Below are 57,671 nucleotides of genomic sequence, written 5' to 3' on the forward strand. Positions count from 1 at the left end.
GGATTATTACTTGCGGCTAGCCTTGTCCAACATACGCAGAGCGCGTTCGTTGGCTTCGTCAGCAGTTTGCTGAGCTTTTTGAGCGGCAGCCAGAGCTTCGTCAGCCTTGCGATAGGCTTCATCAGCGCGAGCTTGCGAACGAGCTGCTGCGTCTTCGGTAGCTGTCAGACGAGCTTCGGTTTCTTTGGATACGCTGCTGCAACCGGTGGCCAGAACTGCAGCCAGAGCCAGAGCAGAGAATTTCAGAACGTTGTTCATCGTGTTCCCCTTCAAGGACTTTTTTTCAATTTAGTCATCTCTCGAAAGTGAGAAAATGACCGGCGTACATACTACCCATTGTTTGTAGTAAGTAAACTGACCAAGCGCAAGATGCGTACAAATTTCTTGGCTTTGAAAGTGTTCGGGGTAACTCCTCATGCTTTTTGTCTAAAAAATATCCAGGTCCGGGTCGACATGGCTTCAGCTCGGCCCAAGGCACGGGGCTGGCGGATCTAGTGAAACTGAAATGGCTGCAATTAATCGTAGTCAACGCATCGCGGCGTTGCCATTAACAGTTGTGACTAATTCCCGAGGTATTTACCTGCTGTCTTCGTGACTTTCAATTGGTCAGCACGTCTTAATCGACAGGATTCGGTGAGGATCGGTTCATCAGATGTTCAATCGCGATTTTTGCGGTCGACACCCTTGAGCATATTCCCCAATGACGCCTACTATTTGCAGGTGCTCTTTTGTTGGGATCAGCAAGGCTCTTCTCGGTGTCCAAAACAGGCACGGGGTGGCGTAGATGTTCCTTCGCCGGAAAAACATCGGTAAGGTAGGGGTCCAATTCCAAGACCCGCGAGGAGTAGTGATGAGCGAGGCGTTGTCCATCCACCATGATCAGAACGGTCACCAGTTCGAGATCAATATAGAAGGTCACCGTGCCTACCTGACCTATATGGACCTGGGTAAGCAGACTCTGGATATTTACCGGACCTTCGTACCCAATGCCCTGCGTGGCAGGGGCATTGCTGCGGCGCTTACCGAGCAGGCGCTCGATTATGCCGACAGAATGGGTTACACCGTGATTCCGTCATGTTCCTATGTCGAGCGTTACATGGAACGTAACCAGCGCCAGGCCGCCAAGATCTGACTTACGCCTTAGACTGACTGTGCAATGAAAAACGCCGAGCATTTGCCCGGCGTTTTTGTTTCTGCGTGCAGGCTTAACCGCGTTCGCGCTTGGGCAACACATCCTTGAGTTTGGCGTGCATGCTGCGCAGGGTTTTTTCGGTGCTTTCCCAATCGATGCAGGCATCGGTCACGGATACGCCGTATTGCAGTTCAGACAGATCTTTCGGAATTGCCTGACAACCCCAGTTCAAATGACTCTCAACCATCAGGCCAATAATCGACTGGTTGCCTTCCAGAATCTGGTTGGCCACGTTTTCCATGACCAGCGGCTGCAAGGCCGGGTCTTTGTTGGAATTGGCGTGGCTGCAATCGACCATGATGTTCGGCTTGATGCTGGCCTTGTTCAGCGCCTGTTCGCAGAGCGCGACGCTCACCGAGTCGTAGTTTGGCTTGCCGTTGCCGCCACGCAGGACCACGTGACCGTAGGCGTTGCCCTTGGTGGTCACGATGGAGACGCCGCCTTCCTGGTTGATACCCAGGAACCGGTGCGGGCTGGAAACGGACTGCAAGGCGTTGATCGCCACGGTCAGGCCGCCGTCGGTGCCGTTCTTGAAGCCGACTGCCGAGGACAGGCCCGAAGCCATTTCCCGGTGCGTCTGGGATTCGGTGGTGCGTGCGCCAATGGCCGACCAGCTGATCAGGTCCTGCAAGTATTGCGGGGAGATCGGGTCGAGCGCTTCGGTTGCGGTCGGCAGGCCCATTTCGGCCAGGTCCAGCAGCAGTTGACGACCGATGTGCAGGCCATCCTCGATCTTGAACGAGTCATCCAGATACGGGTCGTTGATCAGGCCTTTCCAGCCAACGGTTGTACGCGGCTTCTCGAAATAGACACGCATGACCAGATACAGGGTGTCAGACACTTCCGCAGCCAACGCCTTGAGGCGTTCGGCGTACTCGTGTGCAGCCTTGATATCGTGGATCGAGCACGGCCCGATCACCACGAACAGGCGATGATCCTTGCCGTCGAGGATGTTGCGGATGACTTCGCGGCCCTGGCTCACGGTGCGCAAGGCAGCAGCAGTGAACGGGATTTCACGCTTGAGCTGATCCGGCGTGATCAGAGTCTCGTTGGAAGAAACGTTGAGGTCGTCAATCGGTAGATCAGCCATCGTGTTCTCATCAGGTCACGGTGCTGGCCGCCAACGTAGCCCGTGCGGCGAAGCCAGCATGATTGGAGCGCAGCGGGGAGCGGAACCTTAGCGCGTTAGGCCGTTGTTCGACAATGGGCAAACACGGCTTTATCCCTTTGGAATGGCTGGATGGTCGCTGCTGAAGCAGGTTTTTTCGTCTTCGAGCGTTATAAGGATATTTGCAAGCGCCAGCGGGGGAACGGATAGTGTGCAGCCCAACAGGAGGCGTTTTCTTGGATCAGCTTGAACTGAGCGACTTCGATGTCGATCAACAACTGCTGCAATTGGCCGGTACATCGCTGCTGATTTTCACCAGCGTCGGCTGTGCAAGCTGCCGTTATGCCCGGCAACAGCTGCCCCGGCTGGATTTACCCGTGCAGCGCTTGTGCTGGATCGATGCCGAAGAAAACGGCGGTGCGGTAGAGCGTTATGAAGTGTTTCACTTGCCGGCACTGTTCATCGTGCGCGACGGCCAGTTTTTCGGGGCGCTGCGCACGCCGCTCACCGACAGCGCAATCCGCGACGCCTTGAACCTGGGATTGACCCGCGACCCCGATGAACTGCCCTGAGCACGGCAATCAACCAGCAAGGAGAACGGCATGAGCCGTGAAGTGACGCGACCCCGAATCGGAATCATCGGCACCGGCGCCATCGGTGGTTTCTATGGCGTGATGCTGGCGCGTGCCGGTTTCGATGTGCATTTTTTGCTGCGCAGTGAGTTTGCTGCAGTGACGCAACACGGCTTGCGGGTGGACAGCGCGGTGTTTGGCGAATTGACGCTGAATCCGGTGCAGGCCTATTCGTCTGCCGCTGACATGCCGCCCTGCGACTGGTTGCTGGTGGGCGCCAAGGCTACCAGCAACGCCGCGCTGGCACCGGCCATTGCCCAGGCCGCTGCGCCGGGTGCCAGGGTGTTGGTCCTGCAGAACGGCCTCGGCGTCGAAGACAGTCTGCGCAGCCTGCTACCTGATTCGCTGCATCTGCTGGGCGGTCTGTGTTTCGTCTGCGCGCATCGTACGGCGCCCGGAATCGTCGCGCATCAGGCGTTCGGTGCGGTGAGTCTGGGTTACCACAGCGGCTCGGCGGACGATGCGGCCAGTCAACTTGCGCTGGTGGAGCAGGGCGCAAGCCTGTTCCGTTGCGCCGGCCTCGAAGCGCACGCCATGCCCAACCTGCAACAGGCGCGCTGGCAGAAGCTGGTCTGGAATATTCCCTACAACGGTTTGTCGGCATTGCTGCAAGCCAGCACCACGCCGCTGATGGCGGACCCGCAGAGTCGCGAGCTGATCCGGGCGCTGATGGACGAAGTGGTGCAGGGCGCTCAGGCGTGCGGCCACGTATTGCCCGAAGGTTTCGCACAGCATCTGTTCACGGTTACCGAGAAAATGCCGGATTATCGACCCAGCATGTATCACGATTTTCAGGAGCGGCGTTCCCTCGAACTTGAGGCTATCTACGCCGTGCCACTGGCTGCGGCAGCGCAAGCGGGCTGTGACATGCCGCGTGTGCGCATGCTGTATCAGGCGCTGGCTTTTATCGATGCACGAAACAGCTGATCAGGCTGCAAGGCGAACCCATGGCAAACGATCAAGGCAACAGACTGGTCCTGGCGATTTCCTCCCGCGCCCTGTTCGACCTGCGTGACAGTCATGCGATCTACATGGCTGACGGCGTCGAGGCGTACCGCAAATATCAGATCGCTCATGAAGACGAGATGCTTGAGCCCGGCGATGCGTTTCTGTTGGTGCAGAAGCTGTTGAGCCTCAACGCGAGCATGAGCAAGGCGCGGGTCGAGGTCATTCTGGTTTCCCGCAACAGCGCCGACACCGGCCTGCGAATTTTCAATTCGATCCAGCATTATGGTCTGGACATTACCCGTGCGGCATTCGTCGGCGGTCGCAGCCCTTATCCCTATCTGGCGGCCTTCGGTTGCCATCTGTTTCTTTCGACGCATGCCGAGGATGTGCGCAGTGCGCTGGATGCCGGTTTCGCGGCGGCGACCATTCTCTCCGGCGGGGCGCGGCGTGCGGCCAGTGCCGAGCTGCGCATTGCCTTCGATGGCGATGCCGTGCTGTTCTCCGACGAGTCGGAGCGGGTATATCAGTCGGGCGGTCTCGAAGCCTTTCAGGCCAGTGAGCGCCAGTCGGCCCGCGAGCCATTGCGCGGCGGCCCGTTCAAACCGTTCCTGGCGGCGCTCAATCTGCTGCAACGCGAGTTCCCCGAGGAGGCCTGTCCGATTCGCACCGCGCTGGTCACGGCGCGCTCGGCGCCTGCGCATGAACGGGTGATTCGTACGTTGCGCGAATGGGATATTCGTCTGGACGAGTCACTGTTCCTGGGCGGGCTGGAGAAGTCCGCATTTCTTGAAGCCTTTGCCGCCGATGTGTTCTTCGATGATCAACCCGGCCACTGCGAGAAAGCCCGCGATGTGGTTGCTACCGGCCACGTCCCGCACGGCATCAGCAACGAAATAAAACTTTGAACTTTTGCCCCGCGAACAGGTAATCACCGTCGTACTTTTTGGCGCGCTGCTAAGCTGAATCCATCTCCGCCATTCTGGCTGTTCGGGAGGTCGTATGATTCGTTCGATGCTGTATGCCACTGACCTGAGTCTGTATGCGCCCTACGTCATGCAGCACGCGCTGGCACTGGCTCGAACCTTTAACGCCGAGCTTTATGTGATCCATGTGGTTGAGCCGATGGGGCTGTTTGCTGAATCTGTACTACAAAGTTATCTGAGTGAGGATGCGCTTAAAGAATTGCATCGCCAGGGGCTCAACACCGTGCTGGATGGAATCGAGCAACGGGTCCTGGACGGTTTCCGCGAGGAGCTGGGGGAAGGGCATCAGGATCTGGCCTTGATCCGCACCGTGCGGGTTGTGCAGGGAGATCCCTGCAACGTCATTCTGGAGCAGGCGCAACAGCTGGAGGTCGACCTGCTGGTAGTGGGCAGTCACAGTCACGGAACAGAAGCCGCTGCACCGATTGGCCGCACGGCGGCCAGGGTTTTACAGCTATCGGAGGTTCCGGTTTACATGGTGCCGGGGTGGAGCAAGGGCCCACGCCGCAGAGATGAGACGCAGACGTAAAATCAAGCGTGCCTTTGTCGCTTAAAAGTGATAAAAAGTTCTAGTTGTCTTGTTTTCACCATTAATCCAGTTATATAGCGTCGCTGATGCCTTGGGCGTCTTCCTGCTTTGAGGGACACATATGAAGCTTCAACAATTGCGCTACATCTGGGAAGTGGCGCACCACGACCTCAACGTTTCAGCGACGGCTCAGAGTCTGTATACCTCTCAGCCCGGTATCAGTAAGCAGATTCGCCTGCTGGAGGACGAACTGGGCGTCGAAGTGTTCGCCCGCAGCGGCAAGCATCTGACCCGCGTCACCCCCGCCGGTGAGCGCATCATCACCACTGCCGGCGAAATCCTGCGCAAAGTGGAGAGCATCAAGCAGATTGCCCAGGAGTTCTCGAACGAGAAGAAAGGCACCCTGTCGATTGCGACCACGCATACCCAGGCGCGTTATGCGTTGCCGCCGGTGATCAGCAATTTCATCAAGCAATATCCCGACGTGGCGCTGCACATGCATCAAGGTTCACCGATGCAGATCGCGGAAATGGCCGCTGATGGCACTGTGGATTTCGCCATTGCCACTGAGGCGCTGGAGCTGTTCGGCGATCTGGTGATGATGCCGTGCTATCGCTGGAACCGTTGCGTCGTCGTGCCTCAAGGCCACCCGTTGGCCAAGGTGCCGAAGCTGACGCTGGAAGTGCTGGCTGAGTACCCGATCGTGACTTATGTGTTCGGTTTCACGGGTCGTTCCAAGCTCGACGAGGCTTTCAGCCATCGCGGCCTGACCCCTAAAGTGGTGTTCACCGCCGCCGACGCCGACGTCATCAAGACGTACGTGCGCCTGGGCCTGGGTGTCGGCATCGTGGCGAAAATGGCCGTGGATGCCAAGCTCGACAGCGATCTGGTGATGCTCGATGCCAGCGACCTGTTCGAAGCCAGCATCACTCGCATCGGCTTCCGTCGCGGCACCTTCCTGCGCGGCTTCATGTGCGACTTCATCGAGAAATTCGCCCCGCACCTGACCCGTGAGGTCATGGCCAAGGCGATTCAGTGCCACAACAAGCAAGAGCTGGAAGAGTTGTTCGACGGCGTGGAATTGCCGGTGCATTGATTTAATCGAGTGGGAGCGAGCTTGCTCGCGAAGAGGTCAGTAAACCAGGCAGATTTTTTAACCTGAAATACTGCTTTCGCGGGCAAGCCTCGCTCCAACGGATCTGCACGTACAGCCGATGCATTTGCGTCTACTGGAATGCCGTCTTCCCGGCTAAAGCCGGTCCCACTGTGGGACCGGCTTTAGCCGGGAAGGCGTCGGTTCAGACAATACGTCTGGCGCCTGGCGGTTGCCCCCGGACATAGAATCTCCAACGGGGCTGGCGGCACTCAAGCCTTCGCGATCAAATTCCCCGAATGCAATCCGCATTCCTTCTGCGTGGCCTCTTCCCACCACCAGCGGCCTTCACGTTCGTGCTGATTCGGCAGCACGGGCCGTGTGCAGGGTTCGCAACCGATGCTGATGAATCCGCGTTCGTGCAGGCTGTTGTACGGCAGCTCCAGCATGCGGATATAACCCCAGACTTCCTCGCTGGTCATCTGCGCCAGCGGGTTGAATTTGTACAGGGTGCGTTCCGGCGTTGAAAAAGCGCTGTCGATTTCCAGTGCCGCGACGTGGCTGCGGGTGCCAGGGCTCTGGTCGCGACGTTGACCGGTGGCCCAGGCGGTTACGCCCGCCAGCTTGCGCCGCAGCGGTTCGATCTTGCGGATACCGCAGCACTCGCCATGCCCGTCGCGATAAAAGCTGAACAAGCCCTTTTCCTTGACGAAGGGTTCGAGCTTCTGCTGATCCGGGGTCATGATTTCGATGTCGATCTTGTAGTGCTCGCGGACCTGCTCGATGAAGCGATAGGTTTCCGGATGCAGGCGGCCAGTGTCCAGGCTGAAGACCTTGACGTTCTTGTTCAGCTTCCAGGCCATGTCCACCAGCACCACATCCTCGGCACCGCTGAAGGAAATCCACAGGTCGTCACCGAAATGCTCAAAGGCCAGTTTCAGGATGTCCTGCGGGGACTTGTTGGCGTAAGTCGCGGCGAGACCCACGACGTCGAAGGGTTGGCTCATCAGGCGGTTTCCTAAAGTTGGCGCTTAGGCGCTCGTAATGACGCGGATGTTAACAAAATCTTTCACTGAGTTGGCCGGTTTGCCGTTGTTGCGTTGAAGTTGCGCTGAAACAGCAACAGCCCCTAAAGTGCCGGTTCTTTTTGACGATGAAGTCCCCAAGGAGTGTCCTGTGGAAATTGCCTGTCTGGACCTGGAAGGTGTGCTGGTCCCGGAAATCTGGATCGCCTTTGCTGAAAAAACCGGTATCGAATCGTTGCGCGCCACCACCCGGGATATTCCCGACTACGACGTGCTGATGAAGCAGCGTCTGCGCATCCTCGATGAGCACGGCCTGAAGCTTTCGGATATTCAGGAAGTGATCGGCACCCTGAAGCCGCTGGACGGCGCCATCGAGTTCGTCAACTGGCTGCGCGAGCGCTTTCAGGTGGTCATTCTGTCGGACACCTTCTATGAATTCTCCCAGCCGCTGATGCGTCAGCTGGGCTTCCCAACTTTGCTCTGTCATCGCCTGATCACCGACGAGACCGACCGGGTCGTCAGCTATCAGCTGCGTCAGAAAGATCCCAAGCGTCAATCGGTACTGGCGTTCAAGACCTTGTACTACCGGGTGATCGCTGCCGGCGATTCATACAACGACACCACGATGCTGGGCGAAGCCGATGCTGGCATTCTGTTCCATGCCCCGGAAAACGTGATCCGCGAATTCCCGCAGTTCCCGGCAGTGCATACCTTTGAAGATCTGAAAAGGGAATTCATCAAGGCCTCGAATCGGGATTTGAGTGTGTAAGCTGCACCCGTTGTGGGACCGGCTTCAGCCGGGAAGAGGTCGGCGCATTCGATGTGTCTGGTTGGCCGAAATAGAGCCTTCCCGGCTAAAGCCGGTCCCACACGATTGCGCTTTAAAGCCCCGCCAGCGTCTCCAGCAACACCCGCACCTTGGTGATCGATTCCTGGTATTCGGCTTCGCAGTCGGAATCGGCAACGATGCCGCCGCCGCCCCAGCAGGAAACCTTGCCGTTCTTGACCAGCAAACTGCGAATGGCGATGGAGCTGTCCATTTCGCCGCGCACGTCCAGATACATCAATGACCCGCAGTACAAGGCACGCCGCGTCGGCTCCAGTTCGTCGATGATCTGCATGGCGCGGATCTTCGGTGCGCCGGTGATCGAGCCGCCCGGAAAGCTTCCGGCGATCAGGTCCAGCGGATCGTGACCTTGCGCCAGTTCGCCCGTCACGCTGCTGACCAGGTGATGCACGTTCGGATAGCTTTCCAGGCTGAACAGCTCGGGGACTTTCACCGAGCCAATCCGGCAGCTGCGGCCCAGATCGTTGCGCAGCAGGTCGACGATCATCAGGTTTTCCGCGCGGTCCTTGGCGCTCGCCAATAGCTCTTCGGCGTAGGCCTTGTCCTCGGCCGCATCACGACCGCGCGGACGCGTGCCTTTGATCGGTCGGGTTTCGACCTGACGCTCGCTGACCTTGACGAAACGCTCCGGCGACAAGCTCATGATCGCGTCGCCATCAGGCAAGGCTATATAACCGGAAAACGGCGTAGGGCAGGCCGCTCGCAACGCGCAATACGCTGCCCATGGGTCGCCTTGGCAATCAGCCTGAAAACGCTGGGCGAAGTTGACCTGATAACAGTCGCCCGCCTGGATATACGCCTGGATGCGCGCGAAGGCGGCGCGGTAATCGTCAGCGTCGAGATTGGCCTTGAACGCTGTCGTCAGTTGAAATTGCGCTGGATCTAACTTGGCGGGTTGTCTGAACAACTCCAGCAGTCGCTGCCCTTCGTCGGGCGCCAGCGCGGGATGGCAGATCAGCTGCGTGGTCCGCGCCTGATGGTCTGTAATGACTGCCCAGGCGTACAGCCCAAGGCGGGCGTCGGGCAATTGCAGATCATCGATTGCGTGCCCGGGTTGCGGCTCCAGACGGCGACCGAAGTCATAGCCGAGGTAACCCAGCAGCCCGCCAGCAAAGGGCAATTCACTGCCCGCCGGCAATTGCGCCGGGCCCAGTCGCGCCAGGCTGGCGCGCAGCCGCTGAAAAAAATCGTCGCCGCTTTCCTGAGGTTGCGGCACCAGTTGCTCCAGCGGCCAGGCGCTGAACACATCGAACCTGCCACGCTCGGCGCTTGGGCGGCCGCTGTCCAGCAGGATGGCGCCGGGGGCGTGGCGGATCCGACCGAAGTCATCGGCAGGGTTGGGGCAATAGGGCAACGGGACAATGGAACAGGTTGGCATGCCAGGCTTCTGATCGGCGACGCGGGCGGCGATTGTAGCCGCCCGCGTGGCTGGGGCCTACCGCATTCACACGAGCGCGCTCGTAAAGCTGTTGTCAGGATTCTGCCAACCTCCCGTTGGATTTCGTCCCCAACCACCGACAGTCATGGCCCTACCTCCTGGTCCCGCTGCAGCAGGAGCTGGAGGCGCAGCAGGAGCAACCGGAGCAACAGTCGAAGGGGACAGACTTCCCACGCTGGCTCGGGGTGAACCTCCACCTGTACCCGCCCCGGCATTTGTACCCGGGGGTCCTCCACCAGACATGGAAGGTCTGGGGGACGCAGTTAGAGAATAATCTACACTGGGTGTCTGTGCTCTGACAGTTATACCAGTGTTGTTCGCAGTGCCTGCCGTCGAACCTCTAGGAGAGACGTTACCCGTTCCACCCGCACCGGAGCCGTGCGCTCGCGGTATAACATTGGGTGAACCCCCCGCAGCGCCTCGCGGTGCTCCTCTCACGGTGCTCCACAACTTGCCCCCTACCGTCGGCGTCCCTTTTGCTATCGTCAGCCCCCCTAGAAAACTCGCTACCGCGCCTAAAGCTGTTACGGCTATGCCGATACTGTTCAGCTCCCCGTCTTCCGTGGCCACACCCGCCACCTGAAGGCCAAGGCCGGCTGCCTGCAATGCGACCCCACCCCAGGCGAGTACCGCGCCTACCGACAGACCACCGGTGGCCGGGGCGGTGGCAATCGAAATCACCAGGAAAACAGCCGACACGCCAACCCCAATCCACTTGGCCCAGCCCCCGCCTTGCTTGGGCTGTTCAATCGGATCCTGATAGATCGGGTCGTCGTCATAGCGATGGCCGGTCGGATCGGAGAAGGTAATCGGATTGCCCATGCAGTACATGTAGGGATTGAGACCACCCGCGCCGAACGGACTGAGGGAGTCCGGGCTGTGAAAACGCATCAGGCTTGGGTTATAGACCCGATAGCCTCGTCCCAGCAGGTACCAGCCGCCGAGTTCTTCGCGCACTTCACCATTGAACGCCAGCAGGCTGAGCAATTCGTCATCCGTTTGTTCGCCATAGGCGCTGTAGGATCGGGTTCGTACCTCGTTGTCGAGCTGGCTTTCGCCAATCACACTGTTGCTGGCATTGGTCAGGAACAGCAACGTTTGGCTCTCGTCGCCCTGCTGCTGTTGGCCGATGGGGCCGTCCTGGTCGTAAAGGCATTGGATAAGGGTCTTGTCATGGACTGTATGGCTCAGGCTGTAACCTTCATAAAAGCGCCGGGTTTCGCTGCCATTGGCGTGAAGTACTCCAATGAGGTCGTCGTGGCCATCATAGTGATAGGCAATGATGGGCTGATCATTAGCGCCCTTGACTTCAGTCAGGCGTCCCTGGCTGTTATAGCTCAACTGCCTGCCGCGTTCATCATTGAGCATGTGGCCATCGGCGTCGTAGGTGAACTCGGTACTGAGCGGATAGCTTTCGTGGTTGTGCGTCACCTTGATCAGCTGGCATGAGTCATCGGGGGCATAGGTGAACATGGCTCTGTCACTGCTGCCATCAGCGAACTTGCTGAGGCAGAGTTTGATGTTGTTCAGGGCGTCGAACAGGAAGGTCTGTTCGGTAATCCGGTTGCCGTGGGCATCGCTCGACAGCTCGCTGCCCTCGGCTTTGTAATTGTCCAGCCGACCGCGGGAATCGTAGGTAAACGTTTCCTTGCAGACGCTTTGCTCGCCAACAAGGCGTTCCCGAATGTGCAATTGGTCGTCGTCGTACCAGGCCTGGATGAAGGTTCGGACCGGGAGGTCGGGCAGATGCTGGGTGCGTCTGGTTTCCCTGCCGAGTGTGTCGTATTCCAGCTCGGTGAGCAGGTTTCTGTCACTGCCCAGAAGATGAGTGGTGCTTTGCTGCAATTGACCCAGATTGTTGTAGGTGAATTCGGCCTGCAATTTGCCCTGCGAGACCGACGCGACCCTACCGCAGTCGTCGTATTCGTAGAAGGTCTCGAAGCCATCGGCGACGGTGCTACTCATGGGTCGACCCTGCCGTGAGCTGATGTAACGGGTCTCCTGGACCTTGCCTTCGCTAGCGGTACGACTTTGCAGTCGCAGATGACCGAAAACGTCGTAGGCGTATTGATTCTCGGGCTGATCGGCAACTCTGCTGGTGCCAGTGATACGCGCGGTCTGGCTGTCGTAGCTGAATTCCACTTCGTTTGCGGCTGCGCCGTTGATGCTGATTTTGCGCGGCTGGGTTGTCAGGTTCAGGTCGTAGCTGTAATCGAAAACTTGCTTGCTGGGCGAGATGCGCTGGCTGGGCTGCATCCGATCTCCCGTGTACCCGTAGGTTTCCACACGAGGGCCAACGCTGACCCGGATCAGCCGCTCCAGGCCATCGAACGCCTGAGTGCCGGGTGTAACCTCAGGCTCGGCAGTATTGCCGGGTGTGACATGGATGTTTATGGGCAATTCGCTGCTGCTGTGATCGGCGAAACTGCGAGCCACAACGGTATTATCGGGAAGGGTGGTGCTTGTCATGCGCTCAAATGCATCGAAGGCATATTCGGTCACCAGACTGCGGTTGCTGAGCTGTTGCGTTTGCTGGGTGCAGTTGCCCTTGCCGTCGTATTGATAGAGCAGTGAGCCGACGGTCGCGCCTGTTTCATCCTGGCGAACGACGGAATCCGGCTTGTTGAATACGTTGAATTCGGTAACGCTCAAACCGCTTTTGATCGAGGGCTGGGTCGAGCTTTCTATCCAGCTGGTCTGCCTGACACCGCGTTTGCCGAAGGGTGAGCGTTGCGTGACAGTGGCGACCCCGTCCGGCCCCACCACTCTGCATTGATGGCCCCAGTTGTCGTACTCGAGGGTGCTGGTCAGGGCCAGTTCTGGCGTTCCCAGCCAGTCAAAATCGTTTTCGCTGGCCAGATTGCCCCACTGATCGTATGCCGTCGAGTAGGTTATGCGGTATTTATCCGGTGTTTGCCCAGGTTCCAGGCATTCCTCGAGAATCGTTCGATTAAGCCCGTCGAAGGTGCTGCGGGTCTTGAGGCCCTTGACGTCCGTCAACTCCTGGCTTGCCTGCTGCCCGAGCTGGGAGGTCAACGTATACGCGTAATGACGAGACGCGGCGAACTCGGTATCCGGGGCCACGGTTTCCAGAGTGACCCGATTCAACGTGTCGTATTCGTACTTGAGCAGAACCCCGTTGACGTCGGGCACGACCAGCGGTTTGCCGGTAAACAGTGACTGTTGCAGGGTTACGCTTTTGGACGTGCCATCAAACGCGGTCAGGGTTTCGACTATCTGATCCACGGTCTCCCCGGCCAGAACGCTCAGGGGCGTGCTGTAGCTGAACCCGGTGATCGAGGTTTTGCCGTTGAGGGTTTCGCTGTGGCTTTTCGGCCGACCATGCGCTGCCGGGTCTTGCGGTGCGTCGTAATAGTCACGCTGGGTGTATCGCAGCGCTGCGACATGGTTGTCGTCGCTGCTGGTCAGGGTTTCCTCGGCGATCACCAGCCAATTGCCTGCGCCAGTGGCGTTCTCCAGCGCCGGCAGGGCGCGGTAGGTGTAGGCGAAGCGCAGAACGGCGGCCTGGCCATGCTCCGACGCTGCGGGGTAGGTGTGGTGCTCGTGCTGGTTGCGCACAAACCCATCCGGATCCGGCGGACAACCCTCGGTGCTCTCCCTGGGGTAATAGCTAAAGGTTTCGCAGATGCCATTGGCCTGGACCTTTCTGGTCAGGTTGCCGTATTCATCGAACTCAGTGCTTTCGACCTCGATGCGAACCTGGCTGGCGTCGTTGTCCAGTTCCCAGCGGTGGGTGACGGTTTTCGGCAGCTGGAACTGCGGCGGTTGATTGGCGAAATTCGTGTCTTCGGCGTGGTAGTCGGTCAGCACCCGTTTGACGCAGTGATCCTGGACCGTCAGTTCCTCAGTCTGGAGATGAAATCGGTTATAGGTGCGGGTCACCGTACGCAGGATGTTGCTGCCGTTTTTCAAGGTGGCGACCGAGCCGTACTCATAGTCATGGGCAACGTTATAAAGATTGTCCTCGCCATTGTCGTCCCAGTGTTGCAGGGCGTTGTGGCCAAGGAAGTTGTTGTCGGTGTAGCTGTAGTCCACTTCGATCATGGGTTGTCCAAAACCGGGGTAGCTGCGGTGGCGATTGACCCGGGGCAATGGATCGCGCGGCGGGCCGGGAAAGACGTGGCCCTGATCGAAGTATTCGATGGTTTCCCGACCGCCCACCGGGGTCTGGACTTCAACCAGGCAGGTGCGGCCAAAAAACTGGTCATAGGTAAACCGCCAGGAAGCTTTCTCAGGAGTCGGCAAAATGATGGCGGTGACTTCGCCGTCGCCATTGAGCCTCATCTCGAAAGTGGCCATCGGCCCGCCGTCGGGCCCGCTGTCCGGATGCAGGTGCAGCTTGACGAACGAACCACTGGGGTCACGCTCCACACGCAGCAGCGTGGTGAAGGCATCGCTGACGGTGTGCAACAACTGGCCGCCGTTGAACGGGACATACGTCAGGCTGACGGCATGGCCCGAAGGCGAGCTGATCGTGCGGGGCAAGGCAACCCGTTGCTTGTCGCTGCCGCCGGTGACCAGGGTTTCCACCAGTCCGGATTTATGCACCACGCGGTAAGTCTCGTTGCCCTCGTCATGGAAGTGGAAGGTGTCGAGTTTTTTCTCCTTGATGTCCGGTTGGGCCCCGCTGCCGGTGACCTTGAAATTCTCGCCGCTGCTCAGGGCCAGCATCTGGTCCTCTGGCGTGAACTGCGACAGGTTCAGATTCCAGCCCATGCCGAAGCCGGAATCGATCACATTCAGCGGGTTGAACTGCAACTGCAGCGGCACGGCCGGACCGCAGAGCCGGTTGCTCTTGAGTTCCGGCATGTCCACTGACACGGTGTACTGGCCCGTGCGCGGATCAACGCAATGCTGCATAAAACCCATAAAGTTGAATGCATTGGAATGCACGGCACTGGAAGTTGTCATTTCCGGTAACCCTCTGAGGTGATAAATAATCAAGCAACCCTAAGCCGGGTCGGGTGGAGATGTGGCGGCAGTGATGGAGACGCCTGACAGCCTGTCATGTATCTGTGCATTGCCGTTTTTGCGGTATTTCCCAATCAGCCTCAACCCTGGCTGAATGATGTCGCCTACCTGAAAGGTGTCGATAGTCGCCAATTGGATAATGGTTGTTGACGTTCTTTTGCGCGTGGTCACAAATTTAAACCAGAAGTTCTGATCTTCGCTTTCTGACGCGTCCTCGATATCAGCCAGTACAACCTGCGTGGCAGAGGGAAAGTCATTGAACTGAACACTCCGCGCTGTATCGTTTCGGCAGGGGGAGCTCGTCTCACGGAACCCATATATTTTCGTTTCGCCACTGCCAATGGGTGGGGCAGGTAGAGCGCAACTCGCCTCGTCTTTATCTCTGATGGTAATAATGCCCGAACTGGCGACACCCGGTGCAGTGTTTGAGTGGACTGCCGAAGATGAGTTTTTGTGTGTGTTCATGAGAGATCTTCCTGGCGGACGAAAATATTAACTACCACAATGAGGCGCACTTGAATCCGGTGGGGGCTTCTTCGTCTCCCCAGTGCTGCCGAGAAGCAATGACCTTGTTGGCAGGGCATTCAAAGTCAGTTTTATGTGCCTCGCCGGCACTTGTCCATTCGCTGTCCACTATGGTCCGCATTGCATTGCCCCATGCATCGATAACTGTGGAACATTGATAGCTGGTGGGTTCGTTTTCATCACCGACGTGTTTTCGACCCGTCATGACTTTGTCTGTAGGACAGTTGTAGCTATGCAAACTTTCATCATCAATCTCTTCCCAAGCCGCATCTGACGTCTTCAACTGCTGGAACTGATGGACTGAGGCGCATCGGTAAAAGGTGCCTTCTTCTTCGTCACCTTTATGTCTCAGACCGACCATGACGCTATGGTCCGAGCAGGCATATTGGTGATCGTGTTCGTGGACTCCACCACTCCACTCCCATGGATCAACCGTCGCCGCAGCGTTGGGTTTAATCGCCGGTCTGGGGGCGTCTTCGGCATGTGGCATGGGTTGCGTCAAACCCAGAGCACTGAAGATCAAGGCTGAACATAACCAGGTATGTTTGTTTTTCACGGCAGACATGAAACTTCCTGTTTTCACTGTGTTTCTCCCTGGGGAACATAGGGTAGTGGCTAGAGTCAGCAACCCGAAATTCCCGATGCATCGCTGTTTGCTGGACGCCACGCAGCGCATTTCCATTCACGGTAGACCCGGTATCCGACTCTGACAACCTAGTAGTTTTGCTAGGTATACATCCCTGCCTGTCGGGTGTAAAACCACCCTCAGAAGCATCGGATCGCGTATCACAATCTCGGCATGGAGCCACGAGTATGAGCGAATCAGCCAGTGGTAAAGCCAGTCTTGCAGACTTGTCTGATCAAGTTACCCTGCCTGTTGCGCAAATAAAACAGTCTCACGACCTGGCGCTCGCAGTTGACGATGTGGGTGATAGCGGCGCACTGGCGGTTGTGCCGATAGTTGCTGCGCTGAAGATCGGTGATTCCGTGACCTTACACTGGAAAGGTTTCTATGAGGTTTTTCCTCCGATCGAATGGTCCGATAAGTTTACGGTTGATGATGCAAGTGTCAAAGGTCCTGCGCTATTTAGTATAGAACGCTCAAATGTATTAATCATTGAAGACGGTTATGCCGAAATAAACTATCAGATAGATTTCGCAAGCGGCGCTGAATCTGATGAGTCGCCCGTGCAAACAGTGCACATTGTGCCGCCTGTTGCAGCACGTCTCGAAGCCCCTTATATCGACGGCCACGACTCGAGCCTGCCGATAGATCCCGGGCGTTATCCCGAAGGCATCATTGTGCAATTCGTGGCTTATCCCGGCATGCAGCTTGACGATCATGCCGTGCTCTACGGGGATGGCGTTCCAGCCGCTGGCTGCGTCGTCATGGCATTGCCCATTGACGCCACGCATATTGAAACCGGCGCGGTAGCGTTTGCAATTGGCCCCGAATGGCTGTTGGCCAATCAAGGCGAAAAGGTGGCGGTTTTCTATCAGTACGCCCGGCCCGGCGTTGCTGCGACGAGCGAAACGCTGAGTCTCAGCGTGCTGCTGCCCCTGGATCTGTCGCCTCCCGTGGTGGAGAAGGCGCAGGCCGAGGGCCTTCCGGGCCAAAACGAGGGCTATCTGCTTGCGCGTGACGCGACGGTAGGCGTTTATGTCAACGTCAGCGAGTCGGTACTGATCGAGGAAAACGATGGCCTCGCAGTGCATTGGCAGGGCCATCCCTCTGGCGGGCGGCATATTGCGCAGACGCCGGTCAGTCCCGACGTCAGGAGACGTTTCCTTGTGCCTGCCAGCGCGGTTGCGGCCAATATGGGCGGGGACAGCAAGCGTTTTGACGTGTTCTACCGCTTCACACCTTTCAACGGTCACGCCCAGGATTCCCGACCCTTTCATTTACGTATCCAGCCGCTGGATCAGGAGCGGTACCCGACTATCCAGTGGCCCAGGTTGGCGGGCGCCGCCACGTTGTCTTTGAAAACCGTGGCGGTCAGTGGTGAAGATCTGGAGCTTGGCCAATGGCCATTTATGGCTGAAGGGCAACTGGTCACCATTGAGGTGAGCGGCGTGGCCGCTACCGGCGCCCCGACCCGAATCATTGTCCGCGACGCGCAGGGCGTGTCGGAAACGGAAATGACCCAAAGAAAAGTGACGAGCAAGTTAGCCCGAGCTTTTCTGCAAACATTGAAGATCAATGAGTACATGACCGTAACCCCGCGAATCAGTTTTGATGGTGGGGAAACCTATTTTTGGCTGGCAAGCAATAACGGCGTGAGACTTGTTGATTGAATGTTCAACGGCTGCGACCGTCCATGGAGGAAAAGGCGATGAGGCTTACAGTTGAAGCACTACTAACCGAGATGCGCAAAGAGCTATTCACAGTTGGCTGGAATGCGATCGTAGTTTATGACCGAGCCAGGACCAACAAGGTGCTGGCGCAGGAATATATAGAACGGTTTTCTACAGAATCCTATTTTCCGCCGTTGGAGGGCCCTGTCCCGACGACAGAGAATGAAATTGAGTGGGTCTATGACTATATCGTGGACGCGCCACGGCTTTCGTTTGAAAACGCCAATATTACCGAATCAAAAGCGATGCTGACCATGAAGGTCTTGGGCGGTACACAACTTTCCGTGGCAACAGAATCAGGACGAATAGCCACCGTGGTCCGGGTGGCCGCTTACGATTCGCTGCAAGGACCTTTACTCACCATGATTATCAATCTCATGTTGGCTGAGGGCAGCGTCAATAGTCTTGGCCAGGTAACGCTTGATCTTAAAACAGGTGAGTCGCCGTTGCTGTATTTCTTTGGGCCCACCAAAAACCAGCGAGAGAAGGGCGGGGTGTTCATGTTGAACAAGTTCAAGGCTCTGGAACCATTGATTACAGTTTTTGTGCTTAATGAAATAGGCAAACAGGATGACCAGTTCCTTAAACCCAAATATTTTACATTCAGGACTCATCCTGAGCCGGGCGCGAGCCTCGCTCGTGCTGCGAATTTTGGCGAAGGGGCGGTCTTGAACTTCATTACCATGGAGGGTGAGGACAATGGAAAAATTCCTGCGACCAACGAAGATTTGAAGTATCTGATCCCGGCAGGTAATTACTCTGCTTCAACGCTGCTTGGGCAGGATTTTATGCTAGTCAAGATTTTAGTCGAAGGCTTCAAGAAAATGACACCAGGCCTCCTCTACGTGACAACTGGCCAGCCTGGAAGCTTCATTGAAAGTATCAAGCTGACCAACGGTTTATATACCACTAAGCCGATTTCTACCTCACTGCCAAATTTTTCCAGCTTGAGCCTGGATGGCTTCGGGTTGTCCATGGGTAACGTATATGAGGGATTTACGCTAACTGTCGATAGAAGCAGTGGCCTTTTTAAAATCGACTGGAAGAGAAGCGCCTTACAAAATTGCTCAATAACGCCTAATGGCCAAAGCAAGCTTGACGGCACTCTTATGGCGTCATGGGAACTCACGCAACAATTCAAATTCACGCTGCGCGACGCATCTGGAGAATTGGCCCTGGAACCTGTCGAAGCTGGCAAGATCAGGCTGTTTAAAATTGCTCCAGGTACCACTACCTGGCCACCAGTTGTCCAGGAAAGTTTCGCGGAAATTGTTGAATTTCTTGAAACTGAACTCGCCGCTGCGCTGGAGAGCTGGATACCCCTGTTTACTTCAGCGGTTGAGGAAGTTGATGTCTTCAGACTCAACAGCCTGTTATTCAAAAGCGTAAATATTGTGCGTTTTACCAGCGCCCATTCGCCAGGCGACCTGGCGCTATTTGGAGAACTTGCGCCCCATCTGGATGAATTCTCCATTCTCCCGTTGGAGCCTGTCATGGGGGCAAGTGGAGCGCTGACTTTCAATACAGATCCACCAGGTGTCACGGGGGTAAGCTGGGAGGTGCTTCCTATTGAAGGGGGAGATGTTGCTAAGGGAACGATAGTCGGTGACGCGGCGACCGGCACCGCTATTTATACCGCGCCGTTACAAAGCGACATCGAAAGTTTGTTTCTTCGGGAGCGAGTCATCGGGACGAAAGGCGAGTTCCGCAGCTCTGCTCTGGTGACGATTGTCACCCGATCCATTGCCATCAATCCTATGGTTCAGTTCTGCAATGCCCGAAAAAAAGACGGGGAAGTGCAGAGCCGTGAGGTCGCCGCAGGAACCTTGGGTGTTGCTGCAGGCTTGCAATGGACTGTCGCCGGTAACACCGGGTCAACGGTCGTGGAAAGCACACTTGAGGGCGGCGACCATACCTTCATTGCCTGTGACGAGTCTGATGACAACACAGTGGCCTATACCCTCGACGAAATAGTAGTAACCGATCCGGTATATGGCAGCGAGTCAAGCTGGGTGCTGGTGATACACAAAACCCCCACTGGCGAAATCCTGATAGATAACACCGTGTCGTTGCCACCAAATAAAGTGAAGCTGGTGGTCGACGGCGGCGCAGGTCCTATGCCAGATGTGATATGGACACTGATGAAAGGCAGTGGCTCTTTCGAGGAGAGCGATGAAGAGGGGGTATTTACAATCGATCCTGGCGGATCCTGGCGTTTCGCACTGATAACCGCTTTGGTGAAAGCCCCCAGTCCGGCATGGCCAGATATGACGGCCCATTTTATCTTGCCGCTGCCGCTGGTTGATATTCCGACTTTGGTAACTGCGTTGGAAAAGTCGTCGATTTACTTTAAAAACGTCGCTCGCCTGGGTATGGACGAAGCGGCCCGCGTTGCTGAACTGGAAAGGTGATTATCATGAGTAATCGATCAGTAGCCAGTATCCTCGCCAAGCTCAATGAGCGCTCCCAGTCCCACGGCTGGAATGCCATTGTGGCTTACGATAAGGCCTGTGCGAATACGATACTCGCTCAGGAATATATATCCAGGTTCAGCGCCGACAGTTACCTCACGCCCATCACTGCCAAGATTCCCTCTACGCAGGATGAGCACGAGTATGTAGTGGATTTCGTTCTTGATCGTCCGCGACTGTCATTCGAGAAGGCCTCGGTTAAATATTCAACGGCGAAGTTGGTGGTGAAAGTCGTCGGCGGGTTGCACCTCACCTCCCGCGAGCCCATGGGTAAGCCTGAAGAATTGATCAGCCTGGCTGCTTACGACACTTTGGGCGGGCCTGAATTGCGAATGGCTATGTCCCTGAACGTGTTATTGGGCACCGTTGATATCGAGGGGCGCATCGCGTTTGACCTGTCCAAGGGAACGGAAATCACCTTGACCTACTCGCAGGACCCGGACAAGCGTCGACTGGGGGGTGAATTTTTTCGGGCCTATTTCGAAAAACTGCCTGATGAGCAAAAGATATTTGTCCTCAATGAGATCAAAAGTTCAGAAGCGCAGTACCTGAATCCCGCCAATGTCCAGATCCGCACCCAGTCCGCAGCTCTTGGCGCTGGCGATGACACGGATGATGGTTCAGGCGTAATCCTGATGTTCATCACCATGAAGGGCGAGGACTACGGTACGTTTCCGGAAGCCGACACCGACCTGGCTTATCTGATTCCCGATGACGCCGCAACTCCCTGTACGACCGCGATTCTGCTGGACAACGCATTCTTCATGCGCAAGTTCGTGAAAGAAGGCTTTCAGTTGATGACGCAATCGACGGAGCCCTGCGAAATCGAAACCACCTACACAGACCCTAAGGCAGGGTTTGTTGCCAGCATGAGCCTTGTGGAGGGGACGCGCAAAGGGGCTTCTGCTACCAGTTCGCTGCCCCATTTCCCCTATCTTTATCTTAGTGGACTTGATACGCCGATGGCCGAGCAGGACACCAGTGGACAACTGGCGGGCAGCGCCAGCTTTAAGCTGACCTTTGAAGGTGACGCGTTCACCATGGAGTGGACGGGGCAAAAGCCACAGGCCATCACTATCAGAACAGCAGGCGACGTGACTCACACCTTTCCGTTGCCCGCGTTTTGGATGTGGCGCAGACGCTACGTCTTCCACATTGATGAGGCTTCCAATGACATGACATGGGTCCCTGCGCCCGAAGATGACCAGACGTATTACAAGGTAACCCCGGGTGACTATGCAGGGATTGTGGATGTGGCCGAACATTTCGGGGAAGTCAGCGGTTATGTCGAAAATCTGTTGTGCGAGCAACTGCAAAGCTGCGTGGACGACTTTGTCTCGCCATTGAAGAATGTGGACGTGTTCCGGCTGAACAGCATCTTGTTCAGGGACCATCATGTCATGCGCTCGGTGAGCGCCTATTTGCCTGGCGACGTCATTATTTTCGGAACCACCGGTGCCGACGTCTCGGCGTTCACGCTCAGCCCTGTTGAACCGCTGTCAGGGCCGGGCGAAGGCGTGCAGTTTGCCGTGTCGCCTCCGACCACCGGACTGGAATGGGATGTCGAGCTTGTCCCCGGCAGTGCTGGCAAACCTGGCATTTTCGACGCTAAAACGCTGATCTACACCGCACCGCAAGCCGCTGATATCGAGGGTTTCTTCAGTCGCGTCAAAGTCACTGCCAGGAAGGGCGGGTATTCGAGTTCCGCGCTGGTGACCGTGGTGGTTCGGGATATTTCCTTCAATCCGTTGGTAGCGGAGTGCGGGACCGGGGAACGGCGTGAAATGTCGGCTCGAGGCAGGACGCCTGGAGCGCTTGAATGGTCAATCGCCGGGCCTGAAACGGGATCCGATATTGTGCCGAGCAGCCTCCCGGAAGGCGATCACACCTACATTGCTCCTCCTAAGGTGGAGAAGCCGGCTTCCCTTTTTACGGTGGAAGAAGTGCAAGTGAAGCAAGGCGCAACGATCTATTCGTCTTACGTGCTGGTCATTCACCGACCTGCCACCGGTTTTATTACTATCAAGGAGGACGCGGAGCTGGAAGAAGGGCAACTGCAACTAGAGGTAGATATCGGCAACGGGCCTGTCGTGGATCTCAAGTGTACATGGACGCTACAGAAAGGCAGCGGGAACATTGATGCTGCAACAGGCCTTTATACTATTGATCCAGCAAGTCCACATCGCTTTTCGTTGATAACTGTGGAAGTTGAACCGCCGCCGGGTTTCCCCAGTGCCGGAGCGTTCATCATTTTGCCTGTGCCCTACGTTGACTGGAAAGCTATCAAGGAATTGCCCGATCAGTAACCGGCTTGCGTTCACCCATTCACAGGAGTGTTAGTTATGCTTTCCAACTCATTAGACAACCTGCTTGCCCGGCTTGAACAAGGAAATGTAATGTCCGGATGGGGAGCCATCCTGGCATTCAGTCGAACGGAGTTGAATCGTCTTATTAAAGATCAATATATTCGGGGCTTTGAGGACTTACATTTTTTGCTGCCCTTCAGCGAAACATTCCCGGTCGGGAATGTTGGTGATAACAGTGAGCGTGTCGAACTTCGGGCTATTGTCCTGGGTGTGCCGATGCTCTCATTTGAGTCAGCTTCACTGAACCAGGCAGTATTGACGCTGACCATGAATATCGTCGGTGGCACATTCACGACTTTCAGAAACCCCGCAGGCGTGCCGCCAACCGTGTTGAATTCGTTCAATATCAGCGAAGCAATGGGTTTTAAGGTAAGCATGCAGGCCAATGTCAACAGTATTGTTGGTGAAGTTGACAGCAGTGGCATCGTTACCCTGGATTTAGCCCTGAGCAGCGAGGTCACTTGTAACCTTGGCAGTGTTAAAACAGTCCAGGACCAGATCGGTGAGTATTTTCAGCGCTATTTCGTCGGCCAGCAAAACTCGCAGCGCCGTTTTGTCCTCGGAATGCTGGAACTGGATAAATACAACCCATTAAGCCCGACAAGGTTTGCGATTCGGGTGCAACGCGCTCCCGGAGCCGATAACCGTCTGGCCGCCAACTTTGGCGACGGGGCCGTGATCGTGTTTATCAGGCTGAAAGTCCAGGATGGCGAGTCCATGCCGGGAACGCCAATCGAAGGTTCCGGTTTCCCCTATCTGATTCCGGATGACCAGACTGGTGGTTTGCCCCTGTATTCGGCCGCCCTGATAGTTGATCAGCGACAGCGGCCTCTGGTCGATGAGGAGCAACTTGATCTTCTCAAAAGCCTGATCTTCCCCAATCAAAACAGGTTCGAAGAGGTCAGTCGTCATGAGCCTCATGACCTGGCGATCTTTGGCAACATCAGAGAATCGACAACCTCAGTAAGCGTCCAGCCTTCTACCGTGATGCTCGGCGCCGGGCAGGAGCAGGCATTCGTTGCCCGGCGTCGCGACGGCTCGGTGATTACCAATGTGCAGTGGGCCGTGAGGAGCCCGGATTTCCCCGGTTCGCTGGGCCGGATAACATCAAGCGGGGGCGTGTATACCGCCAGTTCCCAGTCCGCCATGTACATGAATCGCCTGCCCATGATTGTGACGGCAAGCTACTACGAGGCAGGGGAAGAGCAGAAGGCGTCGGCTTTGGTCCATGAGCGTTTCGAGAGCATGTCTGTCGCACCGCTGGTGCAGATCAGCAGCGGCACCGATCAGACCGCCATTGCCATTCGAGCAAGCACTCTGGGATCGGGGCCCTTGCAGTTCAGAATTCTCGAACCCGCTGCAGGCGCTCGCCTGGAGCCTGTCGACGCTCATCATCAGAACTATTTCCCACCGCCAGTTGTGCAGCCCGAAGCCATTCTGGTGCAGAAAATCCAGATCAGCGCTCCGGGCGGTGAGCTGGCGATAGCGACCATCGTGTTGCTGAACAAGCCAAACTATCTGGAACTTGAGCCTTATTATGTGAGAGGACTGCGTCCACGGGAAACGGTAGAGTTCAAGCAGCTGAATGACCAGATCGATCCGGCCTTGCTTGGCTGGCGCGTTCTGGGCGAGGGCGAAGTGGAGAGTGGTATTTTCACTGCGCCTGCAACCCCGACATCAATGATCAGCGTGGTGGTCTGCGAATTACCCTCGCCCGGCCCGGGATGGCCAGCTCAATACGGCTACAGCATTGTCAATCTGCAGCTGCTTGAGATCGAATACATTCCCCCTCGCTGGGAAGAGCTAGCGGAGTTTTCCATCAGCGCGCCCAATAGCTCGCCAGGTGTCCCCGCACAGGGTTATGCCAACGGTTTTCAGCAGATTCCCATCGTCATCACTCTGGAAACCAAGACCATCGAAGTCGACGGCCAGCAGCTTCACATACCGGTCAGCGATGTCGAGTTGTCAACCTTGCGCCTGGTGGAAAAGTTCAGCGATGGCCATGTCAGGTTTATCGATGATCTTCAGGAGGGAATCGAGTACGGCAGTGATCTGCCCTATGCCGCTCACACCCGCTCCAATCGTTTCAGTTTGTACTCATCAACGTTTGCAGGAAAAAATGCCCGGCGTGCGCTACCTGCGCCTAAAAACAACGGCACGCGCTATCGTGAACTGTATGTCCATATGGCGGTTGAGGGCAGCAGGACTTTCTATGCAGAGTTTCAGGCTGATGACGGGACAACCTGGCGCTCCAATGGCGCAGACATAGGGGGTGAAGGCGAACTCACGGTGCAGGGGATCAAACCTCCGGTCCTGAATGCTGCTCATTATGAACTGGTGCGTGACCGCGCCTTCAATGGCGTGGGTAATGATGGTGATCCTGATAAACCGGATCCTTTCAGTTTTTACCTGGATTCGATTGATTACTGGCATTTGAGCTATATGCGTTTGGGCACCTATCCCGTGTTGTTCGCAACGTTGAAGATAGAGAGCAATACTTCCACTGTTCAGTGGGAGAGCGAATACCTTGAAGAAACATTTTTTAGTTACACCGGCTATGCATTTTACCCCGCCCCTTATAGAGGCAGTAACGCGCCTCCCGATGGATTGTCGTTTGATATTTATTATCGGGCGCTGTTAAGCGTTTTATCGCTGGATGAAGTTGATCGAAGAATTGTAGCGGGTAAAGAACCTTCGCCGGGGGAACTGATTGTCAGTCTGCATCGGGTACCGGATATGACGTATTGGCATGATGGAATGGCGGGAGGCGATGAGCAGAAAATGTTCAGACGTATTCTGGATCGCCCGGTCATTTTTGTCCTGCTTGATGAAGAGGGTAACCGTCACCGTGTGCAAATTGGATTTGATGCACCAACGATTGACGATAGTCGTAATCGGCTGATGCTCAATCTGCAATAGCTCAACGGAGCCAATGATGACTACTTCAAGCGTTATTCATTCCAATGCATTCAATTTCATGAGTTTCATGATGGTCGGGGTCGATCCGCGCACGGGCCAATACACCGTGTCCGTGGACATGCCGGAACTCAAAAGCAACCGACTCTGCGGTCCGGCCGTGCCGCTGCAGTTGCAGTTCAACCCGCTGAACGTGATCGATTCCGGCTTCGGCATGGGCTGGAACCTGAACCTGTCGCAGTTCACGCCTGAAGACCAGATGCTGGCCCTGAGCAGCGGCGAGAATTTCAAGGTCACCGGCAGCGGAGGCCAACCGGACATCAAGGAGAAAAAACTCGACACGTTCCACTTTCATGACGAGGGCAACGAGACTTACCGCGTGGTGCACAAGTCCGGACTGGTGGAAACCCTGGTCACCGGCGGCAGCAGCAAGCAACGGGTCGCCTTGCCCCGCACGATCCGCTCGCCTTCGGGCCATGCCGTCAGCCTGACGTATGTCCCGTTCAACGGCGGCCAGTTGTTGCACACCGTCAGCGATGCCTTCACCCCCCTGCTGCGCGTCGAGCGCGATCCCGGCGGTTCGTTCGTCAAACTGCACCTGCATCCGGACAGCGGGCCCGACGGCGCGCCGCTGGCGACTTTCGAGATGAAGCTCAATGGCGACGGCGAGGTCACCGCCATCATCCTGCCGACGCCGGAGAAAGCTTCCTGGCGTTTCAGCTACAAGCAGGTGTTTGGCCGCACCTGCCTGGTTGAAGTCCAGACTCCGGTGGGCGGTCGGGAAACCATCGAGTATTTCGATCAGGGCCACGTCTTTCCCGGCACGCCGCGCGACCCATTGCCCCGGGTCAATCGTCACCGCAGCTACCCCGGTTTTGAGCAACCCATGATCGAGGTGGACTACAGCTACACCGACAACAACTTCCTGGGTCACAACGCCCTGCAATACTGGGACGACAATGGCGAGGATAATCTTTATAACGTCGATCATGACTATGAATATGGCTCGGTCGCCATCTTGCAAGACGGCAGCAATATCCTGCGCACGGTAGCCCGCACGTTCAACCGGTTCCACTTGCTCACTGAAGAAGTCACGACGCAGCAGCACTGCGTCAAACGGGTGCTGACCGATTACCACGCCGAAGACACCAATTTCGACGATCAACCGCCACAGTTCCAGCTGCCGAAAACCGTCACCACCCGCTGGGAACTGGACAACGATGCCAACCGGTTGCGCATCGAGGTTGAAAGCACTGAGTACGATGAATCCGGCAACCTGACCAGACAGGTCCAGGCCAATGGCATCTGTGAAACCTTCAGCTATTACCCCAAAGACGGCGCCGAGGGTTGTCCGCCGGACCCGGAGGAGTTTGTACGCAACCAGCACGAACACACGACGTATCCGGCAACATCGGACTACGGACACGCCGCCACTTTGCGCAACACCTTCGCCTACCAGCTGCTGCCCCCGCTGGAGAATGCCACTGGCGCCGGCAGTTGGCTGGTGCTCGCCGAGGAAACCCTGACCAGCAGCGACGACAACCATGTCGCTGCGCTGCAATACACCCAGCGTGACTATTACGACGCACCGCAAGACCCGGCGGTGCATGGCCGGGCAAAAAGCCGAAGCGAAACCCTCAAAGGCAAAACCTCGACCACCAGGTTCAGCTACAGCACACCCCTGAGCGCCCTGGCCGGGGAGACCGTGGATCAAGTTGTTGAAACTTTGACCGCGTTTGATGGCGCGGCTAAAACACTGACCCGCCAACATTCGTTGCTCAACGGCGAAGTGCTGCTGGACTATGAAAACGACACCGATGTTCAGATCAGTTACGTCTATGACGTCCTGGGCCGGGTCATCGAGGAAACCGTCGCGCCCGACACCGAGTTCGCCGCGTCACGTCAATACGCCTACGCCTTGACCTCGCTGGATGGGCAGCAGGCAATCCAGGAGAGGGTGGACGTCAAGGGCGTAAGGGTGCGCACCAAAGTGGATGGCCGGAACCGCGCCATTCTTGAAGAGCGTCAGGATCGGGATGGCGAAAAGCCTGAGGTCTATCGCCGCACCTACCTCGCGGGCCACGACGTCTTCGGCAATATCGTCGTAGAGACCGACTGCGACTGGCTGGGCACGGAGGAATTGGCGCTGCGGCGTCTGTTCGAATTTGACGACTGGGGGCAGCAGCTGAGTGTGAGAGGGCCGGACGACGTCGTGGAGTATACGCAGACGGACCCGATCGGAACCCTGGCATCCAAAGGGCCGATCACCCGCAGTTGGCGCCAGGAACCTGAGGACCCAGAGGCGGAATACGCAATAGGCGGGGTCACCGAAACCTGGCAAACCCTGTTCGAAAAACCCGGTCGGGTTGAACGCTTCGATACACAGGGGAAAAGCCTGAGCGTGCATCAGTATTTTTATGACGGCTTGGGTCGGACCGCCAGGGAAGTCGATGCGCGCACCAACACAACGCTCTTTGCTTATGACGCCTTTGACCGGCTGATCGAAAGTACCTTGCCCGGCGGTGCCGTGGTCAAGCGCACCTATGCCGAGCACAGTGAGGATGATCTGCCGACCAGCATCAGCGTCAATGCTATCGAACTGGGCACTCAGTTATTTGACGGGGTGGGGCGTAAAACTGAATCGGTTGTCGGCGGGCGCAAGCAGGTGTTCAGCTACGACCCTGGCCAGTCCCAGCCCAGCAGCGTTACCACGCCCAGCGACCAGCTAATCACTTACGATTACTTGCCCTCGCTGGGTGATGAGCCGTTGCACCGCTATCTCCCCGATAACCTCACTGCGCAGTATGACTACGACAAAAAAGATGCACGGCTGCTCAGTTGTGCGGAGTCAGCTCAGGAGCTGGAGCGCAGCTATTTCAGCACTGGCGAACTCAAAAGCGAGACATGTCGGCAGTCCGGCGGCGATCCGCAGAGCATGCACTATGTCTACAGCCTCAATGGCCGGCTGCTGCAATACACGGACGTACTGGGTCAGATCCAGAATTATCGTTACGACCGGGCCGGACGCCTTGAGAGCACCAATCTGGCAACGCTGATCTCGACCTTCAGCTATGACGCTTTGGGACGGTTAAAAGAGATCGACACCCAGGAGGGCGATCGCAGCCTGGCGACAACGCTGCACTACGATGCGCTCGGCCGCGAGATCCGGCGTGAGTTCGACCTCAGTGGTATAAGCCAGAGCCTGGAGCAGGAGTACAACTCAGTCGATGCGGTGATCCAGCGCACACTGAAAGAAGGTGACACGCTGTTGCGCGACGAAACCTACGGCTATGATCCGCGCGGCCGACTGGAACTCTATACCTGCGATGGCGGCCAACTGCCAGTCGATCCTTACGGCCAGGCCATTACCGGGCAGGTGTTCCAGTTTGACGCACTGGACAACCTGACGTTGGTGCGCACCAACTCGGTCAACGGCAACAACCTTGCCAGCTATAGCTACGACACTCTGGACCCGACCCAGCTGCGGCGCATTACCAACAGTGACAGCGCGCGTTACCCGGCTGAAATCCTGCTGGATTATGACGCCGATGGAAACCTTATCCTCGACGAGCAACAGCGTACGCTGACGTACGACGCGCTGGGGCGGCTGATGACAGTCAGCGTACCAGGTGACGGTGCCCAGAGCGATTATCACTATGACCCGTTGGATCGGGTCGCCAAGGGCGGGCCAAACGATACCGACCAGCAACGCTTTTATCGTGAGGGTGAACTTGCCAACCAGGTCGATGGGAATCTTGCCCGCACGTTCATGCGCGGCGCGGATCAGTTGTTGGCCGAGCGACACGGCGACGGCGCGGTATTGCTGGGTACCAGCCTGCAACAAACCGTCCTGAGCGAGATCTCGCCGGGGGCGCCTGCCAACGATATTGTTTACAGCGCTTACGGCTACGGCACTGGCGAAAGCCCGATTTCCACGGCCTTGGGGTTCAATGGCGAGCTCAGTGAAGGCGACAGCGGATGGCAATTGCTGGGCAATGGCTACCGGGTATTTAATCCTGCGCTGATGCGCTTTCATAGTCCCGACAGTTTGAGTCCATTTGGCGAGGGCGGTTTGAACGGCTACATGTATTGCAAGGGAGATCCGGTGAACCATAGCGATCCGACGGGGCACTTCGGCCTTGGCATCCTTTCTTTGGTGTTAGCTGTAGCCGGAGCAGGCGCAATCGTTGCTGGTACGCAGGTCGAAGACCAGACTACCAAAAGTGCGTTGTATATCGTGGGTGGGATCGCGTTGTTTGGGGCCGCTGTTCTGGGGGTTGGGAGGGGAGCGACGCAGATGTTTGGGGGGAAGAATCAGTACTCTGCAAAGCCTGGTTGGATGCAGCAGCGAAAATCATCCAGCGGGGGTTCTGCCGGCGGGAGTTCGGCTAAAACAACCCCTCCACCCAGCCGTGCAGCTCAGACATCATCCGGCCCTAATCGGAAGCGTGTGCGTTGGGAAGTTCATCCTGAAGATCCGAATCGCATCGTACCTGTAAACCCAAAAAAATTCAGACGCACTTGAGTATCTTAAAATGAACTTATTAAGAAAAAACGGAATTAATAATGAATCCTCAATATAGCAACTCGAAATAACCATAATCTCGAATTGAAGTAGTGGGTGCCTGATCATGCTGGCTATAAACCGGTCGGTATAGGCGCATGCTGAAAACCCACAAACCTAGTAGTTCTACTAGTATCGCAGCTGCGGTTTTAGTAGTTAACTGGTCTTCAACTTACCGCTGCCGACAGGATCAAGCGGCATAAGTGTTGACCATCACTCATGTAAGGAGAACATGACATGGCTTTCTCGGAAGCAAGACGCAGGGCGCAACAAGTGCGCGATGACTATCGCAACGCACGAGTCAAACAGTTGATTGAGGCGGGGCCACCGGAAGTTCTGCTTCCTCCAGGTTTGCCTGTCGGTGCAGTCATTGATCCAGCGGACGGTACATTGAACAAGGACGTGCTTACGGCCGATCTTGCCATAAGCATGGCGGCATGGAGCGATATGCCCCCGGAGGGTCGGACTTCTGTTGTCGAAGTTCAATGGGCAAGGACTGATGGCCCCGGTCTTCCAGACGATAGCTGGTACGAGGTAGTCGACACTCAAAATGTTGTCGGACCTGCCCCTCTGTTCCCATTGGCATTGAAAGTTCCCAGCGCCAGATTGGCGCAGGACGGTAAATATTACTTGCGGCTGGCAATGCATCACTATAACGCGGGAACTACGCTGTATTCCGAACCTGTACCGCTCATTTGCGACAGCGAAGGCCCTTATCGTCACGAGACGCCGGCGGCGATGATATTGCCGGTTCCTCCGGAAATAACCGATGCCTATCTGGCTGCCAACGGTGACAAGGTAATCGGTGGTATTCCTGAATATGATGATTATCAACCTGGGGACAAGGTGGCATTTTATTGGGGGGCGTTGCCGCCCCCTGAGAAGCCTGAAGATGTGGTGCCCATTGGCGTGATTGATGTTAACGGCACTTGGCCGTTTCCAGTGGAATTCACCGGGGACACGATTCGCGCGGCCGGGGACGGGCCTTGTTATGCGTTGTATGTGCTGGTCGATAAGGCCACCAATGCCAGCAAATTATCAGGATACGCCCCACTCAAAGTGGCCTTGGGTCCTTTGCCGACTGGTCTTCAGCTTCCCAAAGTACCGCCGGACGACGATCTGGTCAGTCTGAAGGACGCCATTGCCGGCGTCGATGTCGTGATAGAAAGCTTCATCGGCTACAAAAGCAGCGATACGATTGATGTCACCTGGGGGACGACGGTTTTACCCGGCGTTCCTGTAGGCGGAGGCAGTTTTCCGATAGCGGTCAGAGTGCCGTCTGATGTCCTCAAGAATACCTTCGGCGCTGGAACTGGCCCGACAGCTACAGACGTCAGTTATGTGGTGACTCGTGGTGGGCTTGCTTCCGAAATCAAGGCGATAACTGTCCAGGTAGACTTTTCCGTCATTGGTCCGGACCCCGACCCCGATCCTTGGCCAGATCCAGTCAATGACAAGTTGCCGCTCGCGGAGGTTTACGGAGCGGTGTCAAACGTACTCAATGAACTCACTAGGGCGGATGAGGGCAAACCCGCGACGCTCAAGTTGAAACTCTACGAACCACTGGCTGCAGATCAGGTCATCAGTTTCTACTGGAAAGGTGGGGAAGTGCCGGAAGCGGAGTACACGGTACTTGGCACCGACGCGCCCGGGAACGAAATCTTAGTGATCATACCCTGGTCGTACATTGAGCAAGCCTTCAATCATCCTGAATTGCCCGTGCATTATCGAATCAGGGCCAGCGCTGATGCTGAAAACGAGCAGCACTCCAGGGACACCCTGGTCAAGGCGAACGCCGTGACACTCAAGGCGCCCGCTGCAGCGTTCGAGGGGCTCCAAACCGGCCCGACTGGGGATGAATTCCTGAACTGCGAGTCCTTGTATGCCGACCCCGCCAATCCCGTTGATAACCCCGCGATTCGAGTCAAGGTTCCCGATCTGACTCAGCCTCCATTCGGTCTGGCAGCTGGCGCCATTATCAGCATGAAGTGGCGAGTGGTAAAAGGTTACACGGGTGAAGACCCCATAGATGCAGTTGATTTTGATGAAAACATAACGCTGGGCACCGAGTACCCTGCTACAGGTTTCATCTGGAGGATTGAGCCTTATGCCGATTACATTCTTCCTATCTACGCCGCCTCGCAGGACGGTCGGGGACGGGTAACTTACTCGTTTATTCTCAATAGTGAGACGGTGACTTCCACACAGATTGAAGCATTCGTCGCGATGCATACCGGTGTGGGGCCATGCCCTATATCACCACCGCCGCGCAAAGTTTGAATCTGAACGTTGTAATACTGTTGGTGAACTGACTGATGCTGGTTCATAACAATGACGACGGGTTGCTGCCAGGTTAATCGGCATGCCTGTTTAATGGCTTATGGATCGGTTCGAAATAAATAGCGGTTGATTTATTTCGAATTCAGCTCGTGGCAAGATATTAGCTGTTCAAATCCCTTTTCAGTTGTGGTATTGGGGCGATGACTGGCTGCAACTGTAGGAAAGTTCAGCTAGTATTTGAGGAAATGTCCTACATTGATTTGAGAAGTTGAAGAGTAGGCTTTCGATGCTTGCAATCAGGGCTGCCCCCGCAGTGCAGCCCTTTGCCGGATTTTTGCAAGTCTCGTTCACTGAAATCAATTAAAGGTATTCGCTAATGTCAGCCATTGGGTCAATTTCCATGACGCCTCTAGCCAGAGGACTCAAACTAAGCATTTTAAGCTCGGCGCTGTTAGTTGCTGATCCAGTATGGGCGCTCTTTGTTGATCGCCCCCTTACTATTAACGAGAACACGGTCTTGCAGGACTATCAATTGACCAGCAACGGACAATTGACGTCAAACGGCGCCACGACGGACAGAATAACCATGGTTTCGGGTGCCAAGTTGGTACTAAACGGAACTACTGTTTCCAGCGACTCGATAGCGATCCGGATGAACGGCGGTGACAGCACCATCACCGGCAGCAACATCAGCAGCTCGATTCAGGGGATGTCGGTCGGCCAGGGGGCTGCGGGTGACGGCGCAATAGCGCGTGTATACGGCAGTCAGATTTCGGGGGTGGCACGTGGGGTAGTGGTCGGTCCCGAGTCAACGCTTTATCTGGAAAACAGCACTGTTTCCGGAACCGGCCCAAACGGATTCGGTATTGATCTGTTTGAAGGCAATCTCCAAGCGGTAGGTTCGACCATCAGCGGAACCCGGGACGGCGTGACTTTCCTCAGCATTCCCGGCTCTGGCGCAAGCGCAAGCATGGATCTGAACGGCTCCCACGTAACAGGTCAGACCGGCTCGGCCATTGTCCTGCGCGACTCGGCCGCAGCACAGATCAACGTCACCAACGGCTCAACGCTGACGGCTGGTAACGGTACCCTGCTGGAAGTCACCAGCGGCTCCACTGCCAACATGACTGTCGACAACAGCATGCTGACGGGTAACGTCGTGGTGGAAGGTGGCGGCACGGCCAACCTGACCCTGCAGAATCAGGCCAGCCTGACCGGCCGGCTGGACAACGTTGCCAGCCTTGCGGTCAACAGTCAGGCCCAGTGGGTCATGGTCGGCGACGGCGAAGTCGGCCAGTTGGCGCTGAACGGTGGCACCATCAAATTCGGTGATCCAACGGCGTTCTATCAGCTGTCGGTGGGTTCACTGTCGGGTAACGGCACATTTGTGATGGATGCCGATTTTGTCACCGGCGAGCATGACTTTCTCAATGTCACCGGCGCAGCCTCCGGCACCCATACGCTGTTGATAGGCAGCAGCGGCGCGGACCCGCTCGCCGAAAGCGAAATGCATGTCGTCCACATCGACAGTGGGGATGCGCAGTTCTCGCTGCTTAACGGTCCGGTTGATCTCGGCGCGTTCTCCTATGACCTGGCCCAGCGCGGCAATGACTGGTATCTGGACACCGCAACCAAAGTCATCAGCCCGGGCACTCGTTCGGTGCTGGCGCTGTTCAATACAGCCCCGACCGTCTGGTATGGCGAACTGAGCACCTTGCGCAGCCGTATGGGCGAACTTCGCATGAACGGGGGCAAGGCAGGCGGCTGGATCCGCACTTACGGTAATAAATACAACGTATCGGCGGCGTCCGGCGTGGGTTACAAGCAGACTCAGCAAGGTATTTCCTTTGGTGCCGATGCGCCTCTGCCGATTGGCGACGGGCAATGGCTGATCGGTTTGCTGGGCGGCTACAGTAAGTCGGATCTGGATTTGCAGCGGGGCACATCAGGCGACGTCGACAGTTACTACGTCGGTGCCTACACCACCTGGCTGGACGCTGACAGCGGCTATTACGTTGATGCCGTGCTCAAGCTCAACCGTTTCCAGAATGAATCCAAGGTTCAGCTCAGCGACGGGACTCGTACCAAAGGTGATTACAAAAACAGCGGCGTCGGCGCTTCGGTCGAAGCAGGACGGCATATCAAGCTGGACGACGGTTACTTCGTCGAACCTTACACCCAGCTTTCCGGGGTGGTGATTCAAGGCAAGGATTACGACCTGGATAACGGTCTTTCCGCCGAGGGTGACCGTACCCGTTCGTTACTGGGCAAGGTCGGCGCGACGGTAGGCCGCAATTTCGACATGGGCGACGGCAAGACCATCCAACCCTATGTGCGTGCTGCGTATGCTCACGAGTTCGCGAAGAACAACGAAGTGCAGGTCAACGACAACGTATTCAATAACGACTTGTCCGGCTCGCGGGGTGAACTGGGTGCCGGGATTGCCGTTCAATTGGCCGAGCGGTTGCAGGCGCATGTTGATCTGGACTACAGCAATGGCGACAACATCGAGCAACCCTGGGGTGCGAATTTCGGCGTTCGTTATAGCTGGTAATTAAGGAGTGACAGGGGGCCGCACAGGCCCTTTGTCTTGCGATGGAGAAAATCGATGTCCATTCCCTATGACCAAGGCCCTGACGCGGACTTGCATAAGCCGCCAAAAGTCGAGGTCGCACTCCCGGATATTCAGGGCGGGGAGGCAAACCTGTTGCCCGTCAGCGCCACCCAGGCGGATTTGAAAGTCGCTTTTGAACCGTGGCCTATCCAGGCTCCCGCGCCGTTCTCCGATAAAGTGCAGCTGTTCTGGAACGACGCCTACCTGACTGAAGGCGAGTGGTACTCGCCCATCAATCCTGATGATCTGTTCCTGATGGTCCCGCAAAACCGGCTTGGTGAAGGCGTTCATGTCATTTACTACAGGGTCACGGCTTATAACGGCGCCGTTCTTGCGTCCGAGCCGCTGACCATCACCATCGACAAAACTGCGCCGATCCTGAACCAGACAGATGAACGCCTGGTGTTCCCGCGTTCGGTTGTGGACGACGGAGTAACTGCCTGGTACCTGGAAAATAACGACGACAAAGTGCTGGCTGAAATACCTGGCTATGACGTCATCAAGCCGGGCGACGTCCTGACCTGGTTCTGGGACCGGGCTCCTTTCAGTCCTGAAGAAGTTGATTCAACAGAACTGAGCCTTGCTGACGTCAGTAAGCCTTTGATCATCACATTCGAAGGCGACATGATCCGGGCTCGTGATGATGGGGAGCGTTACGCCTATTATCGAGTGCAGGATCGGGCGGGCAACACGAGCGTCGATGCGCGTCCAGTGATTTTAACGGCAGCAGCAAAGCCTGTGCCGCGTGATCTTCCCTGGCCTGATGTGGACAAGGCTGCTGGTTCGGGCGAGGTCATCAGTCTGGTGCCGGAAAATGTGGCCTTGGGTGCCACGGTAATTGTCCCTGATACCTTCGTATTGAATCCAGATGAAGTCATCTGGGTGCAATGGGCCGAGCCCGGCGCGCTGGGAGCCTTTCGAACCTCAACCCCCGCGCCTGCAAATTCCCGCCGCTACGCCGTTCCCAAGGAGCACGTGGCGCCGCATGTGGGCAAGCGGCTGCCCGTTAAATACGAAGTGGTCGGCCCGAAAGGCACAGAGCCTTCAGCTGTTCGCCAGCTTGAGTTGCAAAAACTGAATATCGATAATTTGCCGATCATTCAGTGTGAAGACCGCACTGGCGGTACCTTGAGCCTGGCTTTGATTCCCGCCAGCGGTGCGCGATTCAAACTGGGCACCTGGACACTGATGGCGACAACCCAGCGCATCACCATCGAATTGACCGGAACGAGTGTGACGGGACAGCCGATCAAGCATACCGTGTTGAACAGCCACGCAGTGACCAGCGCAGAACTGATCAGCGGGATTGGAGCGGCGGGAAACGTCACTGCGCCTAAAACATTCATGAGTCAGCTGAAGCGCAATGCCAGATTCTCGATCCAGGTCTATGTCAGTTTTGATGAGGGGCTAACGTGGCCGTTGCCCGGCGTTCCCAATTTCCCAACCAGCGATGACATCACCCTGGTGGATTGATTGGCCGTGACTCCTTGGTCAAACACGTTCGTCATCGAGTGTTTAGAGCATTCCCTCAACGTGCCCGAACAATTCCTGCACAAACCGCACCCGCTGCTCCGGCGTCTCAATCGTGCCATCCATTGCCAGCTGCTCCAGCCGCGCTTCAACCGCTTGGGTGCGATGAGTCAACCCACAGTCATTGGCGATCTGGATATTCAGGCCGGGGCGGGCGTTGAGTTCGAGGATCAGCGGGCCTTTTTCCTGGTCCAGGACCATGTCCACGCCGATATAACCCAGGCCGCACAGCTCGTAGCATTCGGCGGCGAGTTTCATGAAGCCGTCCCAGTTGGGCAGCTGCACGCCGTCCACCGCGTTGGTGGTGTCCGGGTGTTTGGTGATGATGCTGTTCAGCCAGGTGCCTTTGAGGGTAATCCCGGTGGCGAGGTCAACACCGACGCCAATGGCGCCCTGATGCAGATTGGCCTTGCCGCCGGACTGCCGCGTCGGCAGGCGCAACATGGCCATCACCGGATAGCCCATCAGCACGATGATGCGAATGTCCGGCACGCCTTCGTAGCTGATGCTTTTGAAGATCTGGTCCGGGGTCACGCGGTATTCGATCAGCGCGCGGTCCCGATGTCCGCCCAGTGAATACAGGCCGGTGAGGATGCTGGAGATCTGATGTTCGATCTCCGAATGGCTGATGATCCGCCCGGAAATCGTCCGGTAGCGGTCTTCGAAACGGTCGGCAATGACCAGAATGCCATCGCCGCCCGCGCCCTGCGCCGGCTTGATCACGAAGTCGCTGCGCCCACCGATGATCTCGTCGAGCTTGTCGATTTCCTTCTCGGTGGAAATCACCCCGTACATTTCCGGCACGTGAATGCCGGCCTGGATCGCCCGTTGCTTGGTGATGATCTTGTCATCCACCACCGGATACAGGCTGCGCTTGTTGTACTTGAGCACGTAGTCGGCGTTACGCCGGTTGATGCCCATGATTCCCCTGGCTTCCAGCTCTTTCCAGGTTTTCCACCAGCCGATCATTTCTGCTCTTCCTTGAGGAAGGCTTTGAAGCGCACCAGTTCGGTCAGGCGATAACCGCGATAACGACCCATGGCCAGCATGAAGCCCACCAGAATCAACAACACCGCCGGGAAAGTGAACACGAAGTAGATCAGCTCCGGCACGCTCATGATGATGTGCGCCAACGAGGCTGCGAACAGCGTGCCGATGGCAACTTTCATGGCGTGGCCGCCGCCGCGTTCTTCCCAGGTGATCGACAGGCGTTCGATGGTCATGGTCAGAATCACCATCGGGAACAGTGCCACCGAAAGCCCGCGCTCAAGCCCCAGCTTGTGGCTGAACAGGCTGATGGCCGCGATCAGCACCACCACGAAGGTCAGCACCACGGACAGTCGCGGCAGCATTTGCAGCTTCAGGTGTTCCAGATACGAGCGCAGCGACAGGCCCAGCGCGGTAATGATCGTGAACAGCACGATGCCAAAGCCCAGCTGGGTTTCCCGGAAGGCGAGGGCGATCAGTACCGGCGTAAAGGTGCCCAGAGTTTGCAGGCCGATCAGGTTGCGCAGGATCAGGATCACCAGCACGCCAATCGGGATCATCACCATGATCATGAAGGTCTGCTGGGTTTGCAGCGGCAGGCCGTACAGGGAATATTCGAGGAAGTCCGCGTCAGTGCTGGCGTCGGTCAGCTTGGCCAGACGGATGGCATTCATCTCACTGTTGTTGAGGCTGAAGCTGACCGAGGCTTTCTTGCCGCCATCGACGGTGATCAGGTTCTCGTCACCGGTCCACCACAGCAGGCGGTCCTCCGGCAAACCTTGCTCGCCGGTATCCGGGCTGAAATACAGCCAGTTCTTGCCATTGAAGCTGCGCAGCCACAGTTCAGGGCTCTGCGGCTGATCGGCCACCAGCCTAATGGTGTGGACCTTTTCCAGCGGCACGTGGGCGATGGACAGCAACAGCTCGGTGACCCGCGCCTTGTTGGAGCTCGACGTGTCGCCCGCGAGTAGCAACTTGACGTTGTCATCGGCGAGGTTGTTGACCCGCTTGATGGCTTCAGTGATGAACGTCTCGACGTCCGCCGAGTGCTGGCGAATCGGCGCAAGCAAGGCTTCGGCGGCGATTTTTTCCGGGCCTTCGACGACGATGCTGTCGCGGAAGATCGGACCTTTGATCTTGGCTTTCTCACCGCTGTAGCGCTTGGTCAGCACCAGCCGGTAATACAGCGTCTGGTTGCCAGACACGCGCCGCGCCGACCACGTCACCTTGCGATTGCCATCGACGCGGTTGACGCTCACCCCGTAATTGTTGGAGATGAAGCTTTCATTGAGGCTGATGTAGTCCCGGGCCAGCGGCGGCACGAACATCTGGATCTTGACCGGGTCTTTCGGGCTGGCGACGAACTCGACCTTGGCGTCGATGTTCCACAAGTCGTCAGTTTCGTCCTCGGTCACTGGGATACCCAGCGCCAGAATCTGATACGCCGTGATCGCAATGCCCAGGGTCACCAGCACAGCGATCAGGATTTTCAGATGGAGTGTAAGAGCGCGCATCGATTTACTCGGTGATTTGAGCGGTAATTGCACAAGCGGGTTTGCCCGCTGCGTATTTAAGACTGGGATCGACCAGCGCATCAAAGCGTTTCAACGCTTCGGAGCCGATCAAAAGCGGATATTGGAAAGCACTTCGGTCGGTCAAGTTCACTTCTATGGTGCGTAAAGCGCCACCCATGCACACATCGAGGCTGATCACCGGGCGCGCGGTGTATTTTTTCTCGTCATCGGCATCACGATCATCAGCGCGACGCTTGATCTTGCTGAGCCTGGCCAGCGGCCTTTCGATGGGGTGCGCATGGGCATCATCGATGGCCAGATAAAAGCGTACCCAGCTTTCGCCATCACGCTTGAAATGCTTGATGTCCCTGGCGCTCAGCGACGCCGTCTTGGCACCGGTATCCAGCTTGGCAGCCACTTGCAGGTCGATATCGGTGAGCTCGGCGTATTCGTTCAGGCCGTAGACGGTTTTGTCGCCAGCGACGACAACACCTGTAAGCAAGCACAGGCAAAGGGTAAGGAGGGGCTTGAGATTCATAAATCCTGGTGCGTTTAGAACGATCCTCGGAGCCGTGCGTGCAGCAATAGTGCAGGCATGATCGTCAATCGGGAGAGGAAAATCCGCTGGCATGAGGCCACTAACGGCGGTCATGCGCGGGCGGCATTCTAGCATGAAGGGTTTTGCCCTTACTGCCCGGATTGGAATGCAATTGTGTTGGAAGTTCTATGGTCGCAATGCCTGGCCGTCTGGCAGAAGGGCTTCCGTGGGAGAGGACTTGTCCTCGATACCCAGCCCAGACGACCCCGACACGCCTGACCCACACGCAGTGCTGAAACTACAGCCATCGAGGACAAGTCCTCTCTTATCAAACACGCACAACCGTTGATTGAAATGCTCGTTGGAGATTCTATGTTCGCGGGCAAGCCTCGCTCCAACGGTTCGGATAATTCTGAAAACCGCTGGCATTAGACGATTGTCGACAATCACCTGATTTCATTTGACCGATACCTCGGATATGGCTAGTTTTAGCGCCATGGATTCATAAGGTGTCGACACTATGCTGGATACGGTTGAGGTTATTGCCCCTGTGGCGGACGATTCGGAGACGTTGTCCGAGAACGTTTTTCGGCGTATCCAGGCGGCTATCGTCAAGGGCGAAATCGCGCCTGGCAGCAAGATTTCCGAGCCGGAGCTGGCGCGTACGTATGGCATCAGCCGGGGTCCGCTGCGTGAGGCGATTCATCGGCTGGAAGGGCAGCGGCTGTTGGTGCGCGTTCCGCATGTCGGGGCGCGGGTGGTTTCCCTGAGTCACGCCGAACTGATCGAGCTGTACGAAATTCGCGAGTCTCTCGAAGGCATGGCTTGTCGCCTGGCGGCCGAGCGCATGACCGGCGACGAAATCGATGAGCTGCGTCGGGTGCTGGATACCCATGAATGCGACGCGGCGTTTCAGGCTGGCGTCGGTTATTACCAGCAGGAAGGCGATTTCGACTTTCACTACCGAATCATTCAGGGCAGCGGCAACCGCACCTTGACCCAGATGCTCTGCGGCGACCTTTATCAACTGGTGCGCATGTACCGCATTCAGTTTTCCACGACGCCCAACCGGCCGCGCCAGGCATTTGCCGAACACCATCGCATTCTCGATGCCATTGCCGAGCGTGACGGCGAGCTGGCCGAGCTGTTGATGCGTCGGCACATCGCCGCGTCCAAACGCAATATCGAGCGCCATATGCTCGAACAAGGGGCCCAGGTTCCGGGCGCCGTCCAATCCCCCATCCGAGGTGAGAAATGAATTCCAACAAAAGCACTCCCGGTCAGCGTTTTCGTGATGCCGTCGCCAGTGAAAGCCCGTTGCAAGTCGTGGGTGCGATCAACGCCAACCATGCCTTGCTGGCCAAGCGCGCCGGTTTCAAGGCGATTTACCTGTCGGGCGGCGGCGTAGCGGCGGGTTCACTGGGCGTGCCGGACCTGGGTATCACCGGGCTGGATGATGTATTGACGGACGTGCGACGTATCACTGACGTCTGCGATCTACCGTTGCTGGTGGACGTGGATACCGGCTTTGGCTCTTCGGCCTTCAACGTGGCGCGCACTGTGCGTTCGATGATCAAGTTCGGCGCGGCGGCGATTCATATCGAGGATCAGGTGGGCGCCAAGCGCTGCGGCCATCGTCCGAACAAGGAAATCGTTTCCCGGCAGGAAATGGTTGACCGCATCAAGGCTGCCGTCGATGCGCGCACCGATGACAGCTTTGTGATCATGGCGCGTACCGATGCGTTGGCGGTGGAAGGTCTGGAATCTGCGCTGGAACGGGCTGCGGCGTGTATCGAAGCCGGCGCGGATATGGTGTTCCCGGAAGCGATCACCGAACTGGAGATGTACAAGCTGTTCGCCGCGCGGGTCAAGGCGCCGATCCTGGCCAACATTACCGAGTTCGGCGCCACGCCGCTGTTTACCGTGGACGAGCTGCGCGGCGCCGATGTGTCCCTGGTGCTCTATCCTTTGTCGGCGTTCCGCGCCATGAACAAGGCAGCGGAAAACGTCTACGGCGCGATTCGCCGCGACGGCACGCAACAAAACGTGATCGACACCATGCAGACCCGCATGGAGCTGTATGACGCAATTGATTACCACGTCTTCGAGCAGAAGCTGGATGCGTTGTTTGCGCAGAAGAAATCCTGATGAAATTCATGCAGGAGCGAACTTTGTGGGAGCAACCCGAGTTTATAAATTGCCAATTCCCGAACAAATTCAAAATTGGAGAGAGCAATGGCTGAAGCAAAAGTATTGAGCGGCGCTGGCCTGCGTGGTCAGGTTGCCGGACAAACTGCCTTGTCGACCGTGGGTCAGGCCGGGGCCGGTTTGACCTACCGGGGTTACGACGTCCGCGAACTGGCCGCCGATGCGCGCTTCGAGGAAGTCGCTTATCTGTTGTTGTACGGCGACCTGCCAACCCAGGCCCAGCTGGACGACTATCTGGCCAAGCTGCAAAAGCTGCGTGATCTGCCGCAAGCCTTGAAAGAAGTGCTGGAGCGAATTCCCGCCGACACCCATCCGATGGATGTGATGCGCACCGGCGCGTCGATGCTCGGCACCCTTGAGCCGGAAGTGAGTTTCGATCAGCAGCGCGACGCCACGGATCGGCTGCTGGCCGCGTTCCCGGCGATCATGTGCTACTGGTATCGTTTCAGCCACGATGGCGAGCGCATCGACTGCGTTACCGAAGAAAACTCCATCGGCGGCCACTTCCTGCACCTGTTGTTGGGCAAGAAACCCAGCGAGCTGCACGTCAAGGTGATGGACGTTTCCCTGATTCTCTACGCCGAGCACGAATTCAACGCTTCGACCTTTACCGCACGGGTCTGCGCCTCGACTTTGTCTGACCTGTATTCCTGCGTCACGGCGGCCATCGGCACCTTGCGCGGACCTTTGCATGGCGGCGCCAATGAAGCGGCCATGGCCATGATCGAGCGTTTCAGCTCGGCTGAGGAAGCGGTCAAAGGCACCCTGGCGATGCTCGAACGCAAAGACAAGATCATGGGTTTTGGCCACGCCATCTATAAAGACTCCGATCCGCGTAACGAAGTGATCAAGGGCTGGGCGAAAAAACTCGCCGATGAAGCAGGGGACACGGTGTTGTATCCGGTTTCCGAAGCCATCGACAAGACCATGTGGGAACAGAAAAAACTCTTCCCCAATGCCGATTTCTACCATGCCTCCACGTATCACTTCATGGGCATCCCGACCAAGCTGTTCACGCCGATCTTTGTCTGCTCGCGCCTGACCGGCTGGGCCGCCCATGTCTTCGAACAGCGCTCCAACAACCGCATTATCCGACCGAGCGCCGAATACGTCGGCGTCGAACAGCGCACGTTCGTACCGATCGAACAGCGCTGATTGACTGGAACAGGGGAGCCGCCGATGAGCTCCCCGTCCATCCACCGAATTCCGTGATGAGTCCCCACGCATGAACACTGAACATCGCAAACCGCTGCCCGGCACCCGCCTGGATTATTTCGACGCCCGTGCGGCGGTCGATGCGATCAAGCCAGATGCCTACGACACGTTGCCGTACACCTCTCGGGTGTTCGCCGAAAACCTGGTGCGTCGCTGCGATCCGGTAACACTGACGGCGTCCCTGACCCAATTGATCGAACGCCGCCGCGACCTGGATTTTCCGTGGTTTCCGGCGCGGGTGGTGTGCCATGACATCCTTGGCCAGACCGCACTGGTGGACCTGGCCGGTTTGCGCGATGCGATTGCCTTGCAGGGCGGCGACCCGGCGCTGGTCAACCCGGTGGTGCCGACCCAGCTGATTGTCGATCATTCGCTGGCGGTGGAGCATGGCGGCTTCGAGAAAGATGCCTTCGAGCGCAATCGCGCCATCGAAGACCGGCGTAACGAAGACCGTTTTCACTTCATCAACTGGACTAGGAAAGCCTTCAAGAACGTTGATGTGATCCCGCCCGGCAACGGCATCATGCACCAGATCAATCTGGAGCGAATGTCGCCGGTGGTGCATGCGCTGGACGGCGTGGCGTTCCCGGATACATTGGTCGGCACCGACAGCCACACGCCGCATGTCGACGCGCTGGGCGTTATTGCGATTGGCGTTGGCGGGCTGGAAGCCGAGAGCGTGATGCTCGGTCGTGCCTCGTGGATGCGCCTGCCGGACATCATTGGCGTCGAGTTGGTGGGCAAGCGCCAGGAGGGAATTACCGCCACCGACATCGTGCTGGCGGTAACTGAATTCCTGCGCGGCGAGAAAGTGGTTTCGTCCTATCTGGAGTTCTTCGGCGCCGGCGCCAACGCGCTGACCCTGGGCGACCGGGCGACCATTTCCAACATGACCCCGGAGTTCGGCGCGACGGCGGCAATGTTCTACATCGACCAGCAAACTCTGGATTACCTGACCCTGACCGGCCGCGAGCCTGAGCAGGTCAAGCTGGTGGAAACCTACGCCAGACAAACCGGATTGTGGGCCGACAGCCTGACGAGCGCCGTCTACGAGCGCGTGCTCAAGTTCGACCTGTCCAGCGTGGTGCGCAACATTGCCGGGCCGTCCAACCCCCATCGTCGGGTGCCAACCTCGGAGCTGGCGGCGCGAGGGATTTCCGGTGTGGTCGAAAACGAACCGGGCCTGATGCCGGACGGCGCTGTAATCATCGCCGCGATCACCAGTTGCACCAACACCAGCAACCCGCGCAACGTGATCGCCGCAGCTTTGCTGGCGCGCAACGCCAACGCCGCCGGGTTGACCCGCAAGCCGTGGGTCAAGACGTCGCTGGCGCCGGGTTCCAAGGCGGTTCAGCTGTATCTGGAAGAAGCCAATCTGTTGCCGGAGCTGGAAAAGCTCGGCTTCGGCATCGTCGGTTTTGCCTGCACCACCTGCAACGGCATGAGCGGCGCGCTGGACCCGAAAATCCAGCAGGAAGTCATCGATCGCGACCTATATGCGACAGCGGTGCTGTCCGGCAACCGCAACTTTGACGGACGCATTCATCCGTACGCCAAGCAGGCATTTTTGGCCTCGCCGCCCTTGGTTGTGGCGTACGCCATCGCTGGCACTATCCGTTTCGATATCGAGAAGGACGTGCTGGGCACCGACCTGAACGGCAAGCCGCTGACCCTGAAAGACATCTGGCCCAGCGACGAAGAAATCGATGCGGTGGTCAAAGCCAGCGTCAAGCCGGATCAGTTCCGTCAGGTCTATATTCCGATGTTCGAGATCAAGGCCGACGACGGCGAGAAAGTCACGCCGCTGTACGACTGGCGCGCGCAAAGTACTTATATTCGCCGTCCGCCGTACTGGGAAGGCGCGCTGGCCGGGGCTCGTCCGCTCAAGGGCATGCGTCCGCTGGCGGTGCTGGGTGACAACATCACCACCGATCACCTGTCACCGTCCAACGCGATCATGCTCGACAGCGCCGCCGGTGAATACCTGGCGAAAATGGGCCTGCCGGAAGAAGACTTCAACTCTTATGCAACTCATCGCGGCGATCACCTGACCGCGCAGCGGGCGACTTTCGCCAACCCGAAGTTGCTCAACGAAATGGTGCAGGTCGACGGCAAGGTCAAGCAGGGTTCACTGGCGCGGATCGAGCCGGAAGGCCAGGTCACGCGCATGTGGGAAGCCATCGAAACCTACATGGAGCGCAAGCAGCCGCTGATTATCATTGCCGGCGCCGATTACGGTCAGGGTTCGTCCCGTGACTGGGCGGCCAAGGGCGTGCGTCTGGCCGGCGTCGAAGCGATTGCCGCCGAAGGTTTCGAGCGCATTCACCGTACAAATCTGGTGGGCATGGGCATGTTGCCGCTGGAGTTCAAGCCTGGCGTTGATCGGCTTACCTTGAGCATCGATGGCAGCGAAACGTTTGACGTACTCGGCGAGCGTATCCCGTTGAGCACCATGACCCTGGTGATCAACCGCAAGAATGGCGAGCGCGTCGAGGTGCCGGTGACCTGTCGCCTGGACACCGCTGAAGAAGTCTCGATCTATGAGGCGGGCGGCGTGTTGCAGCGCTTTGCCCAGGATTTCCTGGAGTCTGCGTCGGCCTGACTATTCGCGAGCAAACTCGCTCCCACGATTCACCTGTACCTCGTGGGAGCGAGCTTGCTCGCGAAAGCAATCCTTGAAGCTCGCCTAATTTATGAGGACAACTTGCATGGCTCACCCAGCGCAAATCAAAATCCCCGCCACTTACATGCGGGGCGGCACCAGCAAGGGCGTGTTTTTCAAGCTGCAAGACCTGCCCCTCGACGCGCAGGTTCCCGGCGCGGCCCGTGACGCCTTGCTATTGCGGGTGATCGGCAGCCCCGATCCCTATGAAAAGCAGATCGACGGCATGGGCGGCGCGACGTCCAGCACCAGCAAGTCGGTCATCGTCTCGAAAAGCAGCAAGGCTGATCACGACGTGGACTACTTGTTTGGTCAGGTTTCCATCGACAAACCTTTCGTCGACTGGAGCGGCAATTGCGGCAATCTGTCGGCAGCGGTCGGCCCGTTTGCCATCAGCAATGGTTTACTTGAAGCCGGTCGTGTCCCGCAAAACGGTGTCGCGGTGGTGCGCATCTGGCAGGCCAATATTGGCAAGACCATCATTGCCCATGTGCCGATCACCGACGGCGCGGTGCAGGAAACCGGTGATTTCGAGCTGGACGGGGTGACTTTTCCTGCCGCCGAGGTGCTGCTGGAGTTCATCGATCCGGCAGCGGACGAAGAGGGCGCTGGCGGCTCGATGTTTCCCACCGGTAATCTCGTGGATGACCTTGAGGTGCCGGGTGTTGGCACGTTCAAGGCGACTATGATCAATGCCGGGATTCCGACAATTTTCATCAATGCCACGGATATCGGTTACACCGGCAGCGAGTTGCAGGGCGATATCAACGGCGATCCCAAGGCGCTGGCGATGTTCGAGACTATCCGTGCTTACGGCGCGCTGCGCATGGGCCTGATCGAGCATCTGGACGAAGCAGCCAAACGCCAGCACACGCCCAAGGTTGCCTTTGTGGCGGGGCCGGCGGCTTATGTGGCGTCCAGCGGCAAACCGGTGGCGGCCGAAAGCGTTGATCTGCTGGTGCGCGCCATGTCCATGGGCAAATTGCATCACGCCATGATGGGCACGGCGGCTGTCGCCATCGGCACCGCTGCGGCGGTACCCGGCACTTTGGTGAACCTGGCTGCTGGCGGCGTGAACCGTGAAGCGGTGCGTTTTGGCCATCCATCCGGCACCTTGCGCGTCGGCGCTGAAGCGGTACAGGACAACGGTGAATGGAAGGTCACCAAAGCCATCATGAGCCGCAGTGCCAGGGTGTTGATGGAAGGGTGGGTGAGGGTGGGGCAGGCTTGACTGGAGCTCCAAGCTCCAAGCTCCAAGCCGCAAGATGAAATCAACTTCCACGCAGCTCTTGCTCGCAGCTTAAAACTTGCAGCTTGTAGCTCTTCACGAAGTGAAGCCAATGACCAGCAACGTTGATCTGAACAACCGCCCGGACTATGACCAGGTCCTGCAGGACATCGCCGATTATGTGCTGACTTACAGGATCGATTCCCCGCTGGCCCTGGACACCGCGCGCAATTGCCTCATGGATACCTTGGGTTGCGGCTTGCTGGCCTTGCGCTTTGCGGAATGCACCAAGCATCTGGGCCCCATCGTCGAAGGCACCGTCGTACCTTTTGGCGCTCGGGTGCCGGGCACTAATTTGCGTCTCGACCCGGTCAAGGCCGCCTGGGATATCGGTTGCACCATTCGCTGGCTGGATTACAACGACACCTGGCTGGCTGCGGAATGGGGGCATCCATCGGATAACCTCGGGGCGATTCTCGCGGTGGCCGATCATTTGTCGCAGAAGCGTGTGGCAGATGGCGAAGCGCCGCTGAGCATGCGAGCGGTGCTAGAGGCGATGATCATGGCCCACGAGATTCAGGGTGTGATTGCTCTGGAAAACTCCTTTAACCGCGTCGGGCTTGATCACGTGCTGCTGGTGAAAGTGGCGTCCACCGCCGTCGCCGCGAAACTGATGGGCGCCAGCCGCGAGCAGATGCTTGCGGCGCTGTCCCACGCTTTTGTCGATGGTCAGGCATTGCGCACTTACCGCCATGCACCCAACGCCGGGTCACGCAAATCCTGGGCGGCAGGCGACGCCACCAGTCGTGCGGTGCGTCTGGCGGACATCGCCATGCGCGGCGAAATGGGCATTCCGGGCGTATTGACCGCGCTGCAGTGGGGCTTTTACGACGTGTTGTTCAGTCACACCAATAAAGACCTGGCGCTCAAGGCCGAGGATCAGCGCGCGTTCAGCCTGTCTCGGCCCTACGGCACCTATGTGATGGAAAACGTGCTGTTCAAAGTCAGCTTTCCTGCCGAATTTCATGCGCAAACGGCCTGCGAAGCGGCGGTCACGTTGCACCCGCTGGTACGCAATCGAATCTCCGAAATCGACCGGATCGTTATCACTACCCATGAATCAGCGATTCGCATCATTTCCAAGGTCGGGCCGCTGGCCAACGCCGCTGATCGCGATCACTGTCTGCAGTACATGATCGCAGTCCCGTTGGTGTTCGGCACTTTGATCGCCGAGCACTATGAGGACCGGTTTCATGGGGCTCATCCGGTTATTGATCAGCTGCGCGACAAGATGGAAATCGTCGAGGAACCGCGCTACAGCCACGAATACCTGGAAGCCGACAAACGCTCCATTGCCAACGCGATTCAGGTGTTTTTCAAGGACGGTTCCAGCACTGACAAGGTGGAAGTCGAATACCCCATCGGCCACCGCCGACGTCGCGCCGATGGCATCCCGCTGCTGGAAGAGAAGTTCAAGAGCAACCTGGCCACGCGTTTCGCTCCACAGCGTTGCGAGCAGATAATTGCCGTGTGCAAGGATCAGGCAGAACTGGAAGCGATGCAGGTGCATCGCTTTGTGGAGTTGTGGGTAAGCCTGTAGGGATAAACCATAGGAGCGAGGCTTGCCCGCGAAGAGGGCGTTACATCCGACACAAAGGCTGTGTCTGAAATAGCGTCTTCGCGGGCAAGCCTCGCTCCCACAGTTGAAGTGCGGTCAACCTGTGCAGGCTGTGTGAAAACTACTGCGCTCGGCAATACTGCGTTAAAAACAGGCGAAAAATGCTCATTTAGAACACCTGGACTTCGCTTTTTCGCCTGTTTTTGCCTTGTCTTGCCTTCGCTCGTGACGTTTTCACACAGCCTGTGTGGGACCGGATTTATCCGGGAAAGCGGCATTCCTGACGAGGAAAATGCAGTGGATGTACCGACCTCTTCCCGGATAAATCCGGTCCCACTGGACTGTTTGCTGCGCGACAGCGCGGCGTCTGGACCACGGGAAATCTCCTACGGTTCAAGCATTACTTGAATCTGCGTTCCACGCCTTTCTCAACCAGTACCTTGGCGGAGATTTCTTCCACCGAGAAATGCGTGGAGTTGATGTTCGGGATGTTCTCGCGGCGGAACAGGTTTTCCACCTCCCGGACTTCGAACTCGCATTGGGCGTAGCTGGCGTAGCGGCTGTTGGGTTTGCGTTCGTGGCGAATCGCGGTTAAACGATCTGGATCAATGGTCAGGCCGAATAATTTGTTACGGTGTTCCTTGAGCGCGTTGGGCAGTTGCAGGCGCTCCATGTCGTCTTCGGTGAGCGGGTAATTGGCCGCGCGGATACCGAATTGCATGGCCATGTACAGACAAGTCGGGGTTTTGCCGCAACGCGAGACGCCCACCAGAATGATGTCCGCCTTGTCGTAATAATGGGTGCGGGCGCCGTCGTCGTTGTCCAGGGCGAAGTTGACTGCCTCGATCCGCTCCATGTAATTGGAGTTGTGACCGATTGAGTGAGATTTGCCCACCGAGTAGGAAGAGTGTGAACTAAGCTCCTGCTCCAGCGGCGCGAGAAAGGTCGAGAAAATGTCGATCATGAAACCGTTGGACGTCGCGAGGATTTCGCGGATGTCCTGATTGACGATGGTGTCGAAGATGATCGGACGTACATCGTCTTTTTCGGCGGCATTGTTGATTTGTTGTACCATCGCCCGCGCTTTCTCGACGCTGTCGATGTAGGGCCTCGTGAACTTGTTGAACGTAATGTTCTCAAATTGCGCTAACAGGCTCTGGCCTAGAGTTTCGGCCGTGATGCCGGTGCCGTCGGAGATAAAGAAAGCGGATCGTTTCATTTGCGCCTTGGGCCCTAAGCTGGTGACGATTCTTGGATATCATAGGCGCGCATGCGGGCCTGGGTGGTCCGCATTCTCACTTATTTTCATGGCCCAGGCCACAAACGCCCGGAAGCGCAGTACACGTTCCGGGTGCATGAGCTTTTCCCAACAACAAACATAGTTAGTGGAGAGATCACCTTGGTAGAGTACGTAGTTTCCCTCGAAAAGCTCGGCGTCCATGATGTGGAGCATGTGGGAGGCAAGAACGCATCCCTCGGCGAAATGATCAGCAACCTCGCAGGTGCTGGCGTTTCGGTGCCTGGTGGCTTTGCCACTACGGCTCAGGCCTACCGTGATTTCCTTGAGCTGAGTGGTCTGAACGATCAGATTCACGCAGCCCTGGACGCTCTTGATGTCGACGACGTCAACGCGCTGGCCAAGACCGGCGCGCAGATTCGTCAGTGGATCATGGACGCCGAGTTTCCCGAGAAGCTCAACGCCGAAATTCGCACTGCCTTCGCCACCTTGTCGGCGGGTAATCCGAATCTGGCCGTTGCCGTGCGCTCTTCCGCCACCGCCGAAGACCTTCCCGACGCCTCGTTCGCCGGTCAGCAAGAAACCTTCCTGAATATCCGTGGCGTCGAGAACGTTATCCGCGCGGCCAAGGAAGTGTTCGCCTCGCTGTTCAACGACCGCGCCATTTCCTACCGCGTGCATCAGGGTTTCGACCACAAGCTGGTGGCACTGTCCGCTGGCGTGCAGCGCATGGTCCGTTCCGAAACCGGTACGGCGGGCGTGATGTTCACCCTGGACACCGAGTCGGGCTTCCGTGACGTGGTGTTCATCACCGGCGCTTACGGTCTGGGCGAAACCGTGGTGCAAGGCGCGGTCAATCCGGACGAATTCTACGTTCACAAAGGCACCCTTGAAGCCGGTCGTCCGGCGATCCTGCGCCGCAATCTGGGCAGCAAGGCGATCAAGATGATTTACGGCGAAGAAGCCTCCGCCGGTAAATCGGTCAAGGTCATCGACGTCGACGCTGCCGATCGCGCGCGTTTCTGCCTGAGCGACGAGGAAGTTTCCGAACTGGCCAAACAGGCGATGATCATCGAGAAGCACTACAAGTGCCCGATGGACATCGAATGGGCCAAGGACGGTGACGACGGCAAGCTCTACATCGTTCAGGCACGTCCTGAAACCGTGAAGAGCCGCTCCCAGGCCAACGTCATGGAACGTTACCTGCTCAAGGAAACCGGCACTGTATTAGTAGAAGGCCGTGCCATCGGCCAGCGCATCGGCGCCGGCAAGGTCCGTATCATCAAGGACGTGTCCGAAATGGACAAGGTCCAGCCGGGCGACGTGCTCGTCTCGGACATGACCGACCCGGATTGGGAGCCGGTCATGAAACGCGCCAGCGCCATCGTCACCAACCGGGGCGGTCGTACCTGTCACGCGGCGATCATCGCCCGCGAACTGGGTATTCCGGCCGTGGTCGGTTGCGGCAACGCCACCCAGGTGCTGCAAGATGGCCAGGGCGTAACGGTTTCCTGCGCCGAAGGCGACACCGGTTACATCTTCGAAGGCGAGCTGGGCTTTGACATCAAGACCAACTCGGTCGATGCCATGCCTGATCTGCCGTTCAAGATCATGATGAACGTCGGTAACCCGGATCGCGCGTTTGATTTTGCCCAGCTGCCCAACGCCGGTGTCGGCCTGGCGCGTCTGGAATTCATCATCAATCGCATGATCGGCGTGCACCCCAAGGCGCTGCTCAACTACGACGGTCTGCCGCAAGACATCAAGGACAGCGTCGACAAACGCATCGCCGGTTACCACGATCCGGTCGGCTTCTATGTCGAAAAACTGGTCGAAGGCATCAGCACCCTGGCCGCCGCGTTCACCCCGAAAAAGGTCATCGTGCGTCTGTCGGACTTCAAGTCCAATGAGTACGCCAACCTGATCGGCGGCAAACTGTACGAGCCGGAAGAAGAAAACCCGATGCTGGGTTTCCGTGGCGCCTCGCGTTACATCAGCGAGAATTTCCGCGATTGCTTCGAGCTCGAATGCCGCGCGCTCAAGCGTGTTCGCGAAGAGATGGGCCTGACCAACGTTGAAATCATGGTACCGTTCGTCCGTACTTTGGGCGAAGCGAGCCAGGTCATCGACCTGCTGGCGGAAAACGGTCTGAAACGCGGCGAAAACGGCCTGCGCATCATCATGATGTGTGAACTGCCGTCCAACGCAATTCTGGCTGAAGAGTTCCTCGAATACTTCGACGGCTTCTCCATCGGCTCCAACGACCTGACCCAGCTGACCCTGGGCCTGGACCGCGACTCCGGCGTGATCGCGCATCTGTTCGATGAGCGTAATCCAGCGGTCAAGAAACTGCTGTCCAACGCCATCCAGGCCTGTAACAAGGCTGGCAAGTACATCGGTATTTGCGGCCAGGGCCCTTCGGATCACCCGGATCTGGCGCGCTGGTTGATGGATCAAGGTATCGAAAGCGTCTCGTTGAACCCCGATTCCGTGCTGGAAACCTGGTTCTTCCTGGCTGAGGCTCAGGCTCCGGTCTGATCTCACTGAGTCAAGCCCCGACCCGCTGACGTGGGTCGGGGCTTTTTTATGTTCAATCAGGACGGCCACCCAGCCGGCCTTTTAGTACCCGAGCAATATGCAAAGCAGCAGCAACCTTTTTCCTGTGGCCTTGATCAGCGCCGAGCGACGTGGCGATCTGATCGAGGACGTTTATCGCCTCAAGCCCGCCAACAGCCCTGATGTCAGCGTCGAAATCGCCTTGACCCGGCTTGGGTTGGTCGCGCAACCCGATGTGCGCGGCGTGCCGGTGATCCTGTTGCACGGCAGTTTTTCCAATCGACGGTTCTGGTATTCGCCCAAAGGCATTGGCCTGGGTGCGTATCTGGCACGCGCTGGTTTTGATGTGTGGATTCCGGAAATGCGCGGGCATGGCTTGTCGGCGCGCAATCAGGCCTATCGCAACAACCGGGTTGCCGACTACGCGCGTTACGATCTGCCGGCCATTGCTGCGTTCGTGACCGAGCAGAGCGGGCAAGTCGCCCACTGGATCGGCCATTCGCTGGGCGGCACAACCCTGGCGGCGGCGTTGGGCGGTCAGTATCTGGGACCGGACAGCGCGGCTTCGGTGGCGCTGTTCGGCAGTCAGATCAGTCGTACCTATTGGCCCCTGAAATTTCCTCCGCTGCAGTGGTCCAGCCGCTTGCTGCTCAAGCCCTTCGCGCACATTTCCGGTCCGCGCTTCAAGCGTGGTCCGGAAGACGAACCCATCGGGCTGGCGCTGGAAAGCCTGCGCTGGCATGGTTTGTTCGGCCGGTTCGGCGACAAACACAGCGATTGGTGGGCGGGCCTGGCTGAGGTAACCGTGCCTGTGTTGGTGGCGGCGGCGGTGGGCGACCATCAGGACCCGGTCTGGGCCTGTCGCAAGCTTTACGAGCAGATCGGCTCGCAGCAGCGCAAGTTCATCTGCCTGGGACGTGAACAGGGTTTCTCCGAGGATTTTGGCCATGTGCAGATGCTGGTCAGCAGACCAGCCCGGCGCGAGGTCTGGCCGCTGGTCAAGGACTGGCTGGACGAGCGCTGCATGCCTGTACAGGAGCTGTCGCAGCTGCCGATCGCCGCAATGCATTGAGCCAGATCGTTTCGCTGTCGCCTGGTTACGGCTAAGCTACGACGCAGCAGACTCATTTGCCCCTTGATGAACCTTCACTGACAGGAGTTACTTCATGCATTACCTCACTCCCGATTTGTGCGACGCCTACCCGGAACTGGTGCAGGTCGTTGAACCGATGTTCAGCAATTTTGGCGGTCGTGATTCCTTCGGCGGCGAAATTGTCACCCTCAAGTGTTTTGAAGATAACTCTCTGGTGCGCGAGCAGGTCGAGCAGGACGGCAAGGGCAAGGTATTGGTCATCGACGGCGGCGGATCCCTGCGTTGTGCGTTGCTGGGTGACATACTCGCCGAAAAGGCCGCTCGAAGCGGCTGGGAAGGCATGGTCATCTACGGCTGCATCCGCGACGTAGATGTGATCGCGCAGACTGACCTCGGCGTTCAAGCGCTGGCCAGTCACCCGAAAAAGAGCGACAAGCGCGGCATCGGCAATCTCAATGTCCCGGTCACTTTTGCCGGCGTGACCTTTCGTCCGGGTGAATACGTGTACGCCGACAATAACGGCGTGATCGTGTCGCCTTCTCCTCTGAAAATGCCGGAATAAGCGACGTACGAATGTTTGACGAGCAAAACGCGCAGTGGGGGCTGGTACATGCCCTCGTATTGGATGGTAGTGGCGGGGCGCGTTTCATCGCTCGGACCGAACTGGATTGCCTGCAGTTGCAGCCGCACGAGAGTGTCTGGCTGCACTGGGATCGTGGCCATCCGCAAACCCATACCTGGTTGCGCACCGCGAGCGGCTTGAGCGAGTTCGCCTGCGATCTGCTGCTCGAAGAAAATACCCGGCCACGCTTGCTGCCGCTGCCGGACGACAACCTGTTGCTGTTTCTGCGCGGGGTCAATCTCAATCCGGGGGCCGAGCCTGAAGACATGGTCTCGGTGCGGATCTTCGCCGCCGCCCAGCAGGTCATTTCCCTGCGCCTGCGCCCGTTGCGCGCCACCGACGAACTGATTGAGCAACTGAACGAAGGCAAGGGACCGAAAACCGCCTCCGAACTCATCCTTTATCTGGCCCAATACCTCACCGATAAAGTCCAGGCGTTGGTCGGCGACCTGACGGAATCGGTCGATATAGAAGAAGAAAAAATAGATGCCGACGAGCGGTATACGCCCGATCACGGAACGATGCTGCATATCCGTCGCCGAGCCGCTGGCTTGAGGCGTTTTCTCGCTCCGCAAAGAGACATATACGCGCAGCTGACCCGCAGTAAGTTTCCATGGTTTGTCGATGACGATGCCGACTACTGGAACGAGCTCAACAACAGCCTCACCCGTTACCTGGAAGAATTGGAATTGACCCGTGAACGCGTGGGTTTGGTGCTTGAATCCGAAGATCGGCGCCTGCGCGAACGGATGAATAAAACCATGTATCGCTTCGGGATTATCACCGGTATTTTCCTGCCGATGAGCTTCCTCACAGGCTTGCTGGGGATCAACGTCGGGGGTATACCGGGCTCCGCCAGTCCTTACGGTTTTCTGGTGGCCTGTGCGTTGATAGTCGCGGTCGCATTTGGCCAATGGTGGCTGTATAGACGCCTGCGCTGGGTGTGAAAACGCAGATATTTGTCCAGGCCTGACCAAAGGCGTGTGACTCCTGCAAATTTGGTCGCGTCTTTTAGTGACGTTACGTGAGGTGCCTGATGCACGATCCGTTTGAAGAATCTTTGCGCGACATGCTCAATTCGTCTTCCTCCAGCCGGGATGACGATGCGTGCCTGGGGCGAGTGTTGAAGACCGCCAACCGTCAGGTCGGCGCGGGTGTACTGTTCGGCCTGCTGGGTCGTTGGTCGCAGGCCATGATGATTGCCCTGAACAATGGTTCGGCCCACGTTTCACCGGTGTCGCGCCGTAATAACCTTAAAGTAAACGCTCGCACTGTCGATAAGGCTGACTGAACATGGAATTGGATCTCTGGACACAGAGCCTGGTTGCCGCAATGACTGCATTGTGGACCAAAGTTGCAAATTTCATCCCTAACCTGTTCGGTGCTCTTGTTGTCGTATTGCTGGGCTTTGTTGTTGCCAAGCTGCTCGATACATTACTGTCCAAGTTACTGGCCAAACTGGGCCTGGATCGCCTGATGGGCGGTACCGGTTTGACCAAGCTGATCAGTCGCGCTGGCGTTCAAGTGCCGATCTCGACGCTGATTGGCAAAATTGTTTACTGGTTTGTATTATTGATTTTCCTGGTGTCGGCGGCCGAGTCGCTTGGTCTGGAACGGGTTTCCGCGACGCTGGACATGTTGGCGTTGTACTTGCCGAAGGTATTCGGTGCTGCCTTGGTGTTGCTCGTGGGAGTGCTGTTGGCGCAACTGGTCAACGGCCTGGTGCGCGGAGCCGCTGAAGGTGTAGGGCTGGATTACTCGGCCGGGCTGGGAAGAATTGCGCAGGGCCTGGTCATCATCATCAGTATTTCGGTGGCGATCAGCCAGTTGGAGGTCAAGACCGACCTCCTTAATCATGTGATTGTGATTGGTTTGATTACCGTTGGTCTGGCAGTTGCGCTGGCCATGGGCCTCGGAAGTCGCGAAATTGCAGGCCAGATACTGGCGGGAATTTATGTGCGGGAGTTGTATCAGGTAGGGCAACAAGTGCGTGTGGGCGAGGTCGAAGGCCAGATTGAAGAGATTGGCACGGTGAAAACCACCCTGCTGACCGATGAGGGAGAGTTGGTTTCATTGTCCAACCGGATCCTCCTCGAACAGCGAGTGAGCAGCCGTTAGGCGGCTAACCTGCTAATGTATGCCGCCACGAATCCCCGGAATCCGGACAGTGGCGGACATTGACCCGACTGTCGGCACGACTTGTTTTGAATAAACCCCAACCGCTATCGATGCGCTACGACCCCCGCGAGCTCTCTGACGAGGAGTTGGTCGCGCGCGCGCACGTCGAGCTGTTTCACGTGACCCGGGCCTACGAAGAGTTGATGCGTCGCTATCAACGGACACTTTTTAACGTTTGTGCACGTTATTTAGGGAACGATCGCGATGCAGATGATGTCTGTCAGGAAGTGATGCTTAAGGTGTTGTATGGCTTGAAGAATTTCGAGGGCAAATCGAAATTCAAAACCTGGCTCTACAGCATCACTTACAACGAATGCATTACGCAGTACAGAAAGGAACGGCGTAAGCGTCGCTTGATGGACGCTTTGAGTCTGGATCCACTTGAGGAAGCGTCTGATGACAAGACGCCTAAACCTGAAGAGCCGGGTGGACTCGATCGCTGGTTGGTGCATGTGAACCCGATTGATCGGGAGATTCTGGTGCTGCGATTTGTCGCAGAGTTGGAATTTCAGGAGATCGCAGACATCATGCACATGGGCTTGAGCGCAACGAAAATGCGCTACAAGCGGGCTCTTGATAAATTACGTGAGAAATTTGCAGGCGTTACCGAAACTTAACTCGGTGCAAATACCTCTAACAATCGGGCAAGTTCTGATAGACTTGCCCACGAGTTGTCCCTTATATGTGGGACTGCTTTACAATCACCAGATGGGGATTTAACGGATGAAACTGAAAAACACCTTGGGCTTGGCCATTGGTACTATTGTTGCCGCTGCATCGTTCGGCGCTCTGGCACAAGGCCAAGGCGCAGTCGAAATCGAAGGCTTCGCCAAGAAAGAAATGTACGACAGCGCCCGTGACTTCAAAAACAACGGCAACCTGTTCGGCGGCTCTGTTGGCTACTTCCTGACTGACGATGTTGAATTGCGTCTGGGCTACGACGAAGTGCACAACGTTCGTAGCGACTCGGGCAAGAACATCAAGGGCTCCGATACCGCTCTTGACGCTCTGTACCACTTCAACAATCCGGGCGACATGCTGCGCCCTTACGTCTCGGCTGGTTTCTCCGATCAGAGCATCGGTCAGAACGGCCGCGGTGGTCGTAACGGCTCCACTTTCGCCAACGTTGGCGGCGGTGCCAAGCTTTACTTCACCGAAAACTTCTATGCCCGTGCAGGCGTTGAAGCTCAGTACAACATCGACCAAGGCGACACCGAGTGGGCTCCAAGCGTCGGTATCGGCGTAAACTTCGGTGGCGGTTCGAAGAAAGTTGAAGCAGCACCAGCTCCAGTAGCTGAAGTGTGCTCCGACAGCGACAACGACGGCGTGTGCGACAACGTCGACAAGTGCCCGGACACCCCAGCCAACGTAACTGTTGACGCTGATGGCTGCCCAGCAGTTGCCGAAGTGGTTCGTGTTGAGCTGGACGTGAAGTTCGATTTCGACAAATCCGTAGTCAAGCCTAACAGCTACGGCGATATCAAGAACCTCGCTGACTTCATGCAACAGTACCCATCGACTACCACCACTGTTGAAGGTCACACTGACTCCGTCGGTCCTGACGCTTACAACCAAAAACTGTCCGAGCGTCGTGCAAACGCCGTTAA

The 57,671-nt window shown here is 57.2% G+C and carries 40 protein-coding genes (1 of these 40 running past the window's edge); 29 read left to right on the forward strand and 11 right to left on the reverse strand.

What is annotated here, in order from left to right; translation table 11 throughout:
• Positions 1 to 6 precede the first annotated feature (6 nt).
• Complete coding sequence (gene oprI, locus ACP7E4_RS10465; protein ID WP_002553018.1) at positions 7 to 258, reverse strand: outer membrane lipoprotei OprI; 252 nt, start codon at positions 256 to 258, stop codon at positions 7 to 9.
• 592 nt (positions 259 to 850) lie between these two features.
• Here oprI and ACP7E4_RS10470 point away from each other — a divergent pair.
• Entirely contained in the window at positions 851 to 1,132 is a 282-nt protein-coding gene (locus ACP7E4_RS10470; RefSeq protein WP_020289269.1) for a GNAT family N-acetyltransferase, read from the forward strand.
• Between the two features lie 73 nt (positions 1,133 to 1,205).
• Here ACP7E4_RS10470 and ACP7E4_RS10475 read toward each other — a convergent pair whose 3' ends face one another.
• A complete protein-coding gene (locus ACP7E4_RS10475; RefSeq protein ID WP_426114956.1) occupies positions 1,206 to 2,282 on the reverse strand; it encodes a 3-deoxy-7-phosphoheptulonate synthase in 1,077 nt (358 codons plus the stop codon).
• A 254-nt stretch (positions 2,283 to 2,536) separates the two neighbouring features.
• Between ACP7E4_RS10475 and ACP7E4_RS10480 the strand changes: the two genes are divergently transcribed.
• The 5 genes from ACP7E4_RS10480 (at position 2,537) to cysB (ending at position 6,488) form a co-directional block, all read left to right on the forward strand.
• The gene (locus ACP7E4_RS10480; RefSeq protein ID WP_426114954.1) at positions 2,537 to 2,872 is read left to right on the forward strand and encodes a thioredoxin family protein; all 336 of its coding nucleotides are present in this window, start codon (positions 2,537 to 2,539) and stop codon (positions 2,870 to 2,872) included.
• A 30-nt stretch (positions 2,873 to 2,902) separates the two neighbouring features.
• Positions 2,903 to 3,859, forward strand: coding sequence for a putative 2-dehydropantoate 2-reductase (locus ACP7E4_RS10485; RefSeq protein ID WP_426114952.1), 957 nt, complete (start codon positions 2,903 to 2,905; stop codon positions 3,857 to 3,859).
• Between the two features lie 20 nt (positions 3,860 to 3,879).
• Positions 3,880 to 4,785: a 5'-nucleotidase gene (locus tag ACP7E4_RS10490; protein ID WP_426114950.1), complete on the forward strand. Its 906-nt coding sequence runs from the start codon at positions 3,880 to 3,882 to the stop codon at positions 4,783 to 4,785.
• Between the two features lie 94 nt (positions 4,786 to 4,879).
• Complete coding sequence (locus ACP7E4_RS10495) at positions 4,880 to 5,392, forward strand: universal stress protein (RefSeq protein WP_426114948.1); 513 nt, start codon at positions 4,880 to 4,882, stop codon at positions 5,390 to 5,392.
• 121 nt (positions 5,393 to 5,513) lie between these two features.
• Positions 5,514 to 6,488 (forward strand): HTH-type transcriptional regulator CysB, encoded by a 975-nt coding sequence (cysB, locus tag ACP7E4_RS10500; RefSeq protein WP_065834596.1) that lies wholly within the window; start codon positions 5,514 to 5,516, stop codon positions 6,486 to 6,488.
• 269 nt (positions 6,489 to 6,757) lie between these two features.
• Here cysB and ACP7E4_RS10505 read toward each other — a convergent pair whose 3' ends face one another.
• Positions 6,758 to 7,492, reverse strand: a complete 735-nt coding sequence (locus ACP7E4_RS10505) for a phosphoadenylyl-sulfate reductase (RefSeq protein ID WP_426114946.1) — start codon at positions 7,490 to 7,492, stop codon at positions 6,758 to 6,760.
• 169 nt (positions 7,493 to 7,661) lie between these two features.
• Between ACP7E4_RS10505 and thrH the strand changes: the two genes are divergently transcribed.
• Entirely contained in the window at positions 7,662 to 8,279 is a 618-nt protein-coding gene (thrH, locus tag ACP7E4_RS10510; RefSeq protein ID WP_426114944.1) for a bifunctional phosphoserine phosphatase/homoserine phosphotransferase ThrH, read from the forward strand.
• 112 nt (positions 8,280 to 8,391) lie between these two features.
• Here thrH and pabB read toward each other — a convergent pair whose 3' ends face one another.
• The 4 genes from pabB to ACP7E4_RS10530 form a co-directional block, all read right to left on the reverse strand.
• On the reverse strand, positions 8,392 to 9,735 hold the full coding sequence (gene pabB / locus ACP7E4_RS10515; RefSeq protein WP_426114942.1) for an aminodeoxychorismate synthase component I: 1,344 nt from the start codon (positions 9,733 to 9,735) through the stop codon (positions 8,392 to 8,394).
• Positions 9,736 to 9,801: 66 nt separating this feature from the next.
• Positions 9,802 to 14,727 carry an RHS repeat-associated core domain-containing protein gene (locus ACP7E4_RS10520; RefSeq protein WP_426114940.1) on the reverse strand — a complete coding sequence of 1,642 codons (4,926 nt, stop codon included), beginning with the start codon at positions 14,725 to 14,727 and terminating at the stop codon, positions 9,802 to 9,804.
• A 39-nt stretch (positions 14,728 to 14,766) separates the two neighbouring features.
• Positions 14,767 to 15,252, reverse strand: coding sequence for a hypothetical protein (locus tag ACP7E4_RS10525; protein ID WP_426114938.1), 486 nt, complete (start codon positions 15,250 to 15,252; stop codon positions 14,767 to 14,769).
• 31 nt (positions 15,253 to 15,283) lie between these two features.
• A complete protein-coding gene (locus ACP7E4_RS10530) occupies positions 15,284 to 15,877 on the reverse strand; it encodes a hypothetical protein (RefSeq protein WP_426114936.1) in 594 nt (197 codons plus the stop codon).
• A gap of 248 nt (positions 15,878 to 16,125) precedes the next feature.
• On the opposite strand from ACP7E4_RS10530, the gene ACP7E4_RS10535 reads away from it, so the two are divergent.
• The 8 genes from ACP7E4_RS10535 to ACP7E4_RS10570 all read left to right on the forward strand — a co-directional run bounded on the left by ACP7E4_RS10535 (position 16,126) and on the right by ACP7E4_RS10570 (position 36,351).
• Positions 16,126 to 17,607: a hypothetical protein gene (locus ACP7E4_RS10535; protein WP_426114934.1), complete on the forward strand. Its 1,482-nt coding sequence runs from the start codon at positions 16,126 to 16,128 to the stop codon at positions 17,605 to 17,607.
• Positions 17,608 to 17,645: 38 nt separating this feature from the next.
• Complete coding sequence (locus ACP7E4_RS10540; protein WP_426114932.1) at positions 17,646 to 20,078, forward strand: hypothetical protein; 2,433 nt, start codon at positions 17,646 to 17,648, stop codon at positions 20,076 to 20,078.
• A gap of 5 nt (positions 20,079 to 20,083) precedes the next feature.
• Positions 20,084 to 22,444 carry a hypothetical protein gene (locus ACP7E4_RS10545; RefSeq protein ID WP_426114930.1) on the forward strand — a complete coding sequence of 787 codons (2,361 nt, stop codon included), beginning with the start codon at positions 20,084 to 20,086 and terminating at the stop codon, positions 22,442 to 22,444.
• A gap of 36 nt (positions 22,445 to 22,480) precedes the next feature.
• Positions 22,481 to 25,423 carry a hypothetical protein gene (locus ACP7E4_RS10550; RefSeq protein WP_426114928.1) on the forward strand — a complete coding sequence of 981 codons (2,943 nt, stop codon included), beginning with the start codon at positions 22,481 to 22,483 and terminating at the stop codon, positions 25,421 to 25,423.
• Positions 25,424 to 25,439: 16 nt separating this feature from the next.
• The gene (locus ACP7E4_RS10555; protein WP_426114926.1) at positions 25,440 to 29,945 is read left to right on the forward strand and encodes an RHS repeat domain-containing protein; all 4,506 of its coding nucleotides are present in this window, start codon (positions 25,440 to 25,442) and stop codon (positions 29,943 to 29,945) included.
• 276 nt (positions 29,946 to 30,221) lie between these two features.
• Complete coding sequence (locus ACP7E4_RS10560) at positions 30,222 to 32,264, forward strand: hypothetical protein (RefSeq protein ID WP_426114924.1); 2,043 nt, start codon at positions 30,222 to 30,224, stop codon at positions 32,262 to 32,264.
• Positions 32,265 to 32,640: 376 nt separating this feature from the next.
• A complete protein-coding gene (locus ACP7E4_RS10565; protein ID WP_426114922.1) occupies positions 32,641 to 34,818 on the forward strand; it encodes an autotransporter outer membrane beta-barrel domain-containing protein in 2,178 nt (725 codons plus the stop codon).
• Positions 34,819 to 35,055: 237 nt separating this feature from the next.
• On the forward strand, positions 35,056 to 36,351 hold the full coding sequence (locus ACP7E4_RS10570; protein WP_426114920.1) for a hypothetical protein: 1,296 nt from the start codon (positions 35,056 to 35,058) through the stop codon (positions 36,349 to 36,351).
• A 42-nt stretch (positions 36,352 to 36,393) separates the two neighbouring features.
• Here the strand turns inward: ACP7E4_RS10570 and ACP7E4_RS10575 are convergent, their stop codons facing one another.
• The 3 genes from ACP7E4_RS10575 to ACP7E4_RS10585 are packed head-to-tail and all read right to left on the reverse strand — an operon-like array spanning position 36,394 to position 39,447.
• A complete protein-coding gene (locus ACP7E4_RS10575; RefSeq protein WP_426114993.1) occupies positions 36,394 to 37,374 on the reverse strand; it encodes an alpha-L-glutamate ligase-like protein in 981 nt (326 codons plus the stop codon).
• On the reverse strand, positions 37,374 to 38,909 hold the full coding sequence (locus ACP7E4_RS10580) for an inactive transglutaminase family protein (RefSeq protein WP_426114918.1): 1,536 nt from the start codon (positions 38,907 to 38,909) through the stop codon (positions 37,374 to 37,376). The genes ACP7E4_RS10575 and ACP7E4_RS10580 overlap by 1 nt, the downstream gene beginning before the upstream one ends.
• 4 nt (positions 38,910 to 38,913) lie before the next feature.
• Entirely contained in the window at positions 38,914 to 39,447 is a 534-nt protein-coding gene (locus ACP7E4_RS10585) for an ATP-dependent zinc protease (protein WP_426114916.1), read from the reverse strand.
• A 520-nt stretch (positions 39,448 to 39,967) separates the two neighbouring features.
• Here ACP7E4_RS10585 and ACP7E4_RS10590 point away from each other — a divergent pair.
• The 6 genes from ACP7E4_RS10590 (at position 39,968) to prpD (ending at position 48,360) form a co-directional block, all read left to right on the forward strand.
• Complete coding sequence (locus tag ACP7E4_RS10590) at positions 39,968 to 40,705, forward strand: GntR family transcriptional regulator (protein WP_426114914.1); 738 nt, start codon at positions 39,968 to 39,970, stop codon at positions 40,703 to 40,705.
• Positions 40,702 to 41,595, forward strand: coding sequence for a methylisocitrate lyase (prpB, locus tag ACP7E4_RS10595; protein WP_426114912.1), 894 nt, complete (start codon positions 40,702 to 40,704; stop codon positions 41,593 to 41,595). Before ACP7E4_RS10590 ends, prpB begins: the two co-directional genes overlap by 4 nt.
• 87 nt (positions 41,596 to 41,682) lie before the next feature.
• The gene (prpC, locus tag ACP7E4_RS10600; RefSeq protein ID WP_426114910.1) at positions 41,683 to 42,810 is read left to right on the forward strand and encodes a bifunctional 2-methylcitrate synthase/citrate synthase; all 1,128 of its coding nucleotides are present in this window, start codon (positions 41,683 to 41,685) and stop codon (positions 42,808 to 42,810) included.
• 70 nt (positions 42,811 to 42,880) lie between these two features.
• Positions 42,881 to 45,472: a Fe/S-dependent 2-methylisocitrate dehydratase AcnD gene (gene acnD / locus ACP7E4_RS10605; protein WP_426114908.1), complete on the forward strand. Its 2,592-nt coding sequence runs from the start codon at positions 42,881 to 42,883 to the stop codon at positions 45,470 to 45,472.
• A gap of 106 nt (positions 45,473 to 45,578) precedes the next feature.
• On the forward strand, positions 45,579 to 46,763 hold the full coding sequence (gene prpF / locus ACP7E4_RS10610; protein WP_426114906.1) for a 2-methylaconitate cis-trans isomerase PrpF: 1,185 nt from the start codon (positions 45,579 to 45,581) through the stop codon (positions 46,761 to 46,763).
• Positions 46,764 to 46,872: 109 nt separating this feature from the next.
• The gene (gene prpD, locus ACP7E4_RS10615; RefSeq protein WP_426114904.1) at positions 46,873 to 48,360 is read left to right on the forward strand and encodes a 2-methylcitrate dehydratase; all 1,488 of its coding nucleotides are present in this window, start codon (positions 46,873 to 46,875) and stop codon (positions 48,358 to 48,360) included.
• 418 nt (positions 48,361 to 48,778) lie between these two features.
• On the opposite strand, the gene ppsR is transcribed toward prpD, so the two are convergent.
• Positions 48,779 to 49,597 carry a posphoenolpyruvate synthetase regulatory kinase/phosphorylase PpsR gene (gene ppsR, locus ACP7E4_RS10620; protein ID WP_065834012.1) on the reverse strand — a complete coding sequence of 273 codons (819 nt, stop codon included), beginning with the start codon at positions 49,595 to 49,597 and terminating at the stop codon, positions 48,779 to 48,781.
• A 180-nt stretch (positions 49,598 to 49,777) separates the two neighbouring features.
• Here ppsR and ppsA point away from each other — a divergent pair, with 180 nt between their 5' ends.
• The 8 genes from ppsA to ACP7E4_RS10660 form a co-directional block, all read left to right on the forward strand.
• Complete coding sequence (ppsA, locus tag ACP7E4_RS10625; RefSeq protein ID WP_426114901.1) at positions 49,778 to 52,153, forward strand: phosphoenolpyruvate synthase; 2,376 nt, start codon at positions 49,778 to 49,780, stop codon at positions 52,151 to 52,153.
• A 97-nt stretch (positions 52,154 to 52,250) separates the two neighbouring features.
• Positions 52,251 to 53,243, forward strand: a complete 993-nt coding sequence (locus ACP7E4_RS10630; protein ID WP_426114899.1) for an alpha/beta fold hydrolase — start codon at positions 52,251 to 52,253, stop codon at positions 53,241 to 53,243.
• A 94-nt stretch (positions 53,244 to 53,337) separates the two neighbouring features.
• A complete protein-coding gene (gene rraA / locus ACP7E4_RS10635) occupies positions 53,338 to 53,826 on the forward strand; it encodes a ribonuclease E activity regulator RraA (protein WP_426114897.1) in 489 nt (162 codons plus the stop codon).
• 11 nt (positions 53,827 to 53,837) lie between these two features.
• Complete coding sequence (locus ACP7E4_RS10640; RefSeq protein WP_426114895.1) at positions 53,838 to 54,833, forward strand: zinc transporter ZntB; 996 nt, start codon at positions 53,838 to 53,840, stop codon at positions 54,831 to 54,833.
• Between the two features lie 89 nt (positions 54,834 to 54,922).
• On the forward strand, positions 54,923 to 55,177 hold the full coding sequence (locus ACP7E4_RS10645; RefSeq protein ID WP_020290166.1) for a hypothetical protein: 255 nt from the start codon (positions 54,923 to 54,925) through the stop codon (positions 55,175 to 55,177).
• Positions 55,178 to 55,179: 2 nt separating this feature from the next.
• Positions 55,180 to 56,004, forward strand: coding sequence for a mechanosensitive ion channel family protein (locus tag ACP7E4_RS10650; RefSeq protein WP_020290165.1), 825 nt, complete (start codon positions 55,180 to 55,182; stop codon positions 56,002 to 56,004).
• 86 nt (positions 56,005 to 56,090) lie between these two features.
• Positions 56,091 to 56,681, forward strand: coding sequence for an RNA polymerase sigma factor SigX (gene sigX, locus ACP7E4_RS10655; protein WP_426114892.1), 591 nt, complete (start codon positions 56,091 to 56,093; stop codon positions 56,679 to 56,681).
• Positions 56,682 to 56,787: 106 nt separating this feature from the next.
• A protein-coding gene (locus ACP7E4_RS10660; protein WP_020290163.1) for an OmpA family protein crosses the window boundary here: on the forward strand, positions 56,788 to 57,671 show its 5' portion. 151 nt of this gene lie beyond the right edge of the window; the window shows 884 of its 1,035 coding nt (coding positions 1-884); it begins with the start codon at positions 56,788 to 56,790; the stop codon falls past the right edge of the window.

This window comes from Pseudomonas sp. DSP3-2-3, assembly GCF_049898225.1.
GTDB lineage: Bacteria > Pseudomonadota > Gammaproteobacteria > Pseudomonadales > Pseudomonadaceae > Aquipseudomonas.

Excerpts from the sequence above, each read along its gene's own strand:
- ACP7E4_RS10475 (WP_426114956.1), bottom strand. The coding sequence starts at position 2,282 with ATGGCTGATCTACCGATTGACGACCTCAACGTTTCTTCCAACGAGACT.
- ACP7E4_RS10550 (WP_426114928.1), top strand. The coding sequence starts at position 22,481 with ATGCTTTCCAACTCATTAGACAACCTGCTTGCCCGGCTTGAACAAGGA.
- rraA (WP_426114897.1), top strand. The coding sequence starts at position 53,338 with ATGCATTACCTCACTCCCGATTTGTGCGACGCCTACCCGGAACTGGTG.
- ACP7E4_RS10580 (WP_426114918.1), bottom strand. The coding sequence starts at position 38,909 with ATGCGCGCTCTTACACTCCATCTGAAAATCCTGATCGCTGTGCTGGTG.
- oprI (WP_002553018.1), bottom strand. The coding sequence starts at position 258 with ATGAACAACGTTCTGAAATTCTCTGCTCTGGCTCTGGCTGCAGTTCTG.
- ACP7E4_RS10530 (WP_426114936.1), bottom strand. The coding sequence starts at position 15,877 with ATGTCTGCCGTGAAAAACAAACATACCTGGTTATGTTCAGCCTTGATC.
- ACP7E4_RS10535 (WP_426114934.1), top strand. The coding sequence starts at position 16,126 with ATGAGCGAATCAGCCAGTGGTAAAGCCAGTCTTGCAGACTTGTCTGAT.
- ACP7E4_RS10555 (WP_426114926.1), top strand. The coding sequence starts at position 25,440 with ATGACTACTTCAAGCGTTATTCATTCCAATGCATTCAATTTCATGAGT.
- ACP7E4_RS10590 (WP_426114914.1), top strand. The coding sequence starts at position 39,968 with ATGCTGGATACGGTTGAGGTTATTGCCCCTGTGGCGGACGATTCGGAG.
- ACP7E4_RS10640 (WP_426114895.1), top strand. The coding sequence starts at position 53,838 with ATGTTTGACGAGCAAAACGCGCAGTGGGGGCTGGTACATGCCCTCGTA.
- ACP7E4_RS10560 (WP_426114924.1), top strand. The coding sequence starts at position 30,222 with ATGGCTTTCTCGGAAGCAAGACGCAGGGCGCAACAAGTGCGCGATGAC.
- ACP7E4_RS10505 (WP_426114946.1), bottom strand. The coding sequence starts at position 7,492 with ATGAGCCAACCCTTCGACGTCGTGGGTCTCGCCGCGACTTACGCCAAC.
- cysB (WP_065834596.1), top strand. The coding sequence starts at position 5,514 with ATGAAGCTTCAACAATTGCGCTACATCTGGGAAGTGGCGCACCACGAC.
- prpC (WP_426114910.1), top strand. The coding sequence starts at position 41,683 with ATGGCTGAAGCAAAAGTATTGAGCGGCGCTGGCCTGCGTGGTCAGGTT.
- acnD (WP_426114908.1), top strand. The coding sequence starts at position 42,881 with ATGAACACTGAACATCGCAAACCGCTGCCCGGCACCCGCCTGGATTAT.
- ACP7E4_RS10470 (WP_020289269.1), top strand. The coding sequence starts at position 851 with ATGAGCGAGGCGTTGTCCATCCACCATGATCAGAACGGTCACCAGTTC.
- prpF (WP_426114906.1), top strand. The coding sequence starts at position 45,579 with ATGGCTCACCCAGCGCAAATCAAAATCCCCGCCACTTACATGCGGGGC.
- pabB (WP_426114942.1), bottom strand. The coding sequence starts at position 9,735 with ATGCCAACCTGTTCCATTGTCCCGTTGCCCTATTGCCCCAACCCTGCC.
- ACP7E4_RS10645 (WP_020290166.1), top strand. The coding sequence starts at position 54,923 with ATGCACGATCCGTTTGAAGAATCTTTGCGCGACATGCTCAATTCGTCT.
- ACP7E4_RS10490 (WP_426114950.1), top strand. The coding sequence starts at position 3,880 with ATGGCAAACGATCAAGGCAACAGACTGGTCCTGGCGATTTCCTCCCGC.
- ACP7E4_RS10565 (WP_426114922.1), top strand. The coding sequence starts at position 32,641 with ATGTCAGCCATTGGGTCAATTTCCATGACGCCTCTAGCCAGAGGACTC.
- ACP7E4_RS10585 (WP_426114916.1), bottom strand. The coding sequence starts at position 39,447 with ATGAATCTCAAGCCCCTCCTTACCCTTTGCCTGTGCTTGCTTACAGGT.
- prpB (WP_426114912.1), top strand. The coding sequence starts at position 40,702 with ATGAATTCCAACAAAAGCACTCCCGGTCAGCGTTTTCGTGATGCCGTC.
- ppsR (WP_065834012.1), bottom strand. The coding sequence starts at position 49,597 with ATGAAACGATCCGCTTTCTTTATCTCCGACGGCACCGGCATCACGGCC.
- ACP7E4_RS10545 (WP_426114930.1), top strand. The coding sequence starts at position 20,084 with ATGAGTAATCGATCAGTAGCCAGTATCCTCGCCAAGCTCAATGAGCGC.
- prpD (WP_426114904.1), top strand. The coding sequence starts at position 46,873 with ATGACCAGCAACGTTGATCTGAACAACCGCCCGGACTATGACCAGGTC.
- ACP7E4_RS10650 (WP_020290165.1), top strand. The coding sequence starts at position 55,180 with ATGGAATTGGATCTCTGGACACAGAGCCTGGTTGCCGCAATGACTGCA.
- ACP7E4_RS10485 (WP_426114952.1), top strand. The coding sequence starts at position 2,903 with ATGAGCCGTGAAGTGACGCGACCCCGAATCGGAATCATCGGCACCGGC.
- ACP7E4_RS10630 (WP_426114899.1), top strand. The coding sequence starts at position 52,251 with ATGCAAAGCAGCAGCAACCTTTTTCCTGTGGCCTTGATCAGCGCCGAG.
- ACP7E4_RS10540 (WP_426114932.1), top strand. The coding sequence starts at position 17,646 with ATGAGGCTTACAGTTGAAGCACTACTAACCGAGATGCGCAAAGAGCTA.
- ACP7E4_RS10525 (WP_426114938.1), bottom strand. The coding sequence starts at position 15,252 with ATGAACACACACAAAAACTCATCTTCGGCAGTCCACTCAAACACTGCA.
- ACP7E4_RS10495 (WP_426114948.1), top strand. The coding sequence starts at position 4,880 with ATGATTCGTTCGATGCTGTATGCCACTGACCTGAGTCTGTATGCGCCC.
- ACP7E4_RS10520 (WP_426114940.1), bottom strand. The coding sequence starts at position 14,727 with ATGACAACTTCCAGTGCCGTGCATTCCAATGCATTCAACTTTATGGGT.